At 72.0% G+C, this 46,336-nt stretch carries 37 protein-coding genes and 1 tRNA gene; 28 read left to right on the forward strand and 10 right to left on the reverse strand.

Translation table 11 applies throughout. The features are described 5' to 3' along the window. Positions 1–49: 49 nt before the first annotated feature. Positions 50–724: a Crp/Fnr family transcriptional regulator gene (locus tag ACFQ7Q_RS24410; RefSeq protein ID WP_015034542.1), complete on the reverse strand. Its 675-nt coding sequence runs from the start codon at positions 722–724 to the stop codon at positions 50–52. A gap of 184 nt (positions 725–908) precedes the next feature. On the opposite strand from ACFQ7Q_RS24410, the gene nth reads away from it, so the two are divergent. The 3 genes from nth (at position 909) to ACFQ7Q_RS24425 (ending at position 4,003) form a co-directional block, all read left to right on the forward strand. After that, the gene (gene nth, locus ACFQ7Q_RS24415; RefSeq protein WP_383558726.1) at positions 909–1,919 is read left to right on the forward strand and encodes an endonuclease III; all 1,011 of its coding nucleotides are present in this window, start codon (positions 909–911) and stop codon (positions 1,917–1,919) included. A gap of 105 nt (positions 1,920–2,024) precedes the next feature. Further along, positions 2,025–2,750, forward strand: coding sequence for an NUDIX hydrolase (locus tag ACFQ7Q_RS24420; protein WP_383558728.1), 726 nt, complete (start codon positions 2,025–2,027; stop codon positions 2,748–2,750). 53 nt (positions 2,751–2,803) lie between these two features. Next, entirely contained in the window at positions 2,804–4,003 is a 1,200-nt protein-coding gene (locus ACFQ7Q_RS24425; protein WP_383558730.1) for a MarP family serine protease, read from the forward strand. 27 nt (positions 4,004–4,030) lie between these two features. On the opposite strand, the gene ACFQ7Q_RS24430 is transcribed toward ACFQ7Q_RS24425, so the two are convergent. From ACFQ7Q_RS24430 to ACFQ7Q_RS24455, 6 genes are all read right to left on the reverse strand, one after another. Beyond that, positions 4,031–4,219 carry a hypothetical protein gene (locus tag ACFQ7Q_RS24430; RefSeq protein WP_329118948.1) on the reverse strand — a complete coding sequence of 63 codons (189 nt, stop codon included), beginning with the start codon at positions 4,217–4,219 and terminating at the stop codon, positions 4,031–4,033. 100 nt (positions 4,220–4,319) lie between these two features. Beyond that, positions 4,320–5,255: an alpha/beta fold hydrolase gene (locus ACFQ7Q_RS24435; RefSeq protein ID WP_383558732.1), complete on the reverse strand. Its 936-nt coding sequence runs from the start codon at positions 5,253–5,255 to the stop codon at positions 4,320–4,322. Beyond that, positions 5,252–5,749: a phage holin family protein gene (locus ACFQ7Q_RS24440; RefSeq protein ID WP_383558733.1), complete on the reverse strand. Its 498-nt coding sequence runs from the start codon at positions 5,747–5,749 to the stop codon at positions 5,252–5,254. The genes ACFQ7Q_RS24435 and ACFQ7Q_RS24440 overlap by 4 nt, the downstream gene beginning before the upstream one ends. 37 nt (positions 5,750–5,786) lie before the next feature. Further along, on the reverse strand, positions 5,787–7,184 hold the full coding sequence (gene nhaA / locus ACFQ7Q_RS24445; RefSeq protein ID WP_383558735.1) for a Na+/H+ antiporter NhaA: 1,398 nt from the start codon (positions 7,182–7,184) through the stop codon (positions 5,787–5,789). Between the two features lie 211 nt (positions 7,185–7,395). Further along, positions 7,396–9,408 (reverse strand): acetate--CoA ligase, encoded by a 2,013-nt coding sequence (gene acs / locus ACFQ7Q_RS24450; protein WP_383558737.1) that lies wholly within the window; start codon positions 9,406–9,408, stop codon positions 7,396–7,398. Positions 9,409–9,544: 136 nt separating this feature from the next. After that, complete coding sequence (locus ACFQ7Q_RS24455) at positions 9,545–11,872, reverse strand: bifunctional SulP family inorganic anion transporter/carbonic anhydrase (protein WP_383558738.1); 2,328 nt, start codon at positions 11,870–11,872, stop codon at positions 9,545–9,547. Between the two features lie 303 nt (positions 11,873–12,175). Between ACFQ7Q_RS24455 and ACFQ7Q_RS24460 the strand changes: the two genes are divergently transcribed. Beyond that, positions 12,176–13,465, forward strand: coding sequence for a hypothetical protein (locus ACFQ7Q_RS24460; protein WP_383558740.1), 1,290 nt, complete (start codon positions 12,176–12,178; stop codon positions 13,463–13,465). A 100-nt stretch (positions 13,466–13,565) separates the two neighbouring features. Here the strand turns inward: ACFQ7Q_RS24460 and ACFQ7Q_RS24465 are convergent, their stop codons facing one another. Then, entirely contained in the window at positions 13,566–14,552 is a 987-nt protein-coding gene (locus ACFQ7Q_RS24465; protein WP_383558742.1) for an ATP-binding protein, read from the reverse strand. 102 nt (positions 14,553–14,654) lie between these two features. Between ACFQ7Q_RS24465 and ACFQ7Q_RS24470 the strand changes: the two genes are divergently transcribed. After that, positions 14,655–15,482: an oxidoreductase gene (locus tag ACFQ7Q_RS24470; RefSeq protein ID WP_383558744.1), complete on the forward strand. Its 828-nt coding sequence runs from the start codon at positions 14,655–14,657 to the stop codon at positions 15,480–15,482. Between the two features lie 388 nt (positions 15,483–15,870). Here ACFQ7Q_RS24470 and ACFQ7Q_RS24475 read toward each other — a convergent pair whose 3' ends face one another. Next, on the reverse strand, positions 15,871–16,737 hold the full coding sequence (locus ACFQ7Q_RS24475; protein WP_383558746.1) for an HAD family hydrolase: 867 nt from the start codon (positions 16,735–16,737) through the stop codon (positions 15,871–15,873). Between the two features lie 476 nt (positions 16,738–17,213). Here ACFQ7Q_RS24475 and ssd point away from each other — a divergent pair, with 476 nt between their 5' ends. The 7 genes from ssd to ACFQ7Q_RS24510 all read left to right on the forward strand — a co-directional run bounded on the left by ssd (position 17,214) and on the right by ACFQ7Q_RS24510 (position 22,367). Further along, entirely contained in the window at positions 17,214–18,371 is a 1,158-nt protein-coding gene (gene ssd, locus ACFQ7Q_RS24480; RefSeq protein ID WP_383558747.1) for a septum site-determining protein Ssd, read from the forward strand. After that, on the forward strand, positions 18,368–19,549 hold the full coding sequence (locus tag ACFQ7Q_RS24485) for a TadA family conjugal transfer-associated ATPase (RefSeq protein ID WP_383558749.1): 1,182 nt from the start codon (positions 18,368–18,370) through the stop codon (positions 19,547–19,549). The genes ssd and ACFQ7Q_RS24485 overlap by 4 nt, the downstream gene beginning before the upstream one ends. Next, positions 19,546–20,454 (forward strand): type II secretion system F family protein, encoded by a 909-nt coding sequence (locus ACFQ7Q_RS24490; RefSeq protein WP_383558750.1) that lies wholly within the window; start codon positions 19,546–19,548, stop codon positions 20,452–20,454. Before ACFQ7Q_RS24485 ends, ACFQ7Q_RS24490 begins: the two co-directional genes overlap by 4 nt. A 44-nt stretch (positions 20,455–20,498) precedes the next feature. Then, positions 20,499–21,269: a type II secretion system F family protein gene (locus ACFQ7Q_RS24495; RefSeq protein ID WP_383558781.1), complete on the forward strand. Its 771-nt coding sequence runs from the start codon at positions 20,499–20,501 to the stop codon at positions 21,267–21,269. A 141-nt stretch (positions 21,270–21,410) separates the two neighbouring features. Next, the gene (locus tag ACFQ7Q_RS24500; RefSeq protein WP_383558752.1) at positions 21,411–21,605 is read left to right on the forward strand and encodes a DUF4244 domain-containing protein; all 195 of its coding nucleotides are present in this window, start codon (positions 21,411–21,413) and stop codon (positions 21,603–21,605) included. Further along, on the forward strand, positions 21,592–21,951 hold the full coding sequence (locus tag ACFQ7Q_RS24505) for a TadE family type IV pilus minor pilin (RefSeq protein WP_383558754.1): 360 nt from the start codon (positions 21,592–21,594) through the stop codon (positions 21,949–21,951). Before ACFQ7Q_RS24500 ends, ACFQ7Q_RS24505 begins: the two co-directional genes overlap by 14 nt. Then, complete coding sequence (locus tag ACFQ7Q_RS24510; protein WP_383558756.1) at positions 21,948–22,367, forward strand: Rv3654c family TadE-like protein; 420 nt, start codon at positions 21,948–21,950, stop codon at positions 22,365–22,367. The genes ACFQ7Q_RS24505 and ACFQ7Q_RS24510 overlap by 4 nt, the downstream gene beginning before the upstream one ends. Here the strand turns inward: ACFQ7Q_RS24510 and ACFQ7Q_RS24515 are convergent. After that, complete coding sequence (locus ACFQ7Q_RS24515; RefSeq protein WP_383558758.1) at positions 22,309–24,786, reverse strand: DEAD/DEAH box helicase; 2,478 nt, start codon at positions 24,784–24,786, stop codon at positions 22,309–22,311. The two genes, ACFQ7Q_RS24510 and ACFQ7Q_RS24515, sit on opposite strands and share 59 nt — an antisense overlap. A 79-nt stretch (positions 24,787–24,865) precedes the next feature. Here ACFQ7Q_RS24515 and ACFQ7Q_RS24520 point away from each other — a divergent pair, with 79 nt between their 5' ends. The 16 genes from ACFQ7Q_RS24520 (at position 24,866) to ACFQ7Q_RS24595 (ending at position 46,207) form a co-directional block, all read left to right on the forward strand. Beyond that, a complete protein-coding gene (locus tag ACFQ7Q_RS24520) occupies positions 24,866–25,219 on the forward strand; it encodes an STAS domain-containing protein (protein ID WP_383558760.1) in 354 nt (117 codons plus the stop codon). A 92-nt stretch (positions 25,220–25,311) separates the two neighbouring features. After that, complete coding sequence (locus tag ACFQ7Q_RS24525; RefSeq protein WP_362363026.1) at positions 25,312–25,770, forward strand: ATP-binding protein; 459 nt, start codon at positions 25,312–25,314, stop codon at positions 25,768–25,770. Positions 25,771–26,142: 372 nt separating this feature from the next. Continuing rightward, positions 26,143–28,551 (forward strand): sodium-translocating pyrophosphatase, encoded by a 2,409-nt coding sequence (locus tag ACFQ7Q_RS24530; RefSeq protein ID WP_383558762.1) that lies wholly within the window; start codon positions 26,143–26,145, stop codon positions 28,549–28,551. Positions 28,552–28,739: 188 nt separating this feature from the next. Continuing rightward, positions 28,740–29,381, forward strand: a complete 642-nt coding sequence (locus tag ACFQ7Q_RS24535) for a small secreted protein (protein ID WP_383558763.1) — start codon at positions 28,740–28,742, stop codon at positions 29,379–29,381. Between the two features lie 335 nt (positions 29,382–29,716). Then, complete coding sequence (locus ACFQ7Q_RS24540) at positions 29,717–31,258, forward strand: methyltransferase (protein ID WP_383558764.1); 1,542 nt, start codon at positions 29,717–29,719, stop codon at positions 31,256–31,258. Next, positions 31,255–32,259, forward strand: coding sequence for an ArsR/SmtB family transcription factor (locus ACFQ7Q_RS24545; protein ID WP_383558765.1), 1,005 nt, complete (start codon positions 31,255–31,257; stop codon positions 32,257–32,259). The genes ACFQ7Q_RS24540 and ACFQ7Q_RS24545 overlap by 4 nt, the downstream gene beginning before the upstream one ends. A gap of 60 nt (positions 32,260–32,319) precedes the next feature. Beyond that, positions 32,320–33,345 (forward strand): ATP-binding cassette domain-containing protein, encoded by a 1,026-nt coding sequence (locus ACFQ7Q_RS24550; RefSeq protein WP_383558766.1) that lies wholly within the window; start codon positions 32,320–32,322, stop codon positions 33,343–33,345. Further along, positions 33,342–34,115 (forward strand): ABC transporter permease, encoded by a 774-nt coding sequence (locus ACFQ7Q_RS24555; RefSeq protein WP_383558768.1) that lies wholly within the window; start codon positions 33,342–33,344, stop codon positions 34,113–34,115. Before ACFQ7Q_RS24550 ends, ACFQ7Q_RS24555 begins: the two co-directional genes overlap by 4 nt. Positions 34,116–34,127: 12 nt before the next feature. Continuing rightward, positions 34,128–34,946 carry an ABC transporter permease gene (locus ACFQ7Q_RS24560; RefSeq protein ID WP_383558769.1) on the forward strand — a complete coding sequence of 273 codons (819 nt, stop codon included), beginning with the start codon at positions 34,128–34,130 and terminating at the stop codon, positions 34,944–34,946. Positions 34,947–35,108: 162 nt separating this feature from the next. After that, a complete protein-coding gene (locus ACFQ7Q_RS24565) occupies positions 35,109–35,306 on the forward strand; it encodes a hypothetical protein (RefSeq protein WP_383558770.1) in 198 nt (65 codons plus the stop codon). A 238-nt stretch (positions 35,307–35,544) separates the two neighbouring features. After that, positions 35,545–38,367 (forward strand): type I DNA topoisomerase, encoded by a 2,823-nt coding sequence (gene topA / locus ACFQ7Q_RS24570; RefSeq protein WP_383558772.1) that lies wholly within the window; start codon positions 35,545–35,547, stop codon positions 38,365–38,367. 107 nt (positions 38,368–38,474) lie between these two features. Further along, entirely contained in the window at positions 38,475–41,729 is a 3,255-nt protein-coding gene (tmk, locus tag ACFQ7Q_RS24575) for a dTMP kinase (protein ID WP_383558774.1), read from the forward strand. Positions 41,730–41,852: 123 nt separating this feature from the next. Then, on the forward strand, positions 41,853–43,055 hold the full coding sequence (locus ACFQ7Q_RS24580) for a DNA polymerase III subunit delta' (protein ID WP_383558776.1): 1,203 nt from the start codon (positions 41,853–41,855) through the stop codon (positions 43,053–43,055). 49 nt (positions 43,056–43,104) lie between these two features. Further along, positions 43,105–44,652: an alpha/beta hydrolase gene (locus tag ACFQ7Q_RS24585; protein WP_383558778.1), complete on the forward strand. Its 1,548-nt coding sequence runs from the start codon at positions 43,105–43,107 to the stop codon at positions 44,650–44,652. A 97-nt stretch (positions 44,653–44,749) separates the two neighbouring features. Continuing rightward, positions 44,750–44,823 (forward strand) — tRNA-Thr (locus ACFQ7Q_RS24590). A 181-nt stretch (positions 44,824–45,004) separates the two neighbouring features. Continuing rightward, a complete protein-coding gene (locus ACFQ7Q_RS24595; RefSeq protein ID WP_383558779.1) occupies positions 45,005–46,207 on the forward strand; it encodes a S8 family peptidase in 1,203 nt (400 codons plus the stop codon). Positions 46,208–46,336 lie beyond the last annotated feature (129 nt).

The raw sequence follows: 46,336 nt of genomic DNA on the forward strand, positions 1-46,336 counted from the left end.
GCCGCCGGGTCCACGACCGGGCGGCCTTCCTTCGTACGTACGGGGGTGCTTACCGCGAGCGCTTCGCGAGGCGCTCCACGTCCAGCAGGATCACGGCGCGGGCCTCCAGGCGCAGCCAGCCGCGCTGGGCGAAGTCCGCCAGGGCCTTGTTGACCGTCTCGCGGGAGGCGCCGACCAGCTGGGCCAGCTCCTCCTGGGTGAGGTCGTGGACGACGTGGATGCCCTCCTCGGACTGCACGCCGAAGCGGCGCGACAGGTCGAGGAGCGCGCGGGCGACACGGCCGGGCACGTCGGAGAAGACCAGGTCGGACATCTGGTCGTTGGTCTTGCGCAGTCGGCGGGCGACGGCGCGCAGCAGCGCGGTGGCCACCTCGGGGCGGGCGTTCAGCCAGGGCTGGAGGTCGCCGTGGCCCAGGCCCAGCAGCTTGACCTCGGTCAGCGCGGTCGCCGTGGCGGTGCGCGGGCCCGGGTCGAAGAGGGACAGCTCGCCGATCAGCTCGCCGGGGCCGAGGACCGCCAGCATGTTCTCCCGGCCGTCGGGCGAGGTGCGGTGGAGCTTCACCTTGCCCTCGGTCACCACGTACAGGCGGTCGCCGGGGTCGCCCTCGTGGAAGAGCGCGTCGCCACGGGCGAGCGTCGCTTCACTCATCGAGGCGCGCAGCTCCGCGGCCTGCTCGTCATCGAGCGCCGCAAAGAGCGGGGCGCGCCGCAGAACGTCGTCCACGAGTTCTCTCCTATGTCGACCTGCTCAGGGGACCTTGATCCCATGATGCCGGACGCACAAAACAGTGCGATCAATCACAACAAGTTTGACGTACCGAACCACTCCTCCGTACGTCAGGGCCCCGATTGGGTCGTGATCGGTCGTGCCCAGGGCGGATGTCGGTGGTGGCCCTTAGGCTGGCCGAGTGTCCAACTCGCCGGTGAGAGCGCAGGCCAAGGGGGCTGGAAGAGTGTCCGCCAAGGGTAATTCCGCTGTGGGCGAACAGGGTGCGCCGAAACGGGCGAAAGTGACAAAACGCCCAGTGAAGGCGACCTCCAAGGCCGCCTCGAAGACGGCGAAGCCCGCGGAGAAGGCCGCCGCGAAGACGACGAAAGCCGCCGCGAAGACGCCGAAGGCCGCCCCGAGAGCGGCGAAAGCGGAATCCCGGCTCGGCATGGTCCGTCGGGCCCGGAAGATCAACCGAGAGCTGGCCGAGGTCTTCCCGTACGCCCACCCCGAGCTGGACTTCCGGAACCCCTTCGAGCTGCTCGTCGCCACGGTCCTCTCCGCCCAGACCACCGACCTGCGGGTCAACCAGACCACCCCCGCGCTCTTCGCGGCGTACCCGACGCCCGAGGACCTGGCCGCCGCCGTCCCCGAGGAGGTCGAGGAGCTGATCCGGCCGACCGGCTTCTTCCGCGCCAAGACCAAGTCGATCATGGGCCTCGCCACGGCCCTCCGGGACGACTTCGGGGGCGAGGTCCCCGGCCGCCTCGACGACCTCGTGAAACTGCCCGGAGTGGGCCGCAAGACCGCCTTCGTCGTCCTCGGCAACGCCTTCGGCGTGCCGGGCATCACCGTCGACACCCACTTCATGCGCCTCGCCCGCCGCTGGAAGTGGACCGAGAGCGACGACCCGGTCAAGATCGAGGCGGAGGTGGCCGAGATCTTCCCGAAGAGCGAGTGGACCATGCTCTCGCACCGGGTGATCTTCCACGGCCGCCGGATCTGCCACGCCCGCAAGCCCGCCTGCGGCGCCTGCCCGATCGCCCCGCTCTGCCCGGCGTACGGAGAGGGCGAGACCGACCCGGAGAAGGCGCGGAAGCTCCTGAAGTACGAGAAGGGCGGCTTCCCCGGCCAGCGCCTCAATCCGCCCCCGGACTATCCGGGCCGCCCGGCCGCACCCGCCCCCGGCGTCGCCCCGGGAGCCGAGTGAGGCCAGCGGGTGGAGCGGTCCGAGCGGAGCCCGGGGCACCCAAGGATCCGATCCATGAGGGAACGAACCCACACACCGATCGCGTTGTGAACCACGGGGGTGCCTATGACGCGCACTGAAGAGACCGAAGCCCGCACCGGGGAGACGACCCACGGTGTCGGGACCGGCGGCCTGCTCAGCCGGGACGGCCTGCCGGACTGGCTCGCCCCCGTCGACCGCGCCGCGCGCGGAGTCCAGCCCGAGCAGCTCAGCCGCTTCCTGCCGCCCGCGAGCGGCGCCGGCCGTCAGTCCGCGGTCCTCATTCTCTTCGGCGAGGGCGAGCGCGGCCCCGAGCTGCTGCTCATGGAGCGCTCGGGCTCCCTGCGCTCGCACGCCGGCCAGCCCTCCTTCCCCGGTGGCGCCCTCGACCCCGAGGACGGCGCCCTGGCCGACGGCGGCCTCCTGCGGGCGGCGCTGCGCGAGGCCGAGGAGGAGACCGGGCTCGACCCCTCCGGCGTCCAGCTCTTCGGCGTGCTGCCCCAGCTCTACATCCCGGTCAGCGGCTTCGTCGTCACCCCCGTCCTCGGCTGGTGGCGCACCCCCACCCCGGTCGGTGTGGTCGACCCCGCCGAGACCGCCCGGGTCTTCACCGTCCCCGTGGCGGATCTCACGGACCCCTCCAACCGCGCGACGACCGTCCACCCCAGCGGCCACGAGGGCCCCGGGTTCCTGGTCGCATCCGCTCTGGTCTGGGGTTTTACCGCCGGAGTGATCGACCGGCTGCTCCACTACGCGGGCTGGGAGCGACCGTGGGACCGGACCAAGAAGGTCCCGCTCGACTGGCGCTCATGACAGGCTGACCTCCGGGCCGGGCGACCGAGGACGAATCTGCGAGGCTATTGACGGTGAACGTGCTGGACATCCTGCTGCTGCTCGCCGCCGTGTGGTTCGCGATCATCGGCTACCGCCAGGGTTTCGTGGTCGGCATCCTGTCGGTCATCGGCTTCCTCGGCGGCGGCCTCGTCGCCGTTCTGCTGCTCCCGGTCGTCTGGGACTGGCTGACGAACAAGTCCGAGGTCTCCACCACGGCGACGGTCGTCTTCGTGATCGTGGTGATCGTCTGCGCCTCGGTCGGCCAGGCCTTCACCACGCACCTCGGGAACAAGCTGCGCCGGCACATCACCTGGTCACCGGCGCGCGCCCTGGACGCCACCGGCGGCGCGCTGGTCAACGTCGTCGCGATGCTCCTGGTCGCCTGGCTGCTCGGCTCCATCATCGGCCAGACCTCGATGCCGACGGTGGGCAAGGAGGTGCGCGACTCCAAGGTGCTCCTCGGAGTCGAGCGGGTGATTCCCCATCAGGTGTCCAGCTGGTTCACGAACTTCACCTCCACCCTCGCCCAGAACGGCTTCCCGCAGGTCTTCAGCCCGTTCGCCAACGAGACCATCACGGAGGTCCGGCCCCCGGACCCGGCGCTCGCCGGCAGCCCGGTCGCGGCCCGCGCCCAGCGCTCCATCGTCAAGGTCGTCGGTACGGCGCCGAGCTGCGGCAAGGTCCTCGAAGGCACCGGATTCGTCTTCTCCGACCGCCGCGTGATGACCAACGCCCATGTCGTCGGAGGCGTCGACGAGCCGACGGTCCAGATCGGCGGCGAGGGCAAGCTGTACGACGCGAAGGTCGTCCTCTACGACTGGGCGCGCGACATCGCCGTCCTGGACGTCCCGGATCTCGACGCCGAGCCCCTGCAGTTCACCGAAGCGGACGCCCGCAGCGGCGACAACGCGATCGTCGCGGGCTTCCCCGAGAACGGCTCGTACGACGTGCGTTCGGCGCGCGTCCGGGGCCGCATCAACGCCAAGGGCCCGGACATCTACCACCGCGGCGAGGTCCGCAGGGATGTCTACTCCCTGTACGCGACGGTCCGTCAGGGCAACTCCGGAGGCCCGCTCCTGACCGCCGACGGCAAGGTCTCCGGCGTGATCTTCGCCCGCTCGCTCGACGACGCGAACACCGGCTACGCACTGACGGTCGACGAGATCCAGGACGACATCGTCCAGGGCCGCGCGGCCAACCAGCAGGTGGACAGCCAGGGGTGCGCGCTCTAGGCGCTCCAGCCGAACGGACGGTCGCGGTCAGTCCCGGGTATGCCTGAGCCTGGCCGAGACCCAGCGGGCCCGGCGGCGCAGGATGCGCGGGATCCCCATCCCCTGCACGGGATGCGAGCGTCCCTGCTCCTGCGGGCCACCCCTTTCGCGGGAGCTCGACCCAGCGGTCGAGCGGCGGTTGCGTGCTGTGTCACCGTAGTCGTGCGTCCAGCCCATACCCCGACGTCTGCCCGTGGCCCAAGGTCGGTAACCGCCCGGGGGCCCGCCAATTGGAGTATGTCTCGGGCACATGGCCGTTCGTGGAACGGGAGTCCGATCAGCGGTCGGGCTCGGGGTCCTTGAGCCAGTTGATGAGCTCCGTGGAGAACGCCACGGGGTCCTCCTCGTGCGGGAAGTGCCCCAGACCGTCGAAGAGTCGCCAGCGGTACGGCGCCTCCACGTACTCGCCGGAGCCCGCCGCGCTGCGCGTGCGCATCGCCGGGTCCATCGAGCCGTGAAGGTGCAAGGTGGGTACCCGCACCGGGCGCTTCATACGCCGGTTGAACTGGATTCCGTCCGGCCGTGCAAGGGAGCGCACCATCCACCGGTACGGCTCGATCGAGCAGTGCGCGGTCGACGGGATGCACATCGCCCGCCGGTACACCGCGATCGCGTCCTCGTCCGGCAGCCCGGGACCCGACCAGTCCTCGATGAGCTTCCCCACCAGGGCCCCCTCGTCCGCGACGAGCTGACGCTCCGGCAGCCACGGGCGCTGGAAGCCCCATACGTACGAACCGGCACGCGACTGCGAGAAGTCGGAGAGCATCGCCGACCGCCAGCGGCGGGGGTGCGGCATCGAGGAGACCGCGAGCCGGCGGACCAGCTTCGGCCGCATGACGGCCGCGGTCCAGGCGAGATAGCCGCCCAGGTCGTGGCCGACCAGCGCCGCGTCCGGCTCGCCGAGGGAGCGGACGACGCCGGTGATGTCGAGGGCCAGGTTGGCGGGGTCGTAACCCCGGGGCGTACGGTCGCTGCCGCCCACGCCCCGCAGGTCCATCGCCACGGCCCGGAAGCCCGCGTCGGCGAGAGCAGGCAGCTGATGGCGCCAGGTCCACCAGAACTGCGGGAAGCCGTGCAGCAGCAGCACGAGCGGCCCGTCGCCCATCTCGGCGATGTGGAAGCGCGCGCCATTGGCGGCCACGTCGCGATGGGTCCAGGGGCCGTCGATCCGTACGGGACTGCCGCTGCCGTTGCTGCTCTCAGGGACGGTCATGCAGACGAGCGTCCCACAGCGGCGGCCTTGTCCTGGACCGCGGCCGGAAGAGCCGGCCGAACGGGGCGGGGGTGCGGCTTGGCGTTCTGGAGCACCGCGGCGGTCTGCTTGGCCGAGGCGATGGACTTCTCCGGCGGCTTGACCTTCTTGAACTTGGCGTACGCGAGCAGCCCGAGCAGCCCCGCCAGCAGCACGTTCGCCGCGAAGGAGAGCAGGAAGCACCAGGCCAGGTTCCAGCCGCCCTCGCCGTTGTGGCCGCCGGTCCAGGTGTTGATGCCGTAGGCGAGCGCGAAGCTCAGCATCGGCAGCGAGAACAGGAGCACCGTCGCCGCCGCCACGCCGGCCGCGCCACCGATGGCGCCGCGCTTGACGTCCTGTCGGATCTCCGCCTTGGCCAGGGCGATCTCGTCGTGCACCAGCGCGGACATCTCGGCGGTCGCCGAGGCGACCAGCTGACCGAGGCTGCGCTCGGTTCCGTTGACCGGGTCGCTCATCGCTGCTCCCTCTTCTCTTCTACGGTCCGACCTCAGATCATGCCGGACTGTCGCCGCCATCGCGCGATGCCCCCGCCAGTTGGGCGCGCTTGCGGTGCTCCGCGGCCTTCTTCTCGTAGATCTCGGCCATCCGAAGGTGGTATTCCGGATTGTCCTGCTCGTACACGTCGGGGATGCCGTCCTCGTCCTCGTCGCGTTCCTCGTCCGCCAGCAGGGCCTGGTACGTCCGTACCCGCAGCTTGAGCAGGACGGTCGCGAGCACGGCCGCGATCCCCGAGCCGATCAGGACGGCCGTCTTGACCTCGCCGGTCAGGGCCGCGTCGCCCTCGAAGGCCAGCTCGGCGATGAGCAACGAGACGGTGAAGCCGATGCCGGCGAGCGAGGCGACGGCGAAGACGTCACCCCAGGCCAGGTCCTTGTTGAGCTCCGCCCTGGTGAAGCGGGCGGCCAGCCAGGTGCCGCCGAAGATGCCGATCGTCTTGCCGACGACCAGGCCGAGCACGACACCGAGGGTGATCGGCTGGGTGAAGACCGCGCCGATCGCCCCGCCGGTGACGCTGACACCGGCCGAGAACAGCGCGAAGAGGGGGACGGCGATCCCGGCGGAGAACGGCCGGACCAGGTGCTCGATGTGCTCGCCGGGCGAGTGCTCCTCGCCCTCGCGCCTGGTGCAGCGCAGCATCAGGCCCATCGCGACGCCCGCGATCGTGGCGTGGACACCGCTGTTGTACATCAGGCCCCAGATCACCAGGGCGAGCGGGACGTAGACGTACCAGCCGCGGACACCCGTGCGCAGGAGCAGCCAGAAGACGGCGAGGCCGGCGACGGCGCCGCCGAGCGCGGCGAAGTTCAGGTCGCTGGTGAAGAAGATCGCGATGATCAGGATCGCCAAGAGGTCGTCGACGACGGCGAGCGTGAGCAGGAAGGCCCGGAGCGCGGAGGGCAGCGAGGTGCCGATGACGGCGAGGACCGCGAGGGCGAAGGCGATGTCCGTCGCGGTCGGCACGGCCCAGCCGTCCATCGAGCCGCCGCCGATGGCATTGGTCAGGGCGTAGACGAGCGCGGGCACGGCCATGCCGCAGATCGCGGCGATCACGGGGAGCGCGGCGGCCTTGGGGTCGCGCAGTTCGCCCGCGACGAGCTCGCGCTTGAGCTCGATGCCGGCGACGAAGAAGAAGACCGCGAGGAGGCCGTCGGCCGCCCAGTGCTGGATGGAGAGGTCGAGCCCGAGGGCGGCGGGGCCTATGTGGAAGTCCCGTACGGTCGCGTAGCTGTCGCTGAGGGGCGTGTTCGCCCAGACGAGGGCGACGACGGCGGCCACCAGCAGGAGCACACCACCGACGGTCTCGGCGCGCAGGGCGTCGGCGACGTACTGCCGCTCGGGCAGTGACAGGCGTCCGAGGAAGGTCCGGCGGGTGGGGGTGGGCGCGGGCACGGTGTGCGACCTCCGGTCGGTTTGGGCAGGGCGAAGCACATGCCGACCAGACTTCCCGGCGCACCTAGGCTTTTCTGTCGCGTCTCTGACGCGGTCTTTACTTTACCTAACAAGCTGGGAATGTGTCCGGTGATCGTCACTTTAGGTGGGTATGAACGAAGGCGCCCACCCCAGATGACCTGGAGTGGGCGCCCGAACGAGCCGTGAAGTGTCAGTCCTCGCTGGAGGCCGCGGGCAGCTTCGTCTGGATGAGGTCCATGACGGACGAGTCCGTCAGCGTGGTGACGTCTCCCAGCTCCCGGTTCTCCGCCACGTCCCGCAGCAGTCGCCGCATGATCTTCCCGGACCGCGTCTTCGGCAGCTCCGCCACCGGCAGCACGCGCTTCGGCTTCGCGATCGGGCCGAGCGTCGTGCCGACGTGGTTGCGCAGCTCCGCGACGAGCCCCTCGTCCTCGCTGGCCGTACCCCGCAGGATCACGAAGGCGACGATCGCCTGGCCGGTCGTCTCGTCGGCCGCGCCGACCACCGCCGCCTCGGCGACGGCCGGGTGCGAGACGAGGGCGGACTCGACCTCGGTGGTGGAGATGTTGTGGCCGGAGACGAGCATGACGTCGTCGACCCGGCCGAGCAGCCAGATGTCGCCGTCCTCGTCCTTCTTCGCGCCGTCGCCGGCGAAGTACTTGCCCTCGAAGCGCGACCAGTACGTGTCGAGGAACCGCTGGTCGTCACCCCAGATGGTGCGCAGCATCGACGGCCACGGCTCGGTCAGGACCAGGTAGCCGCCGCCCCCGTTCGGCACCTCGTTCGCCTCGTCGTCGACGACGGTGGCGGAGATGCCCGGGAGCGCGCGCTGGGCCGAGCCCGGCTTGGTCTCGGTGACGCCCGGCAGCGGCGAGATCATCATCGCGCCGGTCTCGGTCTGCCACCAGGTGTCCACGATCGGGGTCCGGCCGGCGCCGATGTGCTCGCGGTACCAGATCCACGCCTCGGGGTTGATCGGCTCGCCGACCGAGCCGAGGACCCGCAGCGACGACAGGTCGAACTTCGCGGGGATGTCGTCGCCCCACTTCATGAACGTGCGGATCGCGGTCGGCGCCGTGTAGAGGATCGTGACGCCGTACTTCTGGACGATCTCCCAGAAGCGGCCCTGGTGCGGGGTGTCCGGGGTGCCCTCGTACATGACCTGCGTCGCGCCGTTGGCCAGCGGTCCGTAGGTGATGTACGAGTGGCCCGTCACCCAGCCGATGTCGGCGGTGCACCAGTAGACGTCGGTCTCGGGCTTGAGGTCGAAGACGGCGTTGTGGGTGTAGGCCGCCTGGGTGAGGTAGCCGCCGGAGGTGTGCAGGATGCCCTTGGGCTTACCCGTCGTACCGGAGGTGTACAGGATGAAGAGCGGGTGCTCGGCCTCGAACGCCTCGGGGGCGTGCTCGGCGGACTGGCCGGCGACGACGTCGTGCCACCACACGTCCCGGCCCTCGGTCCACGCGACGTCCTGGCCCGTGCGGCGTACGACGAGGACCTTGCTCACCCGGTCGACGCGGCCGAGGGCCTCGTCCACGGCGGGCTTGAGGGCGCTGGGCTTGCCGCGGCGGTAACCGCCGTCGGCGGTGATCACCAGCTTGGCGTCGGCGTCCTCGATGCGGGTGGCGATGGCGTCGGCGGAGAAGCCGCCGAAGACCACGGAGTGCGCGGCGCCGATGCGGGCGCAGGCCAGCATCGAGACGACGGCCTCGGGGATCATCGGGAGGTAGATCGCCACCCGGTCGCCCTTGGTGACGCCCAGCTCGGTCAGGGCGTTGGCGGCCCGGGAGACCTCGTCCTTGAGCTCGGCGTAGGTGATGGCGCGGCTGTCGCCGGGCTCTCCCTCGAAGTGGATGGCGACCCGGTCGCCGTTCCCGGCCTCGACGTGCCGGTCGACGCAGTTGTACGCCACGTTGAGCGTGCCGTCGGCGAACCACTTGGCGAACGGCGGGTTCGACCAGTCGAGGGTCTCGGTCGGCTCGGTGGCCCAGGTGAGCCGCTTCGCCTGCTCGGCCCAGAAGCCAAGCCTGTCCGCCTCGGCCTGCTCGTACGCCTCCGCCGTCACGTTGGCGTGCGCGGCCAGCTCGGCCGGTGGCGCGAACCTCCGCTCTTCCTTGAGCAGGTTGGCCAGGCTTTCGTTGCTCACGACATCTCCCTTTCCCAGGGCGTCCCATGTGCCTATGTATCCCGTGTCATAGCTCATCAGTCAGATGCCCGGGTGACAAGAGTCTCCAGGGAATTGGTTTAGACCTGTGAGTGACGGGCGTGCGGTGGCCCCTCCCTCCCGAGCGGTGGGAAGAAGGGGCCACACAGTCTCACGGACGCACGGACGGGAAGGTTCAGGACGCGCGGGCTTCCGCCCGCTCCGCGATCATGGTCGGCGGGACCTGGTCGAAGACGTCGTCGTAGCGGTGCTGCTCGTCCGGTCCGGCCAGCAGATACGCCTGGGCCTCACCCACGTGGAAGTACATCCCGTGCAGCGTGAGCGTCCCGTCGGCGAGCCGCCGCGCCACCGAGTCGTACGACCGCAGATGCTCCAACTGCTGGACCACGTTGGTCAGACAGAGCTGCTCGACCGCGTCCGCCGGCAGCCTCCCGGAGATCCGCGCCCAGGCGTGTCTGCGACTCGCCATCCGCTCCAGACTGGGCAGTCCGTGCCGCAGCCAGCGCCGCAACGGAGTCGGCGGATCGTCGGGCGTGCTGCCGAGCAGGGCCTGCATCGCGCCGCAGCCGGAGTGCCCGCAGACGGTGATCGACTGCACCCGCAGGATCTCCACCGCGTACTCGATCGCCGCCGCCACCGAGTCGTCCCCGTACTCCACGCCGGGCAGCGGAACGAGATTGCCCACGTTCCGTACGGTGAAGAGGTCGCCCGGGCCGCTGGAAGTGATCATGCTGGTCACGAGGCGGGAGTCGGCGCAGGTGAGGAAGAGCTGGGAAGGGCTCTGGCCCTCGCGCGCGAGGCGCGCCAGCTCGTCGCGCACCAGCGGCGCCGTGTTGCGCTGGAACTTCCCGATGCCGCTAGCCAGCTGATGCCCGGTCGCGCGGCGCTTCTCGTCGGCCGGCGGGTGCTGGCCGCAGTGATGGTTGCGCCAGGGCGTCCAGGGACGGCAGCAGGCGTGGGACTCGGAGGTCGGTTCGGTGATCCGGGCGCCGGAGGGGCCGGTGATCTCCACCGTGCCACCGTGCCGCACATAGCCCGTCTGCCAGTCGTGCAACGTCTCGTACGCGGCGTGGTCCATGAAGGATCCGTCCAGTTCGACGACCACTCGGCCTCCCGGGGGTAGTTGGTGCAGGGCCCGGCTCAGCCGGGGTACGGCGAGGAAGGTCAACTGTCCGCGGACGCGCACCAGGTGGCGGCCGACGTGCTCCTCGCGGGTGATGCGGGTCTTTGCGAGGCGGTGCATCGCCACCGCGACGGCCACCGCGATCCCGAGCGCGACGCCCTCCAGGATGCCGACGAGCACGACACCGCTCAGTGTCACCGCGTACACGAGGACCTCGCGGTGCCGGGTGACGCTGCGGATGTGGGTGATGCTCACCATCTGGAAGCCGACCACCATCACGAGCGCGGCGAGCGCGGCCAGCGGAATCAGGTCGAGGGCGGGAACGAGGAACAGCGCGGCCAGCACGATCCACAGGCCGTGCAGCATCGTGGAGTTCCGGCTCACGGCGCCCGCGGAGACATTGGCGACGCTGCGCACCGCGACGCCCGCCACCGGCAGCCCGCCGAGCGCGCCGGAGACGACGTTGGCCGCTCCCTGGCCCGCCAGTTCCCGGTCGAGACGGGAGCGGGGCACGCTGAACCCGTGGTCGGCGCGGGCGGCCACCAGCTTGTCGACGGCGACGGCGGAGAGCAGCGACTGCACGCTGGTGACCAGCGTGATGGTGAGGACGCCGGCCGCGATGCCGAGGACCGGTCCTTCCGGCAGCCCGGGCAGGGCGTGGCTGCTCCAGGAGGGCAGGTCGACGCGGGGGACGGCGAGCCCGGCGAGCGCCGCGAGGGCGGTCGCCGCGGCCACGGCGACGAGCGCCCCGGGGATCCTCCGTACGAACCGGCCGGCGCGCCCGGGCAGCCGGGGCCAGAGCAGCAGGACGGCGACCGTCAGGGCGCTGATCAACAGTGCGGCCGGATGGAGGTGGGCCATCTGGGCGGGCAGCCCGAGGACGTTGTCCACGGCGGAGCTCTGCGGGGTCCCGCCGAGGACGATGTGGATCTGGGCGAGCGCGATGGTCACACCGATGCCGGCGAGCATCCCGTGCACGATCGCGGGGGAGACCGCGAGGGCGGAGCGGGCCACTCGCAGGGCGGCGAGGCCGAGTTGGGCGAATCCGGCGAGGACGGTGATGGCGCAGGTGGTGCGCCATCCGTACCGCTGGATCAGCTCGGCGGTGACCACCGTGAGGCCCGCGGCGGGGCCGCTGACCTGGAGTGGCGCCCCGCCGATCCGGCCGGCGACGATGCCGCCGACGGCGGCGGCCACGAGGCCGGCCTGGAGCGGGGCTCCGGTGGCGAGCGCGATGCCGAGGGAGAGCGGCAGCGCGATCAGGAAGACGGAGATCGATGCGGACACGTCGACGCCCGCGATAGGGAAGTGGCGCCCGCCGGGGGGCGGGCTGTGCGGTCGGTGGGTGGGCGTACGGCGGATGGGTGTGAATACGGTCATTGGTTCCCGTCTCCTCCGGGGCGGCGCGGTCGCGGCTCGTGCGGGACGAACGTGGGCTCGCGGCCGTGGGTCACGGCATGCAGCGGCGGGATTCCGAGTGCGGATCCTCATCGCGAGTATCAACACTCAGTAAACGGACCGTAATGCAGAGTAAAGACTGCGGCACTATTTTCGGGGCAAACGGGGCAATGATTCACCGGTTCCGGTGATTAGTCATCAGAGTTCAGCTTGTCGTTTCATCTTTCCGGCGGTCGTGGTGCGACGTTGACGCCGCTCGCATCGAACCCGAGGAGAGGTGGGCGGATGACAGCCGCCGGGAGAAGGACCACTGCCCGCACCAGGACGCTCGCCGTCGGCGCTCTCGCCGCCGCGATGATCACAGGACTCGCCGGTTGCTCGGACTCGGGCAAGCCGGCTTCGAGTCAGGGCGCGCCGGGGGCGAAGGAACGTCCCGCCGCGGCCCCGCAGAACGCGGTGCGCATGATCGGCGACGGCTCCACCGCCTTCACCGGCATCCAGCCGAACCAGCCGGTCTGGAAGAGGCTGAAGCCGGGCGAACAGCCCCCGCAGTTCGTGGTCTTCTCGTGGGACGGCGCGGGCGAGGACAGCCAGAAGCTCTTCTCCCACTTCCGTGAGGTGGGCAAGAAGTACGACGCGACGATGACGTACTTCCTCAGTGGCGTCTATCTGCTGCCCGAGGAGAAGCGCGAGCTCTACGACCCGCCGCAGCACAACGCCGGCAGCTCGGAGATCGGCTTCAACGACACCGAGGGCATCCGCGCCACGGTCCGCGAACTGCGCGGCGCCTGGCAGGAGGGCAACGAGGTCGGCACGCACTTCAACGGCCACTTCTGCGGGCCGGAGGCCGGTGTCGGCAAATGGTCCGTCGAGGACTGGAAGAGCGAGATCCGGCAGGCCAAGTCCTTCGTGAAGAACTGGAAGACGAACGCCGGACTGACCGCCGAGCAGCCGCTCCCCTTCGACTACGACAAGGAGCTGGTCGGCGCCCGCACCCCGTGCCTGGAGGGCCGCGAGAACTTCGTCAAGGCCGCGTCCGAGCTGGGCTTCCGCTACGACACCAGCGGCGTCAACGACCAGATCTGGCCCGAGAAGGACCACGGTCTGTGGGACCTGTCGATGCACCTGGTCCCGGTGCCCGGCCGCGCGTTCCAGACGCTCTCCATGGACTACAACTTCATGGTCAACCAGTCGGGTGCCAAGACCCAGGGCGACCCGTCCATGCACGAGTACTGGGGCGACCAGATGCGTGACGGCCTCGTGCAGGCGTTCAACCGGTCGTACCACGGCAACCGGGCTCCGGTGATCATCGGCAACCACTTCGAGTCCTGGAACGGCGGCACGTACATGCGCGCCGTCGAGGAGACCATCGCCACGGTCTGCGTCCAGAAGGACGTGAAGTGCGTGTCCTTCCGTCAGCTCGCGGACTGGCTGGACGCCCAGGACCCGGCGGTGATCGCGAAGATGCGGACCCTGAAGGTCGGCGAGGCCCCGAAGGGCGGCTGGGAGACCTTCCTGGCCTCCCGCCCCCTGACGTCGTCCTCGCCGGCGCTCAAGCAGCTCGAACGCCCCTGACGCCTGCGACGGCCGGCCGCGCTGTCGGTGCCTCGGCTGGGCCGGGGTACGGGCAGCGCTTCGGCCTCGGCTGGGCCGGGGTATGGGCAGCGCTTCGGCCTCAGCTGGGCTGGGGTACGGCGTATCGCTCGTCGAGTACGAAGTCGGGGTCGACCTGCGCCGCCAGGTCGGCCCCGGTCTTCGCGTTGCCCCAGCTCTCCGCGTTGCGCAGGTGGAAGTGGACCATCTGGCGCGTGTAGCGCGCCCAGTCGCGGTGGGCGTACGAGTCGTCCGCCGCGTTCTGGAGGGCCTGCAGCGCCATCCGGTTGTCCGCCTCCAGGAGTTCGAAGCGGGACGGGCGGCCCTTCTCCATCCCCCGGACCCAGTCCGAGTGGCCGACCGTCACCAGCAGGTCGTCGCCCACCTCGGCGCGCAGGAAGTCCACGTCGTCCCGCCCCTGCACCTTGTTGCCGACGACCTTGAGCGCGACGCCGAAGTCCCGTGCGTACTCCTTGTACTGGCGGTAGACGGAGACGCCCTTACGGGTCGGCTCGGCGACCAGAAACGTCATGTCGAAGCGCGTGAACATCCCGGAGGCGAAGGAGTCCGAGCCCGCCGTCATGTCGACGACGACGTACTCGTCCTCCCCGTCGACCAGGTGGTTCAGGCACAGTTCCACCGCGCCGACCTTGGAGTGGTAGCAGGACACCCCCAGATCCGACTCGGTGAACGGCCCCGTCGCCATCAGCCGGATGTCGCCGTCGTCGAGTCGCACGGTCCGGGCGCACGCCTCGTACACGGGGTTGTCCTCGCGGACCCGCAGCAGCCGCGAACCCTCCCCGGGCGGAGTCGTCTTGATCATCGTGTCGGCGGAGGCGATCCGCGGGTTGGAGCCCCGCAGGTACTCCTTGATCAGCGGCAGGTGCGCGCCCATCGCGGGCAGCGACGCCGCCTCGGTCTCGTCGAGACCCAGCGCGGCCCCGAGATGCTGGTTGATGTCGGCGTCCACCGCGACGACGGGGGCTTCATTGGCGGCGAGGTGGCGGATGAAGAGCGAGGACAGCGTGGTCTTCCCGCTGCCGCCCTTCCCTACGAAAGCGATCTTCATGTTCACCTAGCGTAGTGCCATGATCGCGGCGTGTGGTCAAGGTGCGTGAAGAAGACCACTCCAACGTGGGGCGGTGGCCGCGGGCGCGTAGCCTCCCTACTTATGAGTACGCATGCCTCTGACCCGCTGGCCGCCCTCGGTTCCCTGCCGGGGGTCGCCGATTCGGTGGACTCCGTACGCAAGGCCGTCGACCGGGTCTACGGGCACCGCGTGATGCGGCGCCGCAGCAACGAGATCACCTCCGAGGCGGCCCTGCGCGGCGCGCGGGGTTCGGCGGCGCTCTCCGGCGCCGACTGGGCTCTGGAGGAGGTCCGCCGGCGGACCGACTTCGGCGGGGACGCCGAGGCGCGGACGGTCGGCGCGGCCCTGCGGCTGGGCGCCGAGTCCGGTCAGTTGCTCTCCATCTGGCGTCAGTCGCCGCTGCGGGTGCTGGCCCGGCTGCATCTGGTCGCGGTGGGCGACACCGCCGACTTCGGGGACTCCGTCGGCAGGCCCCGGCAGGCCGGCGAGACGGTCGACGAGCCGCTGATCGAGGCGCCGTTGCCGGACCCGGCCGAGGTCGCGGGCCGGCTCGACGGGCTCTCGGAACTGATCATCGCGGGTGGTTCGGCCCCGGCTCTGGTGACGGCGGCCGTGGTGCACGGCGAACTGCTGGCGCTGCGGCCGTTCACCTCGTACAACGGGCTGATCGCGCGGGCCGCCGAGCGGATCGTGCTGATCGGCAGCGGGCTCGACCCGAAGGCCATCTGCCCGGCCGAGGTCGGCCACGCCGAGCAGGGGCGTGCCGCGTACGTCGCGGCGTTCGACGGGTATGTGTCCGGGACTCCGGAGGGCATGGCCGCCTGGATCGCCCACTGCGGGCGGGCGGTGGAGCTGGGTGTCCGGGAGTCGACGGCGGTGTGTGAGGCGCTCCAGCGCGGCGCCGCGTAGCCGTCTCGGCGTCAGAGGGCTTCGGCGTCAGGGGTCTCGGTGCCGGGGTCTCTCAGGGGCCCTCGATGGTCTCGTGGGACCTCGGGAATCCTCCCTGAACAGGGTTGCGGCGGTACCAGTCCTGGTACCGCCGCTGGCACGTCTGCCGAGTTACCAAGCGTCCTCGATATGTGCCCATCAGGCGGGGAACTTTGCCCGTCGCCTGGTGCGGCTGGCCCGTAATCGACGGGTCGACGTCGCGTGGGTGCTCAGCTTCTGTGCGTGGTCCGTGGGGCCTTCTTGCTCAACAGGTGATCCTCTCGGATGTCCTAGGTCTCGCGGGCCTGATTCCTTTCTACTCCTGTCGGATGGGATGCGAAAGTCCTGGCTGCACTTATTTACTTTCGTATCAAATCCGGGCAAAGCGATCGGCAAGGGCGGCCTGACGTCGACGGTTGGCGTACCAGACGAGTCCGGCGGTCGCGGCGGCCGCGCCGACGGCGGCCGCCGCCACGAGCGCGGGGCGCGGCGGCATCCGGAACGCGGGCAGCCGCTGCTTGAGGCGGACCGGCTTCTCGAAGGCCAGGATCGGCCAGTCCCGGGTGGTGGCCTCGCGGCGCAGCGTCCGGTCGGGGTTCACCGCGTAGGGGTGGCCCACGGCCTCCAGCATCGGTACGTCGGTCGCCGAGTCGCTGTACGCGTAGCAGCGCGAGAGGTCGTAGCCCTCCGACTCCGCCAGCTCCCGGACCGCCTCCGCCTTGGTGGGTCCATAGGCGTAGTACTCCACCTCACCGGTGAAGCAGCCGTCGTCGCCGACGACCATCCGGGTGGCGACGACGCGGTCGGCGCCCAGCATCTCGCCGATCGGCTCCACCACCTCGGCGCCCGAGGTCGAGACGATCACGACGTCCCGGCCGGCGGCGTGGTGCTCCTCGATGAGCGAGGCCGCCTCGTCGTAGATGATCGGATCGATCAGCTCGTGCAGGGTCTCGGCGACAAGTTCCTTGACCTGTGCGACGTTCCAGCCTTTGCAGAGCGCGGAAAGATATTCGCGCATCCGCTCCATCTGATCGTGGTCGGCGCCGCCCACGAGGAAGACGAACTGGATGTAGGCAGTCCGTAGGACGGCGCGGCGGTTGATCAGTCCGCCTTGGTAGAAGGACTTGCTGAAGGTCAGCGTCGACGACTTCGCAATGACCGTCTTGTCCAGGTCAAAGAAGGCGGCTGTGCGCGGCAACGAGTGGTTTTCCACGAGGCGAGCATAGGTGCCCGCCATTCGGCGTACGCTCGGGCGTGTGGGTTTGCCTGAGAAGGCTCTCGGGTACACCATGGAAGTCACGGATCGTTCGCGACCGTGCTAACCCGGTCCGGCTCCTCCCCCCCCGAGTCGGCCGGAGAGACGACCCCCGCTCTCCCCCCCGGCGGGGGTCGTCGCATGTCCGGACGCGTTTTCGCCTCTCGGATCCTCAACTCTCCCCCTCCCGTCGGCCGTGTGGCCGCCGCCGCGTGAAGCCTTCGTTTCGTCACTCAGCGTAGTTGCGGGGCTGCTCTCCGGGCATCCCCGGTATGGGGCACCGGGATATTCACAACCGGTGAGTTATCCACAGTTTTTGAGCAAGATCCACAAGATTTCCGGGATGGCGCCACGGTGATTCCCGCCGCGAACTCCGCGGTCGGAAGGAATCACCGATCTCGTCCGTGCGACCGGCGCGGACGGGATCACACGGACAGGGGGCGTCTGCTGTGGCGGGAATGTCGACTTTCAGAACTCTGGGCGGTTCCAGGGCCGCGAGGTCCGTCGGCCCATCCGGAACGCCGGACGGGGAGAGGGCCGGCGGAGGGCGCCGGGCCGGACCGTTGATCGTGACCGAGGACCTGGTGCTGCTCGACGACCTGTTGCGGCTCTGCGCCGCGGCGGGAGCCGAGCCCGAGGTGCACCACACGGTGCCGGAACACCGCGCGGGCTGGGCCGACGCCCCGCTCGTCCTCGTCGGCGACGACGCGGCGGCGCGCTGCCACGGGGCCGTGCGCAGGCCGGGCGTGGTCCTCGTCGGCCGGGGCGCCGAGGGCCGTGAGGACCCCGAAGTGTGGCGGCGGGCCGTCGAGATCGGCGCCGACTGCGTGCTGCGGCTGCCGGACGCGGAGAGCTGGCTCGTCGACCGGATCGCCGACGCGGCAGAGGGCGCCGGGAAGCAGGCGCTGACCGTGGGCGTCATCGGTGGACGCGGCGGCGCCGGTGCCTCGACGCTGGCCTGCGCCCTCGCGCTGGCCGCCGCAAGGACCGGCCGGCGCACCCTGCTCGTGGACGGTGACCCGCTCGGCGGCGGACTCGACGTCCTGCTCGGCGGCGAGCGGGCCGAAGGCAGACGATGGCCCGACTTCGCCGCCTCCAAGGGACGGGTGGCCGGCGGCGCCCTGGAGGAGTCGCTGCCCTCGGTGCGCGGGCTCCGCGTACTCAGCTGGGACCGGGGCGACTCGGTTCTCGTACCGCCCGAGGCGATGCGCTCGGTGCTGGCGGCGGCGCGCAGGCGCGGCGGGATCGTGGTGGTGGACCTGCCCCGCCGGGTCGACGCGGCGGTGACCGAGGCGCTGGCACAGCTGGACCTCGGGCTTCTCGTCGTCCCCGGCGAGTTGCGGGCGGTCGCGGCGGCGCAGCGGGTCGCCACCCACGCGGGCCTTGTGGTGCGCGATCTGCGGGCGGTGGTGCGCGGTCCGTACGCTCCCGGACTCGACGAGCAGTGGGTCGCGGACGCGCTGCGACTGCCGCTCGCCGGAGAACTGCCGCACGATCCCGGACTCCTGGCCGCCCTGGACGGCGGCGCACCGCCGGGCGGCGAGGCGCGGGGACCGCTCGGTCGTTTCTGCGCGGAGTTCTGGGCTCGCGCACTGACCCCGGACGAGGCGTCATGAGCACCGCGGCGGCCATCGGTGGTGCGGGCGGCGGTGCGGGGCTGCTGGAGGCCGTGCGGCAGCGGCTCGCCGAAAGCGGTGCCGAGCCGACGCCCGCACGGGTCGCGGCGGCGCTGCGGGCCCAGGGGCGGCTGCTCGGAGACGCGGAAGTCCTGGGCGCGGCCGAGGCGTTGAGGTGCGAGCTGGTCGGCACAGGCCCGCTGGAGCCTCTGCTCGCCGATCCCGCCGTCACCGATGTGCTCGTCTCCGCGCCCGACCGGGTCTGGGTCGACCGGGGCGCCGGTCTCGAACTCACCGAGGTCCGCTTCGCGGACGCGCCGTCCGTACGCCGACTGGCGCAGCGGCTCGCGGCGGTGGCCGGCAGGCGCCTGGACGACGCCCGGCCCTGGGTGGACGCACGCCTGCCCGACGGGACCCGGATGCACGCCGTACTGCCACCAGTGGCGGTCGGCTCGACCTGTCTGTCGCTGCGGGTGGTGCGGCCGCGCGCCTTCTCCGTGGGGGAGTTGACCGCGGCGGGCACGGTCCCGCCGGGCGGGGAGCGCATCCTGCGGGCGCTGATCGAGGCCCGGGTCTCCTATCTGATCTCCGGCGGCACGGGTTCGGGAAAGACGACGCTCCTGTCCACGCTTCTCGGCCTCGTCGGCGAGGCGGAGCGGATCGTCCTGGCCGAGGACTCGGCCGAACTGCGGCCCGACCACCCGCATGTGGTGCGCCTGGAGGCCCGCCCGGCGAACCAGGAGGGCGCCGGTCTGGTCACCCTGCGGGACCTGGTCCGGCAGGCGCTGCGGATGCGGCCCGACCGACTGGTGGTCGGCGAGGTCCGGGGCGGGGAGGCCGTCGATCTGCTGGCAGCCCTCAACACGGGCCATGAGGGCGGCTCGGGAACTCTCCACGCCAACACGGCGGCCGACGTGCCGGCCCGCCTCGAAGCGCTCGGGACGGCCGCCGGCCTCGACCGGGCGGCGCTGCACAGCCAGTTGGGCGCCGGACTGTCGGCGGTGCTGCATCTCGTACGGGACCGGGAGGGGCGACGGCGGATCGCCGAGTTCCACGTCCTCGAAAGGGACCGGGAGGGGCTTGTGGTGACCGTGCCCGCGCTGCGCTGGGGAGCGGCCGGGTTCGAGCGGGACCGGGGCTGGGGGCGGCTGAGGTCGCTGATCGGGGGCGAGTGGTGAGCGCGGAGCAGTGGGGGCTGGTGCAGGGCGCGGCCGCGCTGTGCGCGGGGGCGGCGATCTGGAGGCTCGTCGAGCGGGAGCGGGGGTTGCGCAGGGCGCGGGTGCTGCTGGCCGACGGGGGTGCTCCGGGGGCTCTGGGAGCCCTGGAGACTCCGGGGGTTCCCGGGCTTGGGCGCGTGTCGATCCGGGCTGTGGGCGAGCGGTGGTGGGCCGTGGTGCGGGCGCGGCGGGCCTGGCTGTGTCTGCCCGTCGCCGTGATGGTCGCGCTCCTCGGGGAGTCGCCGCTGCCGTTGGCCGCGGGGGCGCTCGCGGTGCCGCTGGTGGGGCGCAGGCTGCGCGCGGCGGCGCTCCGCAAGGAGCGGGCGGCGCGGTCCGAAGCGGTCGTGGCCCTGTGCGGTGCGGTCGCGGGGGAGCTGAGAGCCGGCCGGCAGCCCGCGCAGGCGCTGCGCTTCGCGGTCGGCGCGACCGAGGCGCTCGGGCCGGGGGAGGAGGCGGAGGTGCTCGCGGCGGCCCGGTTCGGCGGGGACGTGGCCGGGGCGCTGCGGCGGGCGGCCGGACAGGACGGTGCCGACGGTCTCGCCGGCCTGGCGGCCTGCTGGCAGGTCGCGGTGGACGGGGGTGCCGGGCTGGCCGCGGGGCTCGACCGGCTGGAGGCCGCGCTCCGGGAGCACCGGGACCAGCGGGAGCGGCTCAAGGCGCAACTGGCCGGGGCCTGGGCGACGGTGACCGTCCTCGCGGTGCTCCCGGCGGTGGGGCTCCTGCTCGGCACGGCGCTGGGCGCGAGGCCGCTGCACGTGCTGCTGCACACGCCGGTGGGGCTCGGGTGTCTGGCCGTCGGCTGCGCTCTGGAAGGCGCCGGCCTGTGGTGGGCGGCGCGGATCGTGAGAGGCGGGGAGCGGGCGTGAGCGGACCGACCGCAGCGACGGGACTCACGGTGCTGACAGGGCTCATGGGGCCGGGCGAGTTCATCCACAGGCTGGGGACGGCAGTGGCCGTGGCCGGCTCGATCGTCTGGGCCGCCTGGACCATGGCCGACCGGCGGCGTCGGAGGCGGACGCGCAGACGGGTCGCGGCCTTGCTGGAGGCCGAGTTCGAGCGACGAGCACCATGCTCGACACGGCTTCCGCCGTGGCTGCGCGCCTGGGTGTGGCCGCTCCTGGCGCTGGTCGTCGGCTGGGTGCTGATCGGCGGCCCGACCGGTCTCCTGGTGGGCGCCGTGGCGGGCTGGGGAGCACGGACGTTCTGTGCGCGCCGTGCCTCGGCGGGGGGTGACGGCGGGGAGGCCGTACGGCAGCTCCCGCTCGCGGCCGATCTGTTGGCGGCCTGTGCGTCGGCCGGAGCGGGGCCCGGCGAGGCGGCCGAGGCCGTGGGCAGGTCGCTGGGCGGACCGGTCGGAGACCGGCTGACCCGGACGGCGGCGGAGCTTCGGTTGGGCGGCGAACCGGCCGATGTGTGGCGGAGGTTCGGCGAGATACCCGGCGCCGAGGGCCTGGCCCGCTGCCTGGAGCGGGCCGGCTCCTCCGGGGCGCCCGCCGCGGAGGCCGTCTCGAAGCACGCGGCCGACCTGCGGGCGGAGCGCGCGCGGAAGTCGGTGGCCCGGGCGCAGCGGGCGCAGGTGCTGATCACCGCGCCCGTGGGGCTCTGCTTCCTGCCCGCCTTCCTGGCCGTCGGGGTGGCCCCGGTGGTGATCGGCCTCGCGAGCGGCCTGCTGCGGCACTGACGGCAGACGCCCACGAGACGAGCGCGAGCACGCACATGCACAGGCACGGGCATTGGCGCGAGCACGAGCACGAAGACGAAGACGAAGACCAACACCAAACGAAGACCAACACGAACACGACGACAGCACATGGGGGTTGGCATGAAGAGGATGAGCGCGTGGTGGCGGGCCCGTTGGGCGGGCCGGGGCGATGCGGGGATGACCACGTCCGAGTACGCGATGGGGACGATCGCGGCCGCGGCCTTCGCGACCGTGCTCTACAAGATCGTGACCAGCGGTGGGGTCTCCGGCGCGTTGGAGTCCGTGATCGGGAAGGCGCTCGATGCGCCGTTCTGAGGACCGGGGCGCGGTGACCGTGGAGGCGGCGATGGCCCTGCCTGCCCTGGTGGTGTTCACCATGGCCCTGGTCTGGGCGCTCGCCGCGGCTGCGGCGCAGATCCAGTGCGTGGACGCGGCGCGGGCCGGGGCGCGGGCGGTGGCCCGGTCGGAGCCGGTGGCCGGCGCCGAGAAGGTAGCCCGGGCGGCCGCACCGGAGGGGGCCAGGGTCGGCGTCACCCGTTCGGGCGAGCTGTGGCGGGTGACTGTGGAGGTGCCGGCTCCGGGGCCCGGCGGGATGGGGCTCACCCTGCGCGCAGGGGCCGCGGCGCTCGCCGAGGACACGGTGGGGGTGACGGCTCCGTGAGCAGGGCCGGTACCGGCAGGACGGGCGTGGCGGGCCGGACCGGCGGGACGGACGCCGTGCCCGGCGACCGGGGGATGGCGACGGTGTGGACCGCGTTCGCGGCCTGCGTCCTGTGCGTGGTGTTCGGGGCGGTGCTCGCGCTGGGGCAGGCGGTCGCGGCCCGGCACCGCGCGGGCGGTGCCGCGGACCTGGCGGCGCTCGCCGCCGCCGACCGGGCCCTGTGGGGCGAGGAGGCCGCCTGCGCGGCGGCGGCCCGGGTCGCGGATGCGCAGGGTGCGGCCGTGCTGCGGTGCTCCCTGCGGGGCGACATCGCGGATGTGACCGCGGCCGTACGCCTGGGGCCGTACACACCGAGGGTCAGGGCCCGGGCGGGGCCTCCTGAGGCTCTTCCGGGGCTTCCCGCAGCAGTTCCGTGAGGAGGCGCACGGCACCTCGCTTGTGGAGCGGGTCGTTGCCGTTGCCGCACTTGGGCGACTGGATGCAGGAGGGGCAGCCCGCCTCGCACTCGCAGGAGCCGATCGCCTCGCGGGTGGCCGACAGCCACGCGCGGGCGGTGTGGAAGGCCCGCTCGGCGAAGCCCGCGCCACCCGGATGGCCGTCGTAGACGAAGACGGTCGGCAGCAGGGTGTCGGGGTGGAGCGGGACCGAGACCCCGCCGATGTCCCAGCGGTCGCAGGTGGCGAAGAGCGGCAACATGCCGATCGAGGCGTGCTCGGCGGCGTGCAGGGCGCCTCCGAGGATCTCCGGGTTGATCCGGGCGGCGTCCAGCTGGTCCTCGGTGACCGTCCACCACACGGCCCGGGTGCGCAGGGTGCGCGGCGGCAGGTCGAGCTTGGTCTCGCCGAGGACCTCGCCCGTGATCAGACGGCGGCGCAGGAAGGAGACGACCTGGTTGGTGACCTCGACGGAGCCGTAGCAGAGGCGGCCTGCTCCCCAGGGGATCTCGATGTCGGTTTCGAGGACGGAGATGGAGGTGTTGTCCCGGGCTGTGGTCGAGTACGACGGACTGGCCTCCTCGACCAGGGCCACGGAGTCCTTCAGGTCGAGGGTCTTCACCAGATAGGTGCGGCCCTGATGGAGGTGCACGGCGCCGTCGTGGACGGCGGTGTGGGAGGCGGCCTCGTCGACCGTGCCGAGGAGACGGCCGGTGGCGGCCTCCACGATCTGGACGGGGCTGCCGCCACCGCCCCGGATGTCGGTCAGGTCGGCCGCCCGCTCACGGCGGGTCCAGTACCAGCCGGTGGAGCGCTTGCGCAGGAGGCCGGCGGCCTCCAGCTGGGGCAACAGCTCGGGGACGGCCGGGCCGAAGAGTGCCAGGTCGGCGTCGGTCAGGGGGAGCTCAGCGGCGGCGGCGCACAGATGGGGCGCGAGGACGTACGGGTTGTCGGGGTCCAGGACCGTCGACTCGACCGGCTGCTGGAACAGGGCCTCGGGGTGGTGGACCAGGAAGGTGTCCAGCGGGTCGTCGCGGGCGACCAGGATCGCCAGGGCGCCCTCGCCGGAGCGCCCCGCGCGGCCCGCCTGCTGCCACAGGGACGCCCGCGTGCCCGGGTAGCCGGCGATCACCACGGCGTCCAGGCCGGAGACGTCCACGCCCAGCTCCAGGGCGGTCGTGGCGGCCAGGCCGAGCAGCTCGCCCGAGTGCAGGGCGCGCTCCAGGGCGCGGCGCTCCTCGGGCAGGTAGCCGCCCCGGTAGGCGGCGACCCTGCGGGCGAGGGAGCGGTCGACCTCGGCGAGGCGTTCCTGGGCGATGACCGAGATCAGCTCGGCGCCACGCCGGGAGCGGACGAAGGCGACCGAGCGGACGCCCTGGACGGTCAGGTCGGTCAGCAGGTCGGCGGTCTCGGCGGTGGCCGTGCGGCGCACCGGGGCGCCCTGCTCGCCGTGGAGCTCGGTCAGCGGCGGCTCCCAGAGGGCGAAGACCAGCTCGCCGTGCGGGGAGGCGTCGTCGGAGACCTCCGAGACCGGCAGGCCGGTCAGACGGCCCGCGGCGAGGGCGGGCTCGGCCGAGGTGGCCGAGGCGAGGAGGAAGACGGGATCCGCGCCGTACCGGGCGCAGACACGCCGTAGCCGGCGCAGTACCTGGGCGACGTGGGAGCCGAAGACGCCCCGGTAGGTGTGGCACTCGTCGATCACGACGAAGCGCAGGGAGCGCAGGAAGGAGGACCACCTGGGGTGGGACGGGAGTATGCCCCGGTGCAGCATGTCGGGATTGGTCAGCACGTAGTTCGCGTACTGGCGGACCCACTCCCGCTCCTCGACCGGCGTGTCGCCGTCGTAGACGGCAGGCCGGATCCGGTTGCCGAGCGGGGCGGCCAGCTCGCGCACGGCGCGGCGCTGGTCGGCGGCGAGGGCCTTGGTGGGCGCCAGGTACAGGGCGGTGGTGCCCCGGCCGTTCGCGGCTTCGGAGCCGTCCAGGAGCGTGGACAGGACGGGTGCGAGATAGGCCAGCGACTTGCCCGAGGCGGTGCCGGTGGAGATCACCACCGATTCGCCGTCGAGGGCGTGCTCGGCGGCCTCTGCCTGGTGGGCCCAGGGGTGCTCGATGCCCGCCTCCTGGATCGCGCCGATCACTTCCGGCCGGATGCGATGCGGCCAGACGGCATGGCGACCCGCTCGGGCGGGCAAGTGCTCCGTATGAGTGATGCGCGCGGCCCGGCTCTCGCCCGAGGAGAGCCGGTCGAGGATCATGCCGGGAGAGGGGCGGCTGCCCGTCTCCCCGGCAGGTCGACTGGGGCGGTGATTCTTGGCCATCGGCACCGAGTGTGTCACTGGCGTGACGGACAATGCTCCCAAGGCGTCGTGCATGGCTGCTGGTAAGTGATTGAATGCCATCGCGGCTGGCGTTCCGTCCCCCGACTCCGCCGGGGAGACCCGAGGGGCGACCGCTCGATAGCAAGGTGCTGGAGGATCCGTGGACCTGTACCTGTCGACTCGCAATGTGTCCGGCCCGAGTGGCGACCGTACGGTCGTCGAGGTCGGTGGCGAGATTGATGTTTATACCGCGCCCAAGCTGCGCGAGCAGTTGGTCGAGTTGGTGAACGACGGCAGCTACCACCTGGTCGTCGACATGGAGGGTGTGGACTTCCTCGACTCGACCGGCCTCGGTGTGCTGGTGGGCGGCCTGAAGCGCGTCCGCGCGCATGAGGGCTCGCTGCGCCTCGTCTGCAACCAGGAGCGCATTCTGAAGATCTTCCGGATCACCGGTCTGACCAAGGTGTTCCCCATTCACACCACGGTCGACGAGGCCGTCAACGCCACCGACTGACGGCCGGCCGGCTTCGGAAGAAGGAGTGGAGAGCCGGGCCGTACACGCCCGGTCCTCCGACTTGCCCGCCCATACGTTCCTAGGGGGACCGCATGGCCACCGTTGAACTCCGCTTCAGCGCCCAGCCCGAGCACGTCCGCACGGCCCGCCTCGTGGCGGCCGCGGTGGCGCGCCGGGCCGGGGTCGACGAGGCGGTCCTCGACGAGGTCAGACTCGCCGTCGGCGAGGCGTGTTCCCGCGCCGTGGGGCTGCACCGGAGCAACGACGTCGTGACTCCCGTACGGGTCGTGCTGACCGAGGAGGAGAAGACGTTCTCCATCGAGGTCGGCGACGAGGTCCCGGGCGCGGGCGTGGCGGCGGCCGATGCCGCCGGTGTGCCCGGTGCACGGGACGAGGCCCCGGCCGAGGAGTTCGACGACGCGGACGGTGAGGACGAGATGGGTCTCGCGGTGATCCGCGGGCTCGTCGACGACGTCGAGGTCCGCGCCGGCGAGGAGGGCGGGGTCATCAGGATGAGCTGGCCGACCACGCCGGCGGTCGCGCTCCCCTGAGCGGTGCGCCGGTGAGGGTTCCCCGGACTCTCCGGGGAGTTCCTCTGGTGAGCATCGCCTGAGCCCTCCCCCGAGCGCTCCCCGGACGTTCCTGCGAGCGCTTCCGGGATCATTCCCCCGAACGGCGTCCCTCGAACGAATGGCGCCCCTCGTTTCGCGAGATCATGGCGAGATCATGAAAGAGGCCCTGCTGAGCAGGGCCTCTTTTCATTTCTCTAGATCATGGATCATGCGTAAATGCTTTTGGCCCATTACTTCTTTCGATGGGAAGATCGAGTCAATGGGGAATTCCGTTTGCGGCGCCCTGTTTTGATCAGGTTCTGCTCCCTACAATCCGTCCACATCTTGAGCTCGCAACGTCAAGGAGGACGAATGGCGGGGCTCTTCACCACAGAACTGACCGGACACCCCACTTCTCTCGCCGCGGCGGTACTCACCGACGAGAACCGAACCATCGTGATCGTCATCGCGGTCGTCGCGCTGGCCGCGCTCTTCGTCGCCCAGGTGCTGGTGCGCCAGGTGCTCGCGGCGGGTGAGGGCACCGATGCGATGAAGAAGATCGCCGCCGCCGTACAGGAGGGCGCGAACGCATATCTCGCTCGGCAGTTGCGGACCCTCGCGATCTTCGCCACCGTCGTGTTCTTCCTGCTGTTGCTGCTTCCCGCCGACAACTGGTCGCAGCGCGCCGGGCGTTCACTCTTCTTCCTGGTGGGTGCGCTTTTCTCGGCGGCCACCGGGTACATCGGCATGAGGCTCGCCGTACGCGCGAATGTGCGAGTGGCCGCGGCCGCCCGCGAGGCGACCCCGGGACCGGGCGAACCGAAAAAGGATCTGACGTCCGTCGCGCACAAGGCGATGAAGATCGCTTTCCGCACGGGCGGAGTGGTCGGCATGTTCACCGTGGGCCTCGGCCTGCTCGGTGCCTCCTGCGTCGTCCTCGTCTACGCGGCCGACGCGCCCAAGGTCCTGGAGGGCTTCGGCCTGGGGGCAGCGCTCATCGCGATGTTCATGCGAGTCGGCGGCGGCATCTTCACCAAGGCCGCGGACGTCGGCGCCGACCTGGTCGGCAAGGTCGAGCAGGGCATCCCCGAGGACGACCCGCGCAACGCCGCCACCATCGCCGACAACGTGGGCGACAACGTCGGCGACTGTGCGGGCATGGCCGCCGACCTCTTCGAGTCGTACGCCGTCACGCTCGTCGCCGCACTCATCCTCGGCAAGGCGGCCTTCGGCGACCTCGGCCTCGCCTTTCCGCTGATCGTCCCGGCGATCGGCGTGGTCACCGCGATGATCGGCATCTTCGCGGTCGCCCCGCGGCGCGCCGACCGCAGCGGAATGAGCGCGATCAACCGGGGCTTCTTCATCTCCGCGGTGATCTCGCTCGCCCTGGTCACCATCGCCGTCTTCGCCTACCTGCCCTCCTCCTACGCCGACCTCAAGGGCGTCACGGAGCCCGGCATCCAGAGCCACGCCGGAGACCCGCGGATCCTCGCCCTGGTCGCCGTCGCCATCGGCATCGTCCTGGCCGCGCTGATCCAGCAGCTCACCGGCTACTTCACCGAGACGACCCGGCGCCCGGTCAAGGACATCGGCAAGTCCTCGCTCACCGGCGCCGCCACCGTCGTCCTCGCCGGCATCTCCATCGGTCTGGAGTCCGCCGTCTACACGGCCCTCCTCATCGGCCTCGGGGTCTACGGAGCGTTCCTGCTCGGCGGTACGTCGATCATGCTGGCGCTGTTCGCGGTCGCCCTCGCCGGCACCGGCCTGCTCACCACCGTCGGTGTGATCGTCGCCATGGACACCTTCGGCCCGGTCTCCGACAACGCGCAGGGCATCGCCGAGATGTCCGGCGACGTCCAGGGCGAGGGCGCGCAGGTCCTCACCGACCTCGACGCCGTCGGCAACACCACCAAGGCCATCACCAAGGGCATCGCCATCGCGACCGCCGTCCTGGCGGCGGCGGCGCTCTTCGGTTCGTACCGCGACGCGATCGCCACGGCGGTCTCCGACGTCGGGGCCAAGACCACCGAGATGAACCTCTCCATGGACATCTCGCAGCCCAACAACCTCTTCGGCATGGTTCTCGGCGCCGCGGTCGTGTTCCTCTTCTCGGGACTCGCGATCAACGCGGTGTCGCGCTCGGCCGGCGCGGTGGTCTACGAGGTGCGACGGCAGTTCCGCGAGCACCCCGGGATCATGAACTACACCGAGAAGCCCGAGTACGGGCGCGTGGTCGACATCTGCACCAAGGACGCGCTGCGTGAACTCGCCACGCCCGGGCTGCTCGCCGTGATGGCGCCGATCGCGGTGGGCTTCGCGCTCGGTGTGGGCGCGCTCGGCTCGTACCTCGCCGGAGCCATCGCCACCGGAACGCTGATGGCGGTCTTCCTCGCCAACTCCGGCGGCGCCTGGGACAACGCCAAGAAGCTCGTCGAGGACGGCCACCACGGCGGCAAGGGCAGCGAGGCCCATGCCGCGACCGTCATCGGCGACACCGTCGGCGACCCGTTCAAGGACACCGCGGGACCGGCCATCAACCCGCTGCTGAAGGTGATGAACCTGGTCGCCCTGCTGATCGCGCCCGCGGTCGTGCAGTTCAGCTTCGGCGACGATGCCAGCGGCGGGCTGCGGGCGCTGGTCGCGATCCTCGCGATCGTCGTCATCATCGGCGCGGTCTACGTCTCCAAGCGGCGTTCGGTGGCCGTCGGAGACGAAGCGGGTGACGAAGACAACGCCGCCCAGCGCACGGCAGCCTCACCGGACACGCCGGTGATTTCGTAACACCTGGTCAGAGAGCGGGCGGACGGCGTGTGATGACATGCCGTCCGCTCGTGGCGTACGGGGGCGTGAGGCGTGTCTCCCTTGGTGCGAACGGCTGCAATGTGGGATGAATCGGTCGCACGAAAGGTGGATGTTGCCCGCATGGCGTGTATGTTCCGGGGCCGAGAGCCTTGGAAGGGACCGATCCGTTGAACAAGAAACTTGCGGCCGCGCTGTCCGGCGGCGCGGTACTGGTGCTCGCGCTGTCCGGTTGCAGCGACGACAGCGACAAGGTCGACGACTGGGCCAAGACGGTCTGCGACCAGGCGAAGCCTCAGATCCAGAAGCGGGCCGACGCGCAGCAGCTCATCATCTCGACGGCGGCGGACGGAAAGCCGGCCGACATCCAGGCCGCCGACTCGAAGGCCTTCCAGGACATCGCCGACGCGGACCGGGCGCTCGCCAAGTCCATCGAGGCCGCCGGGGCGCCGCCCGTGGACAACGGGGAGAAGCTCCAGCAGGACGCGGTCAAGGAGCTCAACGCCACGGCGGTGGCCTACGAGGGGCTGAAGAAGCAGGTCGACGAGCTCGACCCGAACAACCAGCAGAAGTTCGCGGACGGTCTGCAGAACGTCGCCGACGGGCTGAAGAAGATCGAGAAGATGGACCAGGACGCGCTCGCCAAGCTGCAGTCCGGTGAGCTGGGCACGGCGATGGCGAAGCAGCCGGGCTGCCAGAAGGCGACCCCGTCGCCGGCGTCGGGCGGCTCGGCCGCCCCCGACACGGGCTCCAAGCCTTCGGGGAAGGCGTCCACCAAGCCCTCGGGATCCGCGAGCAAGAAGGCGGAGTGACGCGGACGGACCGTACGGCCCCGGGCAAGCACAGCTCGCCCGGGGCCCCGCGCTGCCCCCGGGACGGCAAGAGGCCGCCGGGTGCCGTGGCCGGGTCCGAGGCCGGCCGTCCGACGCCGCCGGGTCCGGGGCCAGGTCCTCGGCCCCGGGTTCGAGGCAGCGGGACCCTCGGCCCCGGGTTCAACGCCGCCGGTCCCACGCCGCAGGGCTGACGCCGCCGTGTCCGAGGCCGCCGGTCCGGGGCCTCGTCCCCGGTCATGTGTTCGCCGCCGCCCGGCCGGGCCCCCGGGCGGGGCTGGCGGGGGAATGTCGGTGGTGGCCGTCACAATGGTGGGGTGAGTACGACCAGCCTGACCTCCCGCCTCCCCGTGCCCGCGCACGCCGCCCGGCTGCGCGAAGCGCTGCTTGCCGCCGACTTCACCGCCGACGGCCTGCTCGAACGGCTCGGCGCCCCCGCCTACGCCGCGCTCGCCCGCAGCGAGACCGTGCCCGCGCTGCGGGCCACCCGGGGCGACTCCCCGCTGGAGACCCTCGTGCGGCTCTTCCTGCTCCAGGGGTCCGTCCCCGCCGAGCGGGCGGCCGCCGCGCTGCCGCTGGAGGAGTGCCTCGAAGACGGCTGGGTGGAGCGTGTGGACGGCGAGGTCCGTGCCACCGTCGACGTACGGCCGTACGGCGGTCCCGAGGGCCAGGACTGGTTCATCGTCTCCGACCTCGGCTGCGCCGTGGGCGGGGCCGGCGGCATCGGGAAGAAGGACGAGGGCGTCGTCCTCGGCGTCGGCGGGGCCTCCACCACCCTCGCCGGCATCACCGTCCGTACGCCGGTGTCCTCCGCACTCGACCTCGGCACCGGCTCCGGCATCCAGGCCCTGCACGCCGCCCAGCACGCCACCCTGGTCACCGCCACCGACCTGAACCCGCGCGCGCTGGACTTCACCCGCCTCACCCTCGCGCTCTCCGGCGCCCGCGAGGCGGAGCTGCTGACCGGCTCCCTCTTCGAGCCCGTCGACGGCGACACGTACGACCTGATCGTCTCCAATCCGCCCTTCGTCATCTCCCCCGGCGCCCGGCTCACCTACCGCGACGGCGGGATGAGCGGCGACGACCTGTGCCGCACGCTCGTGCAGGAGGCCGGGGAGCGGCTCAACGACGGGGGCTACGCCCAGTTCCTCGCCAACTGGCAGCACGTCGAGGGCGAGGAGTGGCAGGACCGGCTGCGCTCCTGGGTCCCGCGCGGCTGCGACGCCTGGATCGTGCAGCGCGAGGTCCAGGACATCACCCAGTACGCCGAGCTGTGGCTGCGCGACAGCGGGGACCACCGCGAGGATCCGGCGGAGTACGCGACGCGGTACGAGGCGTGGCTGGACGAGTTCGAGGCCCGCAAGACCAAGGCGGTCGGCTTCGGCTGGATCACCGTGCGCAAGAACGCCGCGGTGGCCTCCGGCGCGGTCGAGCCGTCGATCGTGATCGAGGAGTGGCCGCACCCCGTCGAGCAGCCGCTGGGCGACACCGTACGGGCCCACTTCGAGCGCCAGGACTATCTGCGCGCCCACGACGACGCGGCCCTGCTCGCCGACCACTTCGCCCTCGCACCCGAGGTGATGCAGGAGCAGGTCGGACTGCCGGGCGCCGAGGACCCCGAGCACGTCGTGCTGCGGCAGAACCGCGGGATGCGGCGCGCCACCAAGGTGGACCACGTCGGAGCGGGCTTCGCGGGCGTGTGCGACGGCTCGCTCAGCGCCGGCCGGATCCTCGACGCCATCGGGCAGTTGATGGGCGAGGACCCCGTGCTGCTGCGCGACCGCACCCCGCAGGCGATCCGGCTCCTGGTGGAGGAGGGGTTCCTCCTCCCGGTCGGCGAGGAGGAGCGGCGGGGTTGATACGGATCGAGCTGGACGAGGCCGCGCTCGGAGCGACCCGCATCGCGATCAGCCCGCTGCGGGACGCCTTCTGCGCCCTCCACCTCGCGCTGCCGTGGCGGCAGCCCTCCTGGCCGTACCAGGAGTGGGTCGTCGGCGCGCGGGAGGTGTGGCGTGAGGACGAGCGGCTCGCGCCGCTGCGGGACCTGCTGGCCGAGGGGCGGTACGACGTCTCCGACTTCCTGCTGCCCCGCCCGGTCGGCACGGCCGACGTCCACGAGGAGCTCGATCAGCTGCGCTCCACCGACCCGGGGTTCGTCCGCGCCCAGGCGGCCGCCTCCTTCCCCGGGATGGCGGACGAGCCGTTCCTCCGGCCCTATCTGACCGACCCGCAGGCCGCCTGCGCGGCGCTCGCCGACGCGTACGCGGCCTGGTGGGAGGGCGCGATCGAGCCGTACTGGCCGACCATGCGCCGGCTCGTCGAGGACGAAGTGCTCGTCCGGGCGCGGACCTTCGCGACCGAGGGCGTCGACACGCTGTTCAGCGGGCTCGAAGCGCGCGGGCGCTGGGAGCGGCCGGTGCTCGAACTGACCAAGTACCACCAGGCGGAGTACGCGGCCGGGGAGCGGCGCCTGGTGCTGGTCCCGCTCGTCTTCGCGGAGGGCTGCCGGCTCTACTCGACCGACGACCCCGAGGTGGTCGCCGTCTCCTACCAGGCCCGCGGGGCCGCGGCCCTGCGCGAACCGGCCGAGCCTGTCGCCGACGACCGGCTCGGGCTGATGCTCGGCCGCGGCCGGGCGGCCGTCCTGCGGGAGCTGGCCGGCCCCCTCACCACCGCCGGCCTCGCGGACCGGCTCGGGCTCGCGCCCAGCACGGTCTCCGAGCATCTGTCGGTGCTCGCCGAAGCGGGCGTGGTGACCCGGCACCGGGTCGGCCGCTCCGTCTACTACCAGCTGACGGACACCGGCCGTTCCCTGCTCGCGCTCCTCGCCGGGGAAGGCGTGCTGCACGCGGTCGCCTGACGATTCGGGGACTCCCGAATCGATGGCCCGGGGCCGTACGGCGCTCCTAACGTCCCGCCCATGCTCGCAATCGAGGCGGACGCGCTGCGCCGCACCTACACCAGCAGGACCGGGTGGCTGCGGCCCCGCCGGACCGAGACCGAGGCCGTGCGCGGGGTCACCTTCGAGGTGGCGCCCGGCGAACTGTTCGGGCTGCTCGGTCCGAACGGCGCCGGGAAGACCACCACCATCAAGATGCTCAACACCCTTCTCCTGCCGACTTCCGGCACGGCCCGGGTGTTCGGCCACGACGTGGCCCGCGACCCCGTCGCCGTGCGCCGCCGCATCGGCTACGTCTTCGGCGGCGACCGCGGGCTCTACGACCGACTGTCCGCCCTCGACAACCTCCGCTACTTCGCCGAGCTGTACGGCGTCGAGCCCCGCGCCCAGAAGCGGCGGATCGCCGAACTCCTCGACCTGGTGGGCCTCACGGGCCGTGAGAAGGAGCGGGTCGAGGGGTACTCGCGCGGGATGCGGCAGCGCCTCCACATCGCCCGCGGCCTCCTCCACCACCCCGACGTCCTCTTCCTCGACGAGCCGTCCATCGGAGTCGACCCGGTCGCCGCCCGCGATCTGCGCCGTACCGTCGCCGATCTCACCGCGGCCGGCACCACCGTGCTGCTCACCACTCACTACATGGCCGAGGCGGACGAGCTCTGCGACCGCGTCGCCGTCATCGCCGGCGGCAGGATCCGGGCGCTCGGGACGCCCGAGAGCCTCAAGTCCCGTGTCCAGGAGCGGGACGTGCTGGAGATCGAGGCGTACGGCGTCGGCGAGGAGCACCTGGCGCGGATCCGTGAACTGCCGGGCGTGCGAGGAGCGTCGGCCGAGGACCGGGGGGCCGCGCAGACCGTGACCGTGCAGACCGACCGCGGCGCCGTGCCGCACGCCCGGGTCCTCGCGGCCGTCGAGGGAGTGCGCGTCGGGCGGGTCGCCAGCCGCGAACCCTCCCTGGAGGACGCCTACATCGCGATTGTCGCGGAGGACGACCGGCAGGGGACCGACGAGTCCCGGCAGTCCCAGCGCTCTCAGGAGGTACCGGCGTGAGGCGCGTCCTGCGGCTGATCGGCGTCGGGGTGCGCACCCATGTCTCGTACATGTCCCGCTCGCCCATCGAGATCACGTTCGCCGTCCTGGTGCCGCTCGTGTACGCGACCCTCGCCGTCTACCTGTTCCGCGCGGCCGGGGACCCCGAGCGGCTGCTCACCGCCTCCGTCGGCGCCGGGCTCATGGGCATCTGGGGCTCGGTGCTCTTCGGTTCGGGCGGCGCCGTGCAGAACCAGCGCTGGCTCGGGACGCTGGAGACGCTCGTCGTGGCACCCGCTCCGCTCGCCCTCGTCCTGCTGCCGATCACCCTCGCGACGGCCGTCATCGGGACGTACGCGATGGGGGCGACCGTCCTGTGGGGCGTGCTGCTCTTCGACGTGCCCCTGGACTTCGCGCATCCGCTCCTCTTCCTCGTCGCCGTCCCCGTCTGCGTGCTCGCGCTCGGCATGATGGGGCTGCTGCTCGCCGCCACCTTCGTCCTGCTGCGCAACGCCAACGCGCTGGCCAACCCGCTCGACACGCCCGTCTGGCTGCTGTCCGGGCTGCTCGTGCCGATCGGTGTGCTGCCCGCCTGGACCCACCCGATCTCCTGGGCGCTGCCGACGACCTGGGGTGCGCGGGCCGTGCATGCCGCGACCTCCGGCGGCGACGTCCTGACCCCGCTCCTCACCGCCGTCGCGCTCGGCGCCGGATACGCGCTGGTCGCCGTCCTCGTCCTCGGCCGGGTGGAGCGGCGGGCGCGCGCCGCGGCCACGCTCGCCCTCGCCTGAAAGGCCCCAGAGATGTTCCGTTTCCGCCTCCGCCTCGTCGGCTTCCGTTTCCGCACCTCCGCCCGGCTCGTCGTGGTCGGCGGATCGCTCTCCTACCGCGCCCTGTTCAACTGGACGACCCCGCCCATGTTCATCGGAACGCTGCTGGTCGGGCCGCTTCTCCAGGTGTTCTTCTTCGTTTTCCTGGGCAGAGAACTCGGTGTCGCCGACGACCGTTTCCACCTGGTCGGCAACGCCGTCCTCGCAGCTTCCGCCTCCTGCGTGTACGGCGGCACCATGGCGATCGCGAACGAGCGCCGGTTCGGCACCCTCGGGGCCGTCCTGCTCTCGCCGCGCCGACGCGTCCCCCTGTGGGCCGGACGCGCCCTGCCGTATGTCCTGAACGGGCTGCTCGTCAGCGCCTTCGTCCTCACCGTCGCCGCGCTCGTGCTCGGGCTGCCGGTGCCCGTCCGCGCGCTGCCGGGTCTCGCCCTGGTGCTGCTCGTCGCGGCCGGTGCCTGCTCGGCGTTCGGGCTCGCGCTGGGTGCGCTCGGACTCCGGTTCAGGGACGTGTTCCTGGTGTCGAACGTGGCCAGTTCGGTACTGCTCCTGATGACGGGCGCCGCCGTCCCCCGTCACACGCTGCCGGAGTGGATGCGGACGGCCGGGGACCTGCTGCCGCTGACCCACGCGGCGGACGCGGCGCGCCGGCTCACCGCGGGTGGTGGCCTCGACGGTGCGCTGCTCGCCGCCGAACTCGCGGTCGGCGCCGGGTACGCGCTGCTGGCTGTGGCGCTTCTCGCTCTCTTCGAGCGGGGCAGCCGACGACGGGCCACGCTCGATGTGATGTGACGAACCGGAAAGAAGGAAGGGGTGGGGGCACTACCGGCCATATTCGTGAACCCCGACGGGAGCGTCCGCGTCGTTCACCCGGAATTCGCGCCGACGACGCCGGGAGGTGCCAGCCTCGGCTCCAGGGACCACGGGGGACCGTGACGGAAACGGGGTACGGGCATGGAGAGCGGGCCGGCGATCTTGGCGGGAACGGCGTTCGCGCTGTTCGGAGCCGCGCTGCTGCTGTGGACGGGGGTGCGTGTGGCGCACGGCCGACCGGTCGCGCAGGGGGTCGCCACGCCGATGGCCGCCACGCTGACGACGATCTTCGGAATCGTCTTCCTTCTCCTCGGGGTGTGGTGCTTCGGGCGGCTGTGACGAGGTCGCCCCGAGCGGGCCCGCCCCACCGGACCGGGAGTCCGGGCGGCAGGAATGCCAGGACTCGGGTTACCGTTCGAGTGGCCGTTGCGGGCTTTCGCCGTTTGACACGGGGGCGGGTTGTACCGTCACACTCCGCAGCGACGGCAGCGTCACCGAGCGTGCCGCAGCCGTGCGTGCCATGCGGAGTGCCAGCGCCGTACGTGCCACCGAGCGTCGACCGGAGAGAAGAGCGAAGTTGTCCCCGACCAGCGAGACCGCACAGGGCGGCCGCCGACTCGTCATCGTCGAGTCGCCTGCCAAGGCGAAGACGATCAAGGGCTACCTCGGCCCCGGTTACGTCGTCGAGGCGAGCGTCGGGCACATCCGCGACCTCCCCAGCGGCGCCGCCGAGGTGCCCGAGAAGTACACCGGCGAGGTGCGCCGCCTCGGAGTCGACGTCGAGCACGACTTCCAGCCGATCTACGTCGTCAACGCCGACAAGAAGGCCCAGGTCAGGAAGCTCAAGGAGCAGCTGGCCGGGGTCGACGAACTCTTCCTCGCCACCGATGAGGACCGCGAGGGCGAAGCCATCGCGTGGCACCTCCTCGAGGTCCTGAAGCCCAAGGTCCCGGTCCACCGGATGGTCTTCCACGAGATCACCAAGGACGCGATCCAGGAGGCCGTCCGCAACCCGCGCGAGCTGAACAAGCGCATGGTGGACGCCCAGGAGACCCGCCGCATCCTCGACCGGCTGTACGGCTACGAGGTCTCGCCGGTCCTGTGGAAGAAGGTCATGCGCGGCCTGTCCGCGGGCCGCGTCCAGTCCGTGGCCACCCGGCTCGTCGTCGAGCGCGAGCGCGAGCGCATCGCCTTCCGCTCCGCCGAGTACTGGGACCTCACCGGCACCTTCGCCACCGGCCGCGCCGGTGATTCGTCCGACCCGTCGTCGCTGGTCGCGCGGCTGAACACGGTCGACGGCAAGCGCGTCGCCCAGGGCCGTGACTTCGGCTCCGACGGGCAGCTGAAGACCGCGAACATCCTCCACCTCGACGAGGAGAAGGCGCGGGCGCTGGCCGCCTCGCTCGCCGACACCTCGTTCAGCGTCCGGTCGGTCGAGTCGAAGCCGTACCGCCGCTCCCCGTACGCCCCGTTCCGTACGACCACCCTCCAGCAGGAGGCGAGCCGCAAGCTGGGCTTCGGCGCGAAGGCGACCATGCAGGTCGCCCAGAAGCTGTACGAGAACGGCTTCATCACCTACATGCGTACGGACTCCACGACCCTGTCCGACACCGCCGTCGCGGCGGCGAGGGCCCAGGTCACGCAGTTGTACGGCGCCGACTACCTGCCGGAGAAGCCCCGCGTCTACGCGGGCAAGGTCAAGAACGCGCAGGAGGCGCACGAGGCGATTCGCCCTTCGGGTGATCGTTTCCGCACCCCGGCGGAGACCGGTCTGACCGGCGACCAGTTCCGGCTCTACGAGCTGATCTGGAAGCGGACCGTCGCCTCCCAGATGAAGGACGCGACCGGAAACTCGGTCACGGTCAAGATCGGCGGCCGCTCCGCGGACGGCCGGGACGCCGAGTTCAGCGCCTCCGGCAAGACGATCACCTTCCACGGCTTCATGAAGGCGTACGTGGAGGGGGCCGACGACCCCAACGCCGAGCTGGACGACCGTGAGCGCCGGCTGCCGCAGGTCGCCGAGGGCGACGCGCTGTCCGCCGAGGAGATCACCGCCGACGGCCACGCGACCAAGCCGCCGGCCCGCTACACCGAGGCCTCGCTGGTCAAGGAGCTGGAAGAGCGCGAGATCGGCCGCCCGTCGACGTACGCGTCGATCATCGGCACGATCCTGGACCGCGGCTACGTCTTCAAGAAGGGGACGGCGCTCGTGCCGTCGTTCCTCTCCTTCGCCGTGGTCAACCTGCTGGAGAAGCACTTCGGCAGGCTCGTCGACTACTCCTTCACCGCCAAGATGGAGGACGACCTCGACCGCATCGCGCGGGGCGAGGCCCAGGCCGTGCCGTGGCTGAAGCGTTTCTACTTCGGCGAGGGCGAAGGCTCCGCCGAGCGCGGCGCGGCCGACGCCGGGAACGGTGACGGCGACCACCTCGGCGGTCTGAAGGAGCTGGTGACCGACCTCGGCGCGATCGACGCCCGGGAGATCTCCTCCTTCCCGGTCGGCGACGGCATCATGCTGCGCGTCGGGCGCTACGGCCCGTACGTCGAGCGTGGCGAGAAGGACGCCGAGGGCCACCAGCGCGCCGACGTCCCCGAGGACCTCGCGCCCGACGAGCTGACGACCGCCTACGCCGAGGAGCTGCTGGCCAAGCCGAGCGGTGACTTCGAGCTGGGCACCGACCCGGTCAGCGGCAACCAGATCGTCGCCAAGGCCGGCCGGTACGGCCCGTACGTCACCGAGATCCTGCCCGAGGACACCCCGAAGACCGGCAAGAACGCGGTGAAGCCGCGGACCGCCTCGCTCTTCAAGTCGATGGCGCTGGACACGGTCACGCTGGAGGACGCGCTCAAGCTGATGTCCCTGCCGCGCGTGGTGGGTGCGGACGCGGAGGGCGTCGAGATCACGGCGCAGAACGGCCGCTACGGCCCGTACCTGAAGAAGGGCACGGACTCGCGGTCGCTGACGGAGGAGGAGCAGCTCTTCACGATCACGCTGGAGGAGGCGCTCGCCATCTACGCGCAGCCCAAGCAGCGTGGCCGCGCGGCCGCCAAGCCGCCGCTGAAGGAGCTGGGCACCGACCCGGTCAGCGAGAAGCCGGTCGTCGTCAAGGACGGTCGCTTCGGCCCGTACGTGACCGACGGCGAGACCAACGCGACCCTGCGGACCGGCGACAGCGTCGAGGACATCACGCCCGAGCGCGGTTACGAGCTGCTCGCCGAGAAGCGGGCCAAGGGGCCGGCGAAGAAGACGGCCAAGAAGGCGCCCGCGAAGAAGACGGCCGCCAAGAAGGCGGCGCCGGCCAAGAAGACGGCGGCGAAGAAGACCGCCGCGAAGAAGACGACGACGGCCAAGACGGCGGCGGCGAAGAAGACCGCTGCCGCGAAGAAGACGGCCGAGTAGGCGCGAACAGCACACTTTGTAAGGGGCGGGGGCCCATGGCCCCCGCCCCTTACGACGTTTGTTCGGGCGGGCCACGGGGAGTGAGGGGGTCCGGATAGGGTGGACGGATGACGCGAGCAGAGCAGCCAGACTCCGACGTCGCGCTTGTCGCAGACTCCAGGGAGCGTGCCGTACGGGCGCTTTTGCGCCATCAACCATTGCGACGGCTCTGGAGCGCCCAGTTCGTCGGGGGGACCGGGGACGCCCTCGCCCTGCTCGTCCTGGTGCTCCTCGGGCTTCAGGCCGCCGTCCTCGAGGGAGCCCTCGGCGGCGGATACCGCGGGGCCGCGTTCGCCGTCGCCGCCGTAGTCGGCGCCAGGCTGCTGGCCTCGGTGCTGTTCGGCGCCGTACTCCTCGGCCCCCTCACCGCGCTGACCGCGCCCGGCGGGGTGCTCGACCGGCGCTGGACCATGATGGGAGCCGACGGTCTGCGGATCGCGCTCCTCGTGGTCGCGCCGCTGTGGATCGACTGGACCCCGGACAAGGCGCTCGGGTTCCTGCTCGGCACCGTCTTCGTCGTCGGCGCCGCCGAGCGGTTGTGGACCGTGGCCAAGGAGGGCGCGGCCCCCGCGCTGCTGCCCGCGCCGCCGATCGAGGGCGCCGCCGTCCGGCCCCTGCCGGACCACCTGGACGCGCTGCGCCGGCTGTCGCTGCGTACCGGATTCCTCGCCGTACCGGCCGCGGCCGCCGTGCTCCTCGTCGCCACCCTCGTCGGCAACCTGCTCGGCACCGGCATCGAGTGGTTCTCGCTGCACCAGGCCGCCCTCGGCGCCTATGTCGCCGCCGGTCTCTTCGCCGCCTCGCTCTCCGTGCTGTCCGCCGTCGAGCTGCCCGGCGGGCAGACGCCCCGGCCCCGCTCGCCCCTGGAGGGCCTGCGCAGGCCCTCCGCGGAGAAGGGCCGCACGGGAGCCGTCCCGCTGCTCGTCCTCGCCTGCGCCACCGTCGCCGCAGCCATCACCGCCGCGGCGGCGGTCTCCGTCCTGCACGCGTACGACCTCGGCGGCGGCCCCGTCACCTTCGCGCTGCTGATCCTCGCGCTCAGCGGCGCCACCGGCGTCGGCATCAGGACGGCCGGATCCGTCCTGACCGTTCTCTCCCGCCGCCGGCTGCTCGCCCTCGCGATCAGCCTCACCGGCATCGCGCTGCTCGCGATGGGCCTCGTCCCGGACACGGCCACGGTCTTGATCCTCGCCGTGCTCGCCGGGTACGCGGGCGGTGTCGCCGCCAACACCGGCCACACCCTCATCGACCAGGAGACCGAGGAGGCCCGGCGCCCCCGGATCACCGAGCACCTCCAGGCCGTCGCCCGGGTCGCCATGGCCGTCGGCGCGCTCGGCGCTCCGCTGCTCGCCGCCGCCATCGGGGAACACCGCCTCGCCTCCGGCAGCTTCGTCTTCGCGCACGGTGGTGCCGCCTTCACGCTGATGCTGATCGGCGCGCTGCTGCTGCCCGTCGCCGTGATCGTCCTCGCCAAGACCGACGACCGGGCCGGCGTACCGCTGCGCCGCGATCTGCGCGACGCGCTGCGCGGCGCCGACCCCGTCCAGGCGCCCGCACCGACCGGCTTCTTCATCGCCCTGGAGGGCGGCGACGGCGCCGGCAAGTCGACCCAGGCCGAGGCGCTCGCGGAGTGGATCCGCGCCAAGGGCCACGAGGTCGTCGTCACCCGCGAGCCGGGCGCCACGCCGATCGGCAAGCGGCTGCGCTCGATCCTGCTCGACGTCTCCTCGGCCGGCCTCTCGCACCGCGCCGAGGCGCTGCTGTACGCCGCCGACCGTGCCGAGCACGTCGACTCGCTGGTCAAGCCCGCCCTGGAGCGGGGCGCCGTGGTCATCTCCGACCGGTACATCGACTCCTCGGTGGCCTACCAGGGCGCCGGGCGCGATCTGTCGCCGACGGAGGTCGCCCGCATCAACCGCTGGGCGACCGGCGGACTCGTTCCGCATCTGACCGTGCTGCTCGACGTCTCCCCGGAGACCGCGCGGGAACGGTTCACCGAGGCTCCCGACCGGCTGGAGTCCGAGCCGCCGGAGTTCCACGCGCGCGTGCGGGCCGGATTCCTCGCCCTGGCCGCCGGTGACCCCGGCCGCTACCTCGTCGTCGACGCCGGCCAGGAGCCGGAGGCCGTCACCACCGTCGTGCGCCATCGGCTCGACCGGATGCTGCCGCTGTCCGAGGCCGAGGTGAAGGCCCAGGAGGAGGCGCGGCGGAAGGCCGAGGAGGACGCCAGGCGCAGGGCCGAGGAGGAGGCCGCCCGCAAGGCGGAGGAGGAGCGGCTGGAGCGCGAGCGCCAGGAACAGCTCGCCAAGCTCCGTGCCGAGGAGGAGGAGCGCAAGCGCCAGGAGGAGGAAGAGGCCCGGCGCCGCGAGGCCGAACGGCAGGCGGAGGAGGCCCGTCAGCGGGCCGAGGAGGCCCGGCTGGCCGCCGAGGAGGAGCGCAGGCGGCGCGAGGCCGAGGAGAAGGCCCGCCGCGAGGAGGAGGAACGCCGCCGCAAGCAGGCCGAGGAAGAGGCCCGGCTGCGCGCGGAGGCGGAGGAACGCCGCCGCGAGAAGCAGCGCAAGGCCGAAGAGGCCCTGCTGCGGGCGGAAGAGGCGCGACGTCTCGCCGAGGCCGCGGCGGCCAAGGCCGCGGAGGAGGCTGCGCGCAAGGCGGCTGCCGAGGCCGCGGAGAAGGCCGCCGTCGAGGCGGCCCGCGCGGAGGAGACGAGGCAGGCCGCCGAGGCCGCTCGTGCGGAGGAGGCGCGGAAGGCCGCGGAGGCGCAGCGCGCCGCCGAAGTGCAGCGGGCCGCCGAGGCCGCCGAGGCACGGAAGGCTGCCGAGGCCGCTGCCGCCAAGGCCGCGCAGGCCGCCCGCGAGGCGGAGGCGTCGGCCAATGAGGTGACCATGGAGACCCCCGTCGTGCAGCCTGACGAGGTGACCGTGGAGACGCCCGTCGTGCAGCCCGACGAGGTGACGCGGACGGTGCCCAAGGTCTCGCCGAACGAGATCACCGTCGCGACTCCGGTCGTCGACCCGGACGCCGTACGGCCCGAGGCGGAGACCTCGGTCCTGCCGCCGGTGCGGGCCGTGGACGAGACGGCCGTGCTGCCTCCCGTACGGGGGACGGACCCGGTCGACCGGGTTCCGCCGGGCATCTTCCGCGACGAGCAGCCCGCCGGATCCGACGAGCAGACGCGCGAGCTGCCGCAGCTCGACGAGCAGGGCCGCCCGCGCCGCCGCTCCGACTGGGCGGAGGAGACCCCGCTCGACGACCTGCCGACCCTGGCGGACGAACTGCTCGGCCCCCACGACGACGAGGACGACGGCCGCCGCCGTCGCCGATGATCGTCTGAGGGACCGACAGCGCACCGACAACGGGTCGCGGGCAGACTGCCCGCGACCCGTTGTCGTGGACCCGGTGTCGTAGGGGTGCCCCACAATGGAGTGCGTACCTGAGGAGGGGCAGACATGGCCGTATGGGACGACCTCGTCGGACAGGCGCGGGTCGAGGAGCAGCTCGCCGCCGCGGCGCGGGACGCCGACGCGCTGGTGACCGCCCATGCCGCCGGCGGGCCCGACCCCGAGGCGTCCAAGATGACCCACGCCTGGCTCTTCACCGGCCCTCCGGGCTCCGGCCGGGCGACCGCGGCGCGCGCCTTCGCGGCCGCGCTGCAGTGCGTGAGCCCGGACCGGGCGCTGGGCGGGGCGCCGGGATGCGGCTTCTGTGACGGCTGCCACACCGCCCTCGTCGGGACGCACGCGGACGTGGAGGTCGTGCGTACGGACCTGCTCTCCATCGGTGTGAAGGAGACCCGCGACCTCGTCCGGCGCGCCCAGCTCTCGCCCGCCGGCGGCCGCTGGCAGGTGATCGTCCTGGAGGACGCCGACCGGCTCACCGAGGGCGCGGGCAATGTGCTCCTGAAGGCCGTCGAGGAGCCCGCGCCCCGCACGGTGTGGCTGCTCTGCGCGCCGTCCCTGGAGGACGTGCTCCCCACCATCCGCTCCCGCTGCCGTCACCTGACCCTGCGCACACCCCCGGTGGACGCGGTCGCCGACGTGCTCGTACGCCGTGACGGCATCGAGCCCCAGGTCGCCGCGGCCGTCGCCCGCGCCACCCAGGGTCATATCGACCGCGCCCGCCGGCTGGCCACCGACGAGCGTGCCCGGGCCCGCCGCGCCGTCGTCCTGAAGCTCCCGCTGCGGGTCGACGACATCGGCGGCTGCCTGAAGGCGGCCCAGGAGCTGGTCGACGCGGCAGGCGAGGACGCCAAGCAGGTCGCCGAGGAGATCGACGTCAAGGAGACCGAGGAGCTGAAGGCCGCGCTCGGCGGGGGCCAGGGCGGACGGATGCCGCGCGGCACGGCGGGGGCGATGAAGGAGCTGGAGGAGCGGCAGAAGAGGAGGAAGACCCGTACGCAGCGCGACAGTCTCGACCTCGCGCTCACCGACCTCACCGGCTTCTACCGCGACGTCCTCACCCTGCAGCTGCGGGCGCGGACGCCGCTCGCCAACGAGGACGTACGGGACGCCGTGGAGCGGATCGCCCGCGACACCGCGCCGGAGCGGACACTGCGCCGGATCGAGGCGGTGCTCGCGTGCAGGGAGGCCCTGGACCGCAATGTCGCGCCGCTGCTCGCGGTGGAGGCGATGACCATGGCCCTGCGTGGCTGAGCACGGGCGATTGGACACGGTCCGTACTCGTACGGATACGCTCCGGTCCATGGACTCCAGGCGCTTGCTCCGCACGTCCGCCACGGCCCTCGCGGCCGCCGGGCTGATCCTCTCCGGCTGCACGGGCGGCAGCGACGCCGCCGCGCCCGCGTCTCCCTCGTCGGCGGGGGCGCCCGCCCCGACGTCCGACGCGGCCCTGCGAAGCTACTACGGCCAGAAGCTCACGTGGCGCGACTGCGGAGTGCCGACGTTCCAGTGCGCCTCGCTGCGCGTGCCGCTCGACTACGCGAAGCCGGCGGCCGGGGACATCGAACTGGCCGTCTCCCGGGTCGCGGCCACCGGCCCCGGCAAGCGGATCGGCTCGCTCCTGGTCAACCCCGGCGGCCCGGGCGGCTCCGCCGTCGGCTACCTCCAGGGGTACGCGGGCGTCGGGTACCCGGTACCCGTCCGCGCCCGCTACGACATGGTCGCCGTCGACCCGCGCGGGGTGGCGCGCAGCGCGCCGGTCGAGTGTCTGACGGGCCCGCAGATGGACGACTACACGCAGGTCGACCAGACCCCCGACGATCCGGCCGAGACCAACGCGCTCGCCGCCTCCTTCAAGGGCTTCGCGGCGGGCTGCGCGCAGCGCTCGGGGAAGGTCCTGCCGCGTGTCTCCACCGTGGAGACCGCCCGGGACATGGACATCCTGCGGGAGGTGCTCGGCGACAAGAAGCTGAACTACGTCGGCGCCTCGTACGGCACCTTCCTCGGCGCCACCTACGCCGAGTTGTTCCCCTCCCGCGCCGGACGGCTGGTCCTGGACGGGGCGATGGACCCGTCGCTGCCCGCGATCGACCTCAACCGCGACCAGACCGCCGGATTCGAGACGGCCTTCCGGGCGTTCGCGGCCGACTGCGTCAAGCAGGCGGACTGTCCGCTCGGCACCGAGTCCGTCGCCGCGGCCGGCGACAGTCTCAAGGCCTTCTTCCGCGACCTCGACGCCGAGCCGGTGCCCACCGGCGAGAGCCGCCGGCTGGGGGAGTCCCTGGCGACGACCGGGGTGATCGCCGCGATGTACGACGAGGGGGCCTGGCCGCAGCTGCGCGAGGCGCTGACCCAGGCGATCGGCGGCGAGGGGGCGGGCCTGCTGGCGCTGGCCGACGCCTACTACGAGCGCGAGGCGGACGGCTCGTACGCGAACCTGATGTTCGCCAACGCGGCCGTGAACTGCCTGGACCTCCCGGCGGCCTTCGGCGGACCGGCCGACGCCGAGAAGGCGGTGCCGTCCTTCGAGAAGGCGTCCCCCGTCTTCGGCGAGGGCCTCGCCTGGGCAGCCCTGAACTGCACCTACTGGCCGACCCCGGCGACCGGCCGCCCCCACCGCATCACCGCCGAGGGCGCGCCCCCGATCGTCGTCGTCGGCACCACCCGCGACCCGGCGACCCCCTACAAGTGGGCCGAGTCCCTCGCCTCCCAGCTCTCCTCCGGAAGTCTGCTGACGTACGAGGGTGACGGCCACACGGCGTACGGCCGGGGCAGCGACTGCATCGACACCGCGATCAACGCGTACCTCCTGGACGGCACGGTCCCGAAGGACGGGAAGCGCTGCACGTGAGGGGTGGCGTGGACCACGTGGAGGGTGGTCAGGAGCACCCCTGGAAACTGTGTAGACTTGGCGAGGCCGCTGCACCCACCATGGGACCGCACGGAATGCCGCCTTAGCTCAGTTGGCCAGAGCAACGCACTCGTAATGCGTAGGTCTCGGGTTCGAATCCCGAAGGCGGCTCGGATCAGCCCCAGGACTCACTCGCCGTGACCTGGGGCTTTTTCATGCCCTCGCGCATCCGGCGCGTCCGCTCGGGGACTACTGCGTTCAGCGGGCGCGTTGAATACTTCGCTACACAATGCGATCGACAGTCACGCATGGTGATTGACCTTGATCGTTTCCGCGTGTTCATCTCAGGCCCATGCGTACACGAATGAGGTTCGCCCTCGCGGTGGTGGGCTCCGCCGTCCTGGCGATCGCCGGGCCCCTGTCGGTCTCGGCCCACTCCGTGCCCTCCCCCTCGGGCGGCACCACGCTCGCCCCCCTCGCCACCTCCCCCAAGGCCATCCCGGGGCAGTACATCGTCACCCTGAAGGCGGGGCAGTCGGCCGCGGCCACCTCGCAGCAGGTGCCGGGCGTGAAGGCGCTCTTCACCTACGACCGCGTCTTCTCCGGCTACGCCGCCAAGCTGACGGCCGCTCAACTGGACTCCGTCCGCAAGCTGCCGGGCGTCGCCACCGTCGAGCAGGACGCCACGGTCACCGTGGCACCCGTGCCGACCAGGGCGACCGCCGTGCGGGACGTCGCCCACAGCTGGGGTCAGGACCGGATCGACCAGCCCTATCTGCCGCTCAACGGCCAGTTCAACGTCGACGGCGACGGCAAGGGCGCCACCGCCTACATCCTCGACACCGGTCTGGAGTTCGGCCACGCCGAGTTCGACGGCCGGGCGCGGCCCGGCTTCGACGCGATCGGTGACGGCCGGAGCGGCGCCGACTGCAACGGCCACGGCACGCATGTCGGCGGCACCGTCGCCGGCGGGCGGTACGGCGTGGCGCGCGAGGCCGCCCTGGTCAGCGTCCGGGTCCTGAACTGCCAGGGCTCGGGCGCCTGGTCGGGCATCATCGCCGGCCTGGACTGGGTGGCGCGGAACGCGGTCCAGCCCGCCGTTCTCAACGGCTCGCTCGGCGGCCCGCGCAACACCGCCGTCGACAACGCCGCCACCGCCCTGGCCGCCCGGGGTGTCCTGCCCGTGTTCGCCGCGGGCAACGATGCCGTCAACGCCTGCGACGTCTCGCCCGCCAGTGCCGCCGACGTGCTGACCGTCGGAGCCGCCAACCACCGGGACGAGGAGACGGACTTCTCGAACTTCGGCGCGTGCCTCGATCTCTACGCTCCCGGCGCGGCCATCGTCTCCGCCGAGCTCGGCGGAGACAGCATCGCCCTGAACGGCACGTCCATGGCCGCCCCGCACGTGGCCGGAGTCGCCGTCCTCGCCAGGGCCCAGACCCCTTCGGCCACCCCGGCGACCATCTCGACCTGGATCACCGATCACACGGTCAAGGGCGAACTGGTCGTCTCGGGGGGCTCCCCGAACCGACTGCTCCAGACCGGCGGGCTGTAGCCCCGTCGGCTTCCGCAGGTCGGCCCCGCCGGGTGCCCCGGCCGGGGCCGCGGCGGCGGGAGAGGGAAGGGTGCGGCAAGAAAAACCCACGGGACGCCACGTAACACCCCCCACACACGAACCGTTTTC

Source organism: Streptomyces sp. NPDC056527 (genome assembly GCF_042794475.1).
Taxonomy (GTDB): Bacteria; Actinomycetota; Actinomycetes; order Streptomycetales; family Streptomycetaceae; genus Streptomyces.

Bases quoted from the DNA above. Each gene is read 5' to 3' on its own strand.
- ACFQ7Q_RS24420 (WP_383558728.1), top strand. From the start codon at position 2,025: ATGACGCGCACTGAAGAGACCGAAGCCCGCACCGGGGAGACGACCCAC.
- ACFQ7Q_RS24430 (WP_329118948.1), bottom strand. From the start codon at position 4,219: ATGGGCTGGACGCACGACTACGGTGACACAGCACGCAACCGCCGCTCG.
- ACFQ7Q_RS24435 (WP_383558732.1), bottom strand. From the start codon at position 5,255: ATGACCGTCCCTGAGAGCAGCAACGGCAGCGGCAGTCCCGTACGGATC.
- ACFQ7Q_RS24440 (WP_383558733.1), bottom strand. From the start codon at position 5,749: ATGAGCGACCCGGTCAACGGAACCGAGCGCAGCCTCGGTCAGCTGGTC.
- acs (WP_383558737.1), bottom strand. From the start codon at position 9,408: ATGAGCTATGACACGGGATACATAGGCACATGGGACGCCCTGGGAAAG.
- ACFQ7Q_RS24455 (WP_383558738.1), bottom strand. From the start codon at position 11,872: ATGACCGTATTCACACCCATCCGCCGTACGCCCACCCACCGACCGCAC.
- ACFQ7Q_RS24460 (WP_383558740.1), top strand. From the start codon at position 12,176: ATGACAGCCGCCGGGAGAAGGACCACTGCCCGCACCAGGACGCTCGCC.
- ACFQ7Q_RS24465 (WP_383558742.1), bottom strand. From the start codon at position 14,552: ATGAAGATCGCTTTCGTAGGGAAGGGCGGCAGCGGGAAGACCACGCTG.
- ACFQ7Q_RS24470 (WP_383558744.1), top strand. From the start codon at position 14,655: ATGAGTACGCATGCCTCTGACCCGCTGGCCGCCCTCGGTTCCCTGCCG.
- ACFQ7Q_RS24475 (WP_383558746.1), bottom strand. From the start codon at position 16,737: ATGGCGGGCACCTATGCTCGCCTCGTGGAAAACCACTCGTTGCCGCGC.
- ssd (WP_383558747.1), top strand. From the start codon at position 17,214: ATGTCGACTTTCAGAACTCTGGGCGGTTCCAGGGCCGCGAGGTCCGTC.
- ACFQ7Q_RS24485 (WP_383558749.1), top strand. From the start codon at position 18,368: ATGAGCACCGCGGCGGCCATCGGTGGTGCGGGCGGCGGTGCGGGGCTG.
- ACFQ7Q_RS24495 (WP_383558781.1), top strand. From the start codon at position 20,499: ATGGGGCCGGGCGAGTTCATCCACAGGCTGGGGACGGCAGTGGCCGTG.
- ACFQ7Q_RS24500 (WP_383558752.1), top strand. From the start codon at position 21,411: ATGAAGAGGATGAGCGCGTGGTGGCGGGCCCGTTGGGCGGGCCGGGGC.
- ACFQ7Q_RS24505 (WP_383558754.1), top strand. From the start codon at position 21,592: ATGCGCCGTTCTGAGGACCGGGGCGCGGTGACCGTGGAGGCGGCGATG.
- ACFQ7Q_RS24515 (WP_383558758.1), bottom strand. From the start codon at position 24,786: ATGGCATTCAATCACTTACCAGCAGCCATGCACGACGCCTTGGGAGCA.
- ACFQ7Q_RS24525 (WP_362363026.1), top strand. From the start codon at position 25,312: ATGGCCACCGTTGAACTCCGCTTCAGCGCCCAGCCCGAGCACGTCCGC.
- ACFQ7Q_RS24530 (WP_383558762.1), top strand. From the start codon at position 26,143: ATGGCGGGGCTCTTCACCACAGAACTGACCGGACACCCCACTTCTCTC.
- ACFQ7Q_RS24550 (WP_383558766.1), top strand. From the start codon at position 32,320: ATGCTCGCAATCGAGGCGGACGCGCTGCGCCGCACCTACACCAGCAGG.
- ACFQ7Q_RS24560 (WP_383558769.1), top strand. From the start codon at position 34,128: ATGTTCCGTTTCCGCCTCCGCCTCGTCGGCTTCCGTTTCCGCACCTCC.
- ACFQ7Q_RS24565 (WP_383558770.1), top strand. From the start codon at position 35,109: ATGGAGAGCGGGCCGGCGATCTTGGCGGGAACGGCGTTCGCGCTGTTC.
- tmk (WP_383558774.1), top strand. From the start codon at position 38,475: ATGACGCGAGCAGAGCAGCCAGACTCCGACGTCGCGCTTGTCGCAGAC.
- ACFQ7Q_RS24580 (WP_383558776.1), top strand. From the start codon at position 41,853: ATGGCCGTATGGGACGACCTCGTCGGACAGGCGCGGGTCGAGGAGCAG.
- ACFQ7Q_RS24585 (WP_383558778.1), top strand. From the start codon at position 43,105: ATGGACTCCAGGCGCTTGCTCCGCACGTCCGCCACGGCCCTCGCGGCC.
- ACFQ7Q_RS24595 (WP_383558779.1), top strand. From the start codon at position 45,005: ATGCGTACACGAATGAGGTTCGCCCTCGCGGTGGTGGGCTCCGCCGTC.